56 protein-coding genes and 1 tRNA gene (1 of these 57 cut by a window edge) are annotated in these 54,935 nt (G+C 69.1%); 32 read left to right on the top strand and 25 right to left on the bottom strand.

What is annotated here, in order from left to right; genetic code table 11:
• Nucleotides 1-854, bottom strand: the 5' portion of a protein-coding gene (locus tag DDQ50_RS15445; RefSeq protein ID WP_165829857.1) for an AGE family epimerase/isomerase. 406 nt of this gene lie to the left of the window's left edge; only the first 854 of its 1,260 coding nucleotides appear in the window; the start codon lies at nucleotides 852-854; its stop codon lies off the left edge, out of view.
• A 199-nt stretch (nucleotides 855-1,053) separates the two neighbouring features.
• Between DDQ50_RS15445 and DDQ50_RS15450 the strand changes: the two genes are divergently transcribed.
• Nucleotides 1,054-2,085 (top strand): LacI family DNA-binding transcriptional regulator, encoded by a 1,032-nt coding sequence (locus tag DDQ50_RS15450; protein ID WP_116757799.1) that lies wholly within the window; start codon nucleotides 1,054-1,056, stop codon nucleotides 2,083-2,085.
• A 101-nt stretch (nucleotides 2,086-2,186) separates the two neighbouring features.
• Nucleotides 2,187-3,053 (top strand): AraC family transcriptional regulator, encoded by an 867-nt coding sequence (locus DDQ50_RS15455; RefSeq protein WP_116757702.1) that lies wholly within the window; start codon nucleotides 2,187-2,189, stop codon nucleotides 3,051-3,053.
• Nucleotides 3,054-3,099: 46 nt separating this feature from the next.
• Here DDQ50_RS15455 and DDQ50_RS15460 read toward each other — a convergent pair whose 3' ends face one another.
• From DDQ50_RS15460 to DDQ50_RS15490, 7 genes are all read right to left on the bottom strand, one after another.
• A complete protein-coding gene (locus DDQ50_RS15460) occupies nucleotides 3,100-3,912 on the bottom strand; it encodes a carbohydrate ABC transporter permease (RefSeq protein ID WP_205663671.1) in 813 nt (270 codons plus the stop codon).
• Nucleotide 3,913: 1 nt separating this feature from the next.
• The gene (locus tag DDQ50_RS15465; RefSeq protein ID WP_240614463.1) at nucleotides 3,914-4,852 is read right to left on the bottom strand and encodes a carbohydrate ABC transporter permease; all 939 of its coding nucleotides are present in this window, start codon (nucleotides 4,850-4,852) and stop codon (nucleotides 3,914-3,916) included.
• Nucleotides 4,852-6,147: an ABC transporter substrate-binding protein gene (locus tag DDQ50_RS17555; RefSeq protein ID WP_116757704.1), complete on the bottom strand. Its 1,296-nt coding sequence runs from the start codon at nucleotides 6,145-6,147 to the stop codon at nucleotides 4,852-4,854. Before DDQ50_RS17555 ends, DDQ50_RS15465 begins: the two co-directional genes overlap by 1 nt.
• A 470-nt stretch (nucleotides 6,148-6,617) precedes the next feature.
• Nucleotides 6,618-6,863 carry a hypothetical protein gene (locus DDQ50_RS15475; protein ID WP_116757705.1) on the bottom strand — a complete coding sequence of 82 codons (246 nt, stop codon included), beginning with the start codon at nucleotides 6,861-6,863 and terminating at the stop codon, nucleotides 6,618-6,620.
• 49 nt (nucleotides 6,864-6,912) lie between these two features.
• Entirely contained in the window at nucleotides 6,913-7,563 is a 651-nt protein-coding gene (locus DDQ50_RS15480; protein ID WP_116757706.1) for an alpha/beta hydrolase, read from the bottom strand.
• Complete coding sequence (locus DDQ50_RS15485; protein WP_116757707.1) at nucleotides 7,560-8,471, bottom strand: VOC family protein; 912 nt, start codon at nucleotides 8,469-8,471, stop codon at nucleotides 7,560-7,562. Before DDQ50_RS15485 ends, DDQ50_RS15480 begins: the two co-directional genes overlap by 4 nt.
• 54 nt (nucleotides 8,472-8,525) lie before the next feature.
• On the bottom strand, nucleotides 8,526-9,104 hold the full coding sequence (locus DDQ50_RS15490; RefSeq protein ID WP_116757708.1) for an NADPH-dependent F420 reductase: 579 nt from the start codon (nucleotides 9,102-9,104) through the stop codon (nucleotides 8,526-8,528).
• Nucleotides 9,105-9,204: 100 nt separating this feature from the next.
• Here DDQ50_RS15490 and DDQ50_RS15495 point away from each other — a divergent pair, with 100 nt between their 5' ends.
• From DDQ50_RS15495 to DDQ50_RS15505, 3 genes are all read left to right on the top strand, one after another.
• The gene (locus DDQ50_RS15495; protein ID WP_116757709.1) at nucleotides 9,205-9,825 is read left to right on the top strand and encodes a MarR family winged helix-turn-helix transcriptional regulator; all 621 of its coding nucleotides are present in this window, start codon (nucleotides 9,205-9,207) and stop codon (nucleotides 9,823-9,825) included.
• Between the two features lie 166 nt (nucleotides 9,826-9,991).
• Nucleotides 9,992-11,260 (top strand): diaminobutyrate--2-oxoglutarate transaminase, encoded by a 1,269-nt coding sequence (gene ectB, locus DDQ50_RS15500; protein ID WP_116757710.1) that lies wholly within the window; start codon nucleotides 9,992-9,994, stop codon nucleotides 11,258-11,260.
• Nucleotides 11,261-11,314: 54 nt separating this feature from the next.
• Nucleotides 11,315-11,947 carry a hypothetical protein gene (locus tag DDQ50_RS15505; protein WP_116757711.1) on the top strand — a complete coding sequence of 211 codons (633 nt, stop codon included), beginning with the start codon at nucleotides 11,315-11,317 and terminating at the stop codon, nucleotides 11,945-11,947.
• A gap of 21 nt (nucleotides 11,948-11,968) precedes the next feature.
• Here the strand turns inward: DDQ50_RS15505 and DDQ50_RS15510 are convergent, their stop codons facing one another.
• Nucleotides 11,969-12,685 (bottom strand): alpha/beta fold hydrolase, encoded by a 717-nt coding sequence (locus DDQ50_RS15510; protein WP_205663672.1) that lies wholly within the window; start codon nucleotides 12,683-12,685, stop codon nucleotides 11,969-11,971.
• A gap of 214 nt (nucleotides 12,686-12,899) precedes the next feature.
• On the opposite strand from DDQ50_RS15510, the gene DDQ50_RS15515 reads away from it, so the two are divergent.
• The 3 genes from DDQ50_RS15515 to DDQ50_RS15525 are packed head-to-tail and all read left to right on the top strand — an operon-like array spanning nucleotide 12,900 to nucleotide 14,581.
• Nucleotides 12,900-13,811: a dihydrodipicolinate synthase family protein gene (locus DDQ50_RS15515; protein ID WP_116757713.1), complete on the top strand. Its 912-nt coding sequence runs from the start codon at nucleotides 12,900-12,902 to the stop codon at nucleotides 13,809-13,811.
• A 48-nt stretch (nucleotides 13,812-13,859) separates the two neighbouring features.
• Complete coding sequence (locus DDQ50_RS15520; protein ID WP_116757714.1) at nucleotides 13,860-14,342, top strand: DUF2975 domain-containing protein; 483 nt, start codon at nucleotides 13,860-13,862, stop codon at nucleotides 14,340-14,342.
• Nucleotides 14,342-14,581, top strand: coding sequence for a helix-turn-helix domain-containing protein (locus DDQ50_RS15525; protein ID WP_116757715.1), 240 nt, complete (start codon nucleotides 14,342-14,344; stop codon nucleotides 14,579-14,581). Before DDQ50_RS15520 ends, DDQ50_RS15525 begins: the two co-directional genes overlap by 1 nt.
• Here DDQ50_RS15525 and DDQ50_RS15530 read toward each other — a convergent pair.
• From DDQ50_RS15530 to DDQ50_RS15550, 5 genes are all read right to left on the bottom strand, one after another.
• Nucleotides 14,560-15,723 (bottom strand): glycosyltransferase family protein, encoded by a 1,164-nt coding sequence (locus tag DDQ50_RS15530; RefSeq protein ID WP_240614466.1) that lies wholly within the window; start codon nucleotides 15,721-15,723, stop codon nucleotides 14,560-14,562. The two genes, DDQ50_RS15525 and DDQ50_RS15530, sit on opposite strands and share 22 nt — an antisense overlap.
• Before the next feature lie 186 nt (nucleotides 15,724-15,909).
• A complete protein-coding gene (locus tag DDQ50_RS15535) occupies nucleotides 15,910-16,845 on the bottom strand; it encodes a prenyltransferase/squalene oxidase repeat-containing protein (RefSeq protein WP_116757716.1) in 936 nt (311 codons plus the stop codon).
• Nucleotides 16,846-16,868: 23 nt separating this feature from the next.
• Nucleotides 16,869-17,171, bottom strand: a complete 303-nt coding sequence (locus DDQ50_RS15540) for a hypothetical protein (protein ID WP_116757717.1) — start codon at nucleotides 17,169-17,171, stop codon at nucleotides 16,869-16,871.
• A 70-nt stretch (nucleotides 17,172-17,241) separates the two neighbouring features.
• Complete coding sequence (locus DDQ50_RS15545; protein WP_116757718.1) at nucleotides 17,242-17,526, bottom strand: Fe-S cluster assembly protein HesB; 285 nt, start codon at nucleotides 17,524-17,526, stop codon at nucleotides 17,242-17,244.
• A gap of 341 nt (nucleotides 17,527-17,867) precedes the next feature.
• Entirely contained in the window at nucleotides 17,868-19,370 is a 1,503-nt protein-coding gene (locus DDQ50_RS15550; RefSeq protein WP_116757802.1) for an MFS transporter, read from the bottom strand.
• A 98-nt stretch (nucleotides 19,371-19,468) separates the two neighbouring features.
• Here DDQ50_RS15550 and DDQ50_RS15555 point away from each other — a divergent pair, with 98 nt between their 5' ends.
• From DDQ50_RS15555 to DDQ50_RS15565, 3 genes are all read left to right on the top strand, one after another.
• Nucleotides 19,469-20,113 carry a TetR/AcrR family transcriptional regulator gene (locus tag DDQ50_RS15555; protein WP_116757719.1) on the top strand — a complete coding sequence of 215 codons (645 nt, stop codon included), beginning with the start codon at nucleotides 19,469-19,471 and terminating at the stop codon, nucleotides 20,111-20,113.
• Nucleotides 20,114-20,514: 401 nt separating this feature from the next.
• Complete coding sequence (locus tag DDQ50_RS15560; protein WP_116757720.1) at nucleotides 20,515-21,918, top strand: amidohydrolase; 1,404 nt, start codon at nucleotides 20,515-20,517, stop codon at nucleotides 21,916-21,918.
• On the top strand, nucleotides 21,915-22,847 hold the full coding sequence (locus DDQ50_RS15565) for a nucleoside hydrolase (RefSeq protein WP_116757721.1): 933 nt from the start codon (nucleotides 21,915-21,917) through the stop codon (nucleotides 22,845-22,847). The genes DDQ50_RS15560 and DDQ50_RS15565 overlap by 4 nt, the downstream gene beginning before the upstream one ends.
• Here DDQ50_RS15565 and DDQ50_RS15570 read toward each other — a convergent pair.
• The 3 genes from DDQ50_RS15570 to DDQ50_RS15580 all read right to left on the bottom strand — a co-directional run bounded on the left by DDQ50_RS15570 (nucleotide 22,844) and on the right by DDQ50_RS15580 (nucleotide 26,078).
• A complete protein-coding gene (locus tag DDQ50_RS15570; RefSeq protein ID WP_116757722.1) occupies nucleotides 22,844-23,857 on the bottom strand; it encodes a LacI family DNA-binding transcriptional regulator in 1,014 nt (337 codons plus the stop codon). The two genes, DDQ50_RS15565 and DDQ50_RS15570, sit on opposite strands and share 4 nt — an antisense overlap.
• A gap of 86 nt (nucleotides 23,858-23,943) precedes the next feature.
• A complete protein-coding gene (locus DDQ50_RS15575) occupies nucleotides 23,944-24,981 on the bottom strand; it encodes an ADP-ribosylglycohydrolase family protein (RefSeq protein ID WP_116757723.1) in 1,038 nt (345 codons plus the stop codon).
• Entirely contained in the window at nucleotides 24,978-26,078 is a 1,101-nt protein-coding gene (locus DDQ50_RS15580; protein WP_116757724.1) for an ADP-ribosylglycohydrolase family protein, read from the bottom strand. The genes DDQ50_RS15575 and DDQ50_RS15580 overlap by 4 nt, the downstream gene beginning before the upstream one ends.
• An 81-nt stretch (nucleotides 26,079-26,159) precedes the next feature.
• Here DDQ50_RS15580 and DDQ50_RS15585 point away from each other — a divergent pair, with 81 nt between their 5' ends.
• The 12 genes from DDQ50_RS15585 (at nucleotide 26,160) to DDQ50_RS15640 (ending at nucleotide 41,587) form a co-directional block, all read left to right on the top strand.
• Nucleotides 26,160-27,326: an ABC transporter permease gene (locus DDQ50_RS15585; RefSeq protein WP_116757725.1), complete on the top strand. Its 1,167-nt coding sequence runs from the start codon at nucleotides 26,160-26,162 to the stop codon at nucleotides 27,324-27,326.
• Nucleotides 27,327-27,328: 2 nt separating this feature from the next.
• Nucleotides 27,329-28,303 (top strand): ABC transporter permease, encoded by a 975-nt coding sequence (locus DDQ50_RS15590; RefSeq protein ID WP_116757726.1) that lies wholly within the window; start codon nucleotides 27,329-27,331, stop codon nucleotides 28,301-28,303.
• 62 nt (nucleotides 28,304-28,365) lie between these two features.
• A complete protein-coding gene (locus DDQ50_RS15595) occupies nucleotides 28,366-29,454 on the top strand; it encodes a BMP family ABC transporter substrate-binding protein (RefSeq protein WP_116757727.1) in 1,089 nt (362 codons plus the stop codon).
• A gap of 47 nt (nucleotides 29,455-29,501) precedes the next feature.
• Entirely contained in the window at nucleotides 29,502-31,055 is a 1,554-nt protein-coding gene (locus tag DDQ50_RS15600; protein WP_116757728.1) for an ABC transporter ATP-binding protein, read from the top strand.
• On the top strand, nucleotides 31,052-32,380 hold the full coding sequence (locus DDQ50_RS15605) for an amidohydrolase family protein (RefSeq protein WP_116757729.1): 1,329 nt from the start codon (nucleotides 31,052-31,054) through the stop codon (nucleotides 32,378-32,380). Before DDQ50_RS15600 ends, DDQ50_RS15605 begins: the two co-directional genes overlap by 4 nt.
• Before the next feature lie 47 nt (nucleotides 32,381-32,427).
• Complete coding sequence (locus DDQ50_RS15610; RefSeq protein WP_116757730.1) at nucleotides 32,428-33,006, top strand: AAA family ATPase; 579 nt, start codon at nucleotides 32,428-32,430, stop codon at nucleotides 33,004-33,006.
• Nucleotides 33,003-33,977, top strand: a complete 975-nt coding sequence (locus DDQ50_RS15615) for a nucleoside hydrolase (RefSeq protein ID WP_116757803.1) — start codon at nucleotides 33,003-33,005, stop codon at nucleotides 33,975-33,977. Before DDQ50_RS15610 ends, DDQ50_RS15615 begins: the two co-directional genes overlap by 4 nt.
• Nucleotides 33,974-34,969: a nucleoside hydrolase gene (locus DDQ50_RS15620; RefSeq protein WP_116757731.1), complete on the top strand. Its 996-nt coding sequence runs from the start codon at nucleotides 33,974-33,976 to the stop codon at nucleotides 34,967-34,969. The genes DDQ50_RS15615 and DDQ50_RS15620 overlap by 4 nt, the downstream gene beginning before the upstream one ends.
• A 49-nt stretch (nucleotides 34,970-35,018) precedes the next feature.
• Complete coding sequence (locus DDQ50_RS15625; protein ID WP_116757732.1) at nucleotides 35,019-36,353, top strand: amidohydrolase family protein; 1,335 nt, start codon at nucleotides 35,019-35,021, stop codon at nucleotides 36,351-36,353.
• A gap of 235 nt (nucleotides 36,354-36,588) precedes the next feature.
• Nucleotides 36,589-37,314 carry a 5'-methylthioadenosine/adenosylhomocysteine nucleosidase gene (locus DDQ50_RS15630; protein WP_116757733.1) on the top strand — a complete coding sequence of 242 codons (726 nt, stop codon included), beginning with the start codon at nucleotides 36,589-36,591 and terminating at the stop codon, nucleotides 37,312-37,314.
• Nucleotides 37,315-37,641: 327 nt separating this feature from the next.
• Nucleotides 37,642-41,397 carry a DUF4011 domain-containing protein gene (locus DDQ50_RS15635; RefSeq protein ID WP_116757734.1) on the top strand — a complete coding sequence of 1,252 codons (3,756 nt, stop codon included), beginning with the start codon at nucleotides 37,642-37,644 and terminating at the stop codon, nucleotides 41,395-41,397.
• Between the two features lies 1 nt (nucleotide 41,398).
• Nucleotides 41,399-41,587 (top strand): hypothetical protein, encoded by a 189-nt coding sequence (locus tag DDQ50_RS15640; protein WP_116757735.1) that lies wholly within the window; start codon nucleotides 41,399-41,401, stop codon nucleotides 41,585-41,587.
• A gap of 36 nt (nucleotides 41,588-41,623) precedes the next feature.
• Here the strand turns inward: DDQ50_RS15640 and DDQ50_RS15645 are convergent, their stop codons facing one another.
• Nucleotides 41,624-42,823 (bottom strand): MFS transporter, encoded by a 1,200-nt coding sequence (locus tag DDQ50_RS15645; protein ID WP_116757736.1) that lies wholly within the window; start codon nucleotides 42,821-42,823, stop codon nucleotides 41,624-41,626.
• 45 nt (nucleotides 42,824-42,868) lie between these two features.
• On the opposite strand from DDQ50_RS15645, the gene DDQ50_RS15650 reads away from it, so the two are divergent.
• Nucleotides 42,869-43,192 (top strand): ArsR/SmtB family transcription factor, encoded by a 324-nt coding sequence (locus DDQ50_RS15650; protein WP_116757737.1) that lies wholly within the window; start codon nucleotides 42,869-42,871, stop codon nucleotides 43,190-43,192.
• A gap of 208 nt (nucleotides 43,193-43,400) precedes the next feature.
• Here the strand turns inward: DDQ50_RS15650 and mscL are convergent, their stop codons facing one another.
• Genes mscL through DDQ50_RS15665 form a run of 3 tightly spaced genes read right to left on the bottom strand, consistent with a single transcriptional unit; the run spans nucleotide 43,401 to nucleotide 44,880 of the window.
• Complete coding sequence (gene mscL / locus DDQ50_RS15655; protein ID WP_338065167.1) at nucleotides 43,401-43,907, bottom strand: large conductance mechanosensitive channel protein MscL; 507 nt, start codon at nucleotides 43,905-43,907, stop codon at nucleotides 43,401-43,403.
• Entirely contained in the window at nucleotides 43,904-44,254 is a 351-nt protein-coding gene (locus tag DDQ50_RS15660) for an FmdB family zinc ribbon protein (RefSeq protein ID WP_116757738.1), read from the bottom strand. Before DDQ50_RS15660 ends, mscL begins: the two co-directional genes overlap by 4 nt.
• A gap of 32 nt (nucleotides 44,255-44,286) precedes the next feature.
• Nucleotides 44,287-44,880 (bottom strand): 5-formyltetrahydrofolate cyclo-ligase, encoded by a 594-nt coding sequence (locus DDQ50_RS15665; protein ID WP_116757739.1) that lies wholly within the window; start codon nucleotides 44,878-44,880, stop codon nucleotides 44,287-44,289.
• 40 nt (nucleotides 44,881-44,920) lie between these two features.
• On the opposite strand from DDQ50_RS15665, the gene galU reads away from it, so the two are divergent.
• The 7 genes from galU to DDQ50_RS15700 all read left to right on the top strand — a co-directional run bounded on the left by galU (nucleotide 44,921) and on the right by DDQ50_RS15700 (nucleotide 50,292).
• A complete protein-coding gene (gene galU / locus DDQ50_RS15670; protein WP_116757740.1) occupies nucleotides 44,921-45,811 on the top strand; it encodes a UTP--glucose-1-phosphate uridylyltransferase GalU in 891 nt (296 codons plus the stop codon).
• A gap of 43 nt (nucleotides 45,812-45,854) precedes the next feature.
• Nucleotides 45,855-46,505 carry a GNAT family N-acetyltransferase gene (locus tag DDQ50_RS15675; RefSeq protein ID WP_116757741.1) on the top strand — a complete coding sequence of 217 codons (651 nt, stop codon included), beginning with the start codon at nucleotides 45,855-45,857 and terminating at the stop codon, nucleotides 46,503-46,505.
• 198 nt (nucleotides 46,506-46,703) lie between these two features.
• Nucleotides 46,704-47,624: a hypothetical protein gene (locus DDQ50_RS15680; RefSeq protein WP_116757742.1), complete on the top strand. Its 921-nt coding sequence runs from the start codon at nucleotides 46,704-46,706 to the stop codon at nucleotides 47,622-47,624.
• Between the two features lie 64 nt (nucleotides 47,625-47,688).
• Nucleotides 47,689-47,764 (top strand) — tRNA-Ala (locus tag DDQ50_RS15685).
• Between the two features lie 396 nt (nucleotides 47,765-48,160).
• Entirely contained in the window at nucleotides 48,161-48,619 is a 459-nt protein-coding gene (msrB, locus tag DDQ50_RS15690) for a peptide-methionine (R)-S-oxide reductase MsrB (RefSeq protein WP_116757743.1), read from the top strand.
• Nucleotides 48,620-48,621: 2 nt separating this feature from the next.
• Complete coding sequence (gene msrA, locus DDQ50_RS15695; protein WP_116757744.1) at nucleotides 48,622-49,140, top strand: peptide-methionine (S)-S-oxide reductase MsrA; 519 nt, start codon at nucleotides 48,622-48,624, stop codon at nucleotides 49,138-49,140.
• 255 nt (nucleotides 49,141-49,395) lie between these two features.
• Complete coding sequence (locus tag DDQ50_RS15700) at nucleotides 49,396-50,292, top strand: helix-turn-helix domain-containing protein (protein WP_116757745.1); 897 nt, start codon at nucleotides 49,396-49,398, stop codon at nucleotides 50,290-50,292.
• Here DDQ50_RS15700 and DDQ50_RS15705 read toward each other — a convergent pair.
• Nucleotides 50,238-50,777, bottom strand: a complete 540-nt coding sequence (locus tag DDQ50_RS15705; protein ID WP_116757746.1) for an MmyB family transcriptional regulator — start codon at nucleotides 50,775-50,777, stop codon at nucleotides 50,238-50,240. The two genes, DDQ50_RS15700 and DDQ50_RS15705, sit on opposite strands and share 55 nt — an antisense overlap.
• Before the next feature lie 103 nt (nucleotides 50,778-50,880).
• Here DDQ50_RS15705 and DDQ50_RS15710 point away from each other — a divergent pair, with 103 nt between their 5' ends.
• Nucleotides 50,881-51,483, top strand: coding sequence for a TetR/AcrR family transcriptional regulator (locus DDQ50_RS15710; protein WP_116757747.1), 603 nt, complete (start codon nucleotides 50,881-50,883; stop codon nucleotides 51,481-51,483).
• A gap of 39 nt (nucleotides 51,484-51,522) precedes the next feature.
• Here the strand turns inward: DDQ50_RS15710 and DDQ50_RS15715 are convergent, their stop codons facing one another.
• From DDQ50_RS15715 to DDQ50_RS15725, 3 genes are all read right to left on the bottom strand, one after another.
• On the bottom strand, nucleotides 51,523-52,563 hold the full coding sequence (locus DDQ50_RS15715) for a helix-turn-helix domain-containing protein (protein WP_205663673.1): 1,041 nt from the start codon (nucleotides 52,561-52,563) through the stop codon (nucleotides 51,523-51,525).
• Nucleotides 52,564-52,655: 92 nt separating this feature from the next.
• Nucleotides 52,656-53,642, bottom strand: coding sequence for a GlxA family transcriptional regulator (locus DDQ50_RS15720; protein WP_240614467.1), 987 nt, complete (start codon nucleotides 53,640-53,642; stop codon nucleotides 52,656-52,658).
• Nucleotides 53,643-53,781: 139 nt separating this feature from the next.
• Nucleotides 53,782-54,831 carry a cupin domain-containing protein gene (locus tag DDQ50_RS15725; RefSeq protein WP_116757749.1) on the bottom strand — a complete coding sequence of 350 codons (1,050 nt, stop codon included), beginning with the start codon at nucleotides 54,829-54,831 and terminating at the stop codon, nucleotides 53,782-53,784.
• Nucleotides 54,832-54,935 lie beyond the last annotated feature (104 nt).

Here is a 54,935-nt window from a genome sequence, read left to right on the forward strand (position 1 = left end):
GCGGTGTCGAAGAGCTGGACTGCGGCCTCGACAGCCCAGTCCACATCGGGTCGAAGCGCTCTCAGGCCGAGCAGCAGGCGTGACCATTCGAGGGCGTGACCGGGCAGGGTGCCGGCGGGGCGGAACGGGTCGTTCGGGTTGTCGATGTTGTAGTCGCCGTCGACCTGCCAGTCGGTCGTGTAGTGCTCGGGCACACGCCACCCGTAGGTCGGTGCCGCTCGGCGAACGAGACGATCGGCGATGCGCCGGGCCCGATCGAGGAAGACGGCGTCGCCGGTCGCCTCGTACGCGGCGAGGTATGCCTCGGTGAGGTGCATGTTGCCGTTCTGGCCGCGGTACGGCTCCGATCCCGTGAAGGCCCGATCCCATGACTCGACCGCGACCCCGTCGGGCTCGACCCAGAAGTGGGAGTCGATGGCGTCGCGGGCCGTGTCGAACAGCTCCTCGGCGCCGTCGAGATGGGCTTGTCTGGCGCTCGCTCCGGCGAGCAGGGCGAACGCGTGACCGTAGAGCTCCTTGCGATCCGACCCGGTGGGTCCGATCTCCGCCCGGAATCCACCGAACTCGAGGTCGGCGAAGTCGTCGAGCAGATGGCGGACCGCACGCTGTGCGAATTCGCGGGCACCCGCGCGCCCGAGGAGGCTCTCGACGCTGAAGCAGTGGACGAGGCGGGCCACCGCGTAGAGGGGGAGCGGTCGCTCGCGATCGGGCCGACCCGCGATGTCGAGCCAGGAGAACGGCACCGAGGGATCGCCCAGTCCCGACAGGAAGAAGCCGACGAGACGGTCCTGCTCGTCGGCGAGATCGGCGAGGTGAGTGCCCGCGCGGGGGTCGATCGGGGGACGGAACGGCATTGTCTGCTCCCGGGTGAAGGAGGTGGGCGGTACTGGTAACGATATCAGTGCACTTCCCTCTCCCAAGGGCGACCGATTCGCCATCGATCCAGGAGGACCGATCGGTTCCGATGCCGAAAGCCCGCCTTTTGGTAGCGTTAGCCCGCGCGAGCGCTCATCAGTGCCGCGATTCCGGGGTCAGAGAGGTCGGGTGCAGTCGATGACTGTCAGCGGATCCGGCCCCTCGGCGACGCCCACCGTGCGCGACGTCGCCGAGCATGCCGGCGTCAGTCCGATGACCGTCTCCCGCACTCTCTCCGGCGGCAAGAACGTGCGCGCCGAGGTGCAGGAGAAGGTCTGGGCCGCCGTCGAGGAGCTCGGCTACCACCGCAACGAGAACGCCCGCAGCATTCGGCCGGGCCACTCCTCGGGTCTCATCGGCGTCGCGATCACCAACCTCGGCAACCCCTACTACGGGCAGTTCGCACTCGGCGTCGAGGAAGTCGCCTCGCTGCACGGCCGCCGAATCATGCTCGGCAACACGGGGGAGCAGCTCGCCCGCGAGAGTCAGCTCGTCTCCGACTTCATCGGTCGGCAGGTCGAAGGACTCATCGTCGTCCCGACCGGAGAGGGTGCGGAGCACCTCACTCCGGGGCGCCTCGGCAGCGTCCCGCTCGTGCTCGCATCGCGCACGGTCGAAGGGCTCGATGCCGACACCGTTCTGCTCGACGACATCAACGGTGCCTACGAAGCGACGAAGGCACTGATCGACGGCGGTCATACGAGGATCGGGTTCCTCGGCAACGTGCTCTCCGTCTCCACCGCCCGTCGTCGGTACGAGGGTTTCGTCCGTGCGCTCCACGAGGCGGGCCTCGAACCCGACCCGGCGCTCATCCGCCGCGGGCAGCAGGATGTCGCCGCAGCCCGGCGGGCCATGGAGGAGCTCCTCGGTCTCGACGACCCGCCGACCGCCATCTTCAGCGCCAACAACCGCAATACGATCGGCGCCCTTCAGGCCATCGGCACCCGTCAGAAGGATGGGCCGGCTATCCCGGCGCCCACGCTCGTCGGCTTCGATGACGTCGAGCTTGCAGACATGCTGCAGGTGCCGCTCATCATCGTGTCGCACGACCCCCGTCAGCTCGGAGCGCAGGCCGCGCGGATGCTGTTCGACCGCCTCGACGACCCCGAGATGGACGAGTCCCCTCGCCTGGTCGAGCTTCCGGTGACGGTCGGGACGCTGCGCGGCTGACCTGCCGGACCTGCAGGCGTCCTCCCGCGTGATCGCATCGGACCGCGATAGTCGGGTGTCGATCCCGACGACCGGTGAGGCTGGGGTCAGAAGGGGAAACAGTGATCGCCGCGTTGAACAGACTGACCGAGCTCGTCGAGGATCACCTGACCGACGACATCGAGCCGGCGGTATGGGCTGCGCAGTTCGGCACGACGGAATACCACCTGAGGAGGATGTTCTCCTCGCTCGCCGGAATGCCGTTGTCGGAGTACATCAGGCGGAGGCGCATGACGCTCGCCGCTGCCGACGTGATCAGCGGCGACGACCTGCTTGGCATCGCCGTGCAATACGGATACGGGTCGACCGTGGCATTCGGCCGGGCGTTCCGGTCGGTCCACGGCGCCGGTCCCGGTGATGTGCGTCGCGATGGCGGCCCCCTTCGGACACAACCGCAACTCAGGTTCCGCCTGACAGTCGAAGGGAACACCAGCATGGACACTCGCATCGTCGAACGACCGGCCTTCCGGCTCGTGGGGCACGCGGCGCGCGTGCAACTCCAGCACCGGGGGATCAACACCCGGATCCGCGACCACATCGCCTCGCTGCCGGTCTCCGAGCACGCGAGGCTGAAGGCGCTGAACAACGTCGAGCCGTCAGGGATCTTGCAAGTCAGTGACGAGGTCGATCCCGACTATGCGGAAGGCACCGAGCTCACCTACCTGCACGGAGTCGCGGTGGCGGACGGCAGTCCTCTCCCCGACGATCTCGAGGTCATCGTCGTGACCGCGGGTGCGTGGGCGGTTTTCCGGATCGAGGGGGAGTACCCAGCGGCATTGCAGTCCGCGTGGGCTGCGACCGCGGCTGACTGGTTTCCCTCGAACCCCTGGCGGTTGCGGCCCGGGCCCTCGATCGTTGCGATCGTGAGCCGGTCCGAGGACTTCAGCGCGGCCACCTGCGAACTGTGGCTTCCCATCGAACGAGCGTGAGGTGTCGGCCGGCGACTGCGCCGGCCGACAACGCCCGCACGGTGGGTTATCCGACCGCGCGAAGGCTGGAGACGAAGAATCGCTGGCAGGCGAGGAACAGCACCACCGTGGGGAGCGATGCGACGATCGCAGCCGCGAGGACGACGGGCGGGCCGAGGCTCGAGAAGCCCGCGCTGATCTCGGCGAGAGCCGCCATCACCGGTCGCCGGTCAGGGCTCGTGGTCAGCGTGATGCCGAAGAGCAGGTCGTTCCACACCCAGGTGAACTGGAAGATGAACGCGGCGAAGAGCGACGACTTGATGAGCGGGAAATGGATGCGGAAGAACAGCCGCGCCCATCCCGCGCCGTCGAGCTGAGCCGCCTCGGTGATCTCGGGCGGCAACGTGGTGAGGAAGTTGCGCACGATGAAGAACGCGAACGGCACGCAGATGGCCGAGTAGATCAGGATCATGCCGAGCGAGGTGTCGTAGACCTTCGCCCCCACGTAGGCCTTGAACAGCGGGGCGAGGAAGATCTGCAGCGGCAGCAGGGTGCCGAGGTAGATCAACCAGAACCAGACGGTCGGGCGACGGGTCGGCATGACGACAACGGCGAAGCCCGCCAGTGCCGCGGAGAACACGGCCAAGCCCGCGGAGACCGTCGCGTAGAGCAGGCTGTTCGCCAGCCCGAGCCCGAGGCCCGACTCGTTCCACGCGATCGACAGGTTGTCGAAGAATCCGAATCCCGACGGCAGCCAGGTCGGCGCACCCGTGTAGTCGGCGGCGGGCACGAAGGCGTTGACGACCATGAGGTAGATCGGGATCAGCCACAGAGCGGCGAACACGATCACGAACGTGTTGCGGAAGACGCGGCCGACCACGTCAGACCCCCTTCAGCTGACGGCGGAGGTACGCGTAGGAGCTGGCGACCACGATGATGGCAAGAACGACGGCGACAGCCGCGCCGTAGCCGTAATCGCTGATGATGAACGTCTGCCGGTACATCGTGACGGCGAGCGTCTCGGACACTCCGCCGGGCCCGCCCTTCGTGAGCAGCCAGATGAGGTCGAAGACACGAAGGCTGTTGGCGATCGACATGCCGATGACGACGATGGTGACGGGACGCAGCTGGGGGAGCACGATGTGCCAGAACAGGCGCATGCCCGTCGCCCCGTCGAGCGACCCGGCTTCCACCGTCTCGGGCGGGATCGACTGGAGGCCGACGAGGAAGAGGATGACCGTGACGCCGGTCGCCTGCCAGGTGTTGGCGAGGATCATGACGAGCGTGTTCGTGGGCCACTCGAGCAGCCACCCGGATGCCGGGGGCGTGAAGCCGAGGAAGGCGATCGCCTGGTTGAGGGCGCCGTCGGAGCGCAGGATGAAGCCCCAGATGACCGCGGTGGCGGCTCCCGACATGGCGTAGGGGAGCACGAAGGCGAGTCGCAGCCAGCGGCCGCCGCGCATCGAGTTGGTGAAGACCGCGATCAGGAGTCCGAGACCGACGGGAAGGATGAGGGTGCCGACCGTCCACATGACGGTGTTGAGCAGCGACTGCAGGAACGTGGGGTCCTGGAGGAGTCGCGAGTAGTTCTCGAACCCGATGAAGGTCGAGGTGAACCCGTTGTCGCGGGTGAGGCTCTGGTAGACCGTCGAGACGAACGGCACGAGGAGCAGTGCGCCGACGAGGACGAGTGCGGGGATGAGGAAAGGGATCGCCGCGAAGGCGGGGCGGGGGCGGCCCGCCACGCGGGGCCGGCGCCCGCCGGGGCGGGAAGCGATCTCGCTCCCCGCCCCGGCAGGACGCACCGAAGTGGCTGTCACTATTCGGCGGCCTTCCACTTCGCCCACTCGGAGTCGGCCAGGTCCTGCAGCTTCTCGAGCGTCGGCATGATGTTGTCCTCCGACGGATCGACCATGTAGCTCGCCAGGAACTGGACGCCGCCCTCGATGAGCGGCGGCGGGCTGGCCTCCCAGAAGCGGACCAGCTCGACCGGCTTCTCCGCCGCCACCTGCTCGCTGATCGACGTGAGCGTCGGGTCGTCGGTGACGACCTCGGGGTTGGCCGAGGTGTCCTTGATCTGGTTCACCCATGCGGACTGGACCTCGGGGTTCAGCCAGTTGCCCATGGTCTTGAGCGCTTCGTCCTTCTTCGCGCTCTTCGCAGCGACGGCGATGACTCCGGACTCGGTGATGACGGACGGCTGCGTGCCCTCTTTGATGACGGGGAGCAGGTATGCGCCGTAGTCGTCCTCGGTCATGCCGTTGGTGACGAAGATGCCGTTGCGCCACGAGCCCATGGGCACCTGCGCGACCGTGCCCTCCTGGAAGAGTGCGGGCTCGTTGTCCCAAGCGATGTCGGGAGCGGTGAAGTACCCCTTCGCGTACAGGTCGCCCCAGATGCGGAGTGCCTCCTGAGCGGGCTCGTCCGTGTACTTCGCCTCGCCGGCCATGAGCTTGGAGTAGAAGTCGGGGTCGAGCTTCGACAGGATCTCCTCGAACCAGATGAACGAGGTCCAGCCGGCCTCCTGGGTTCCGAACAGCGGCGTCACGCCCGCGGCCTTGATGGCCTCGTTGTTCGACAGGAACTCGTCCCACGTCGTCGGAGGGGTGATGCCCACATCGTTGAAGACCTTCTTGTTGTAGAAGATCACCCAGTAGCTCTTGTACATCGGCATCCCGTAGACCTTGCCGTCGTACGAGAAGCTGTCCTTCGTGTCGGGGTTGACCCATCCCTCGTCGACGGCCGTGTCCCACTCGGCGGAGAGGTCGGCCAGCCCACCGGAGCGGGCGAGGTCCTGGAGGCGGTAGCCGTTCCACCACTTCACGAGGTCGGTGGTGGAGTCGGTCTGCAGCGACGACCGGATGACCTGCTGGTAGTTCTCGGTCGACGGAACGTTGCGGGGGTCGATGCTGTAGTCGCCGAGCTCGGCGAGTGCATCGCCCGCCACCTTGTACGCATCCACGAAGTCGGCGCGATCGCCGTTGAGGGTGAGGGTGGAGCCGCCGGCGGAAGAGGTGCTCGCCGACCCCTGGGAGCACGCGCCGAGCGAGGCCGCGAGCCCGAGCGCGAGTGCAGTAGCCCCCACCCGCTTCAGTACTGATTTTCTGCCAATCATGCTGTTACATCCTCCTTGATGCCGGTTGCTGCGGTGGGGTTCCTCCGTCCTGGCAGAGGCGGAAAGCCACCCGCGGCCGAAGTGTTGGTAACGATACCATCATTGCTGTTCGACGCCTAGGGTTTGCCGCAGGTGAGAAGGGCGCGCCGCGACGAGTGGCTGTTCAGCGGGCGGGGTGCCGCACATTGAGCTCGTCGAAATGAGGGCGGGGGCTCGGAGTTGCGCTTCGACGGGCTCAGCGGGCGGGCGGGCGCCGCTCATTGAGCTCGTCGAAATGAAGGCGGAGGGCTCGGTGTCTCGCTTCGCTGCGCTCAGCGGGCGGACGTGTCACTCATCGAGGTCGTCGAGATGAAGGCGGAGGGCTCGGTGTCTCGCTTCGACGGGCTCAGCGGGCGGGCGGGCGCCGCTCATTGAGCCCGTCGAAATGAAGGCAGAGGGATTGTGCCTCGCGTCGCTGCGCTCGGCGGCGGTCAGACGAGCTTGCGGTTCTCGCTGTCGTCGGCCATCTGGAGGTAGCCGCTGAGGCGGGCGATGAAGTCGTTGGTCGGGCGGTACGCCGGGTCGGCGGAGGTCTTCTCGAACTCGGTCTGGAGTTCTTCGATCGCGTTGTCGATCTCGAGGACGGCCAGCGCGTTGCGCTGCTCGTTGTCGAGCTGCACCATGAACGCGATGGCGCGGTCGATGTCTGCGGGGCCCCCGAAGGCGTAGTCCGGCATGGTGAATCCCTTTCGTCCGTTGGGGTCAACAGTAGGGCGTGCACCCCGCTCAGTCGGTGATGATCGAGTCCGCACCGGCGTTCACCACGAGGAAGTGCGCGACGTCGGCCAGCTCATCGACGCTGATGCCGTGCGCCAATCCCGGGTAGACGTGCCCGTCGAGGGTGGAGTGCGCGGCGAGGAACTCGGCGGTGCGGGCGACAGCCGCGGAGGTGATGACGCGGTCCTCGGAACCACGACCCCAGAACACCGGCGGGCGATCCGATGCCAGCGCCGCGTCGCCCGGCTGCGGCGTCCGCTGGACGAAGCCGCCCAGGATCACCGGGGCGAGCACGCGCTCGGGCCGGGTGCGCAGCAGCTGGCTCGCCATCAGCCCGCCCTGGGAGAACCCGATCGGGACGACTCGGCCGGCGGGATCGAGGTTGTCGTCGATCCATGCCCACACCGCATCGGTCGCGAAGGCGAGCGGATCGGGATCGGGGTCGCCGGGCGTGACGACGGGGAACCATGCCGCACCGCCGTTGCCGAGTTCGATCGGCGCCCGCAGCGACGCCCACGGCAGAGCGAGGCCCATCGCGCCGGCGAGGCCTGTGAGGTCGCGTTCGTTCGAGCCGTAGCCGTGCAGCAGCAGTGCGACGGCGGGAGGCGAATCGACGTCGGCGAAACCGGGGGAGTGGAGCGCTGCGAGCGGTGCGGTCATCGGGCGAGCAGCTCGTCGGTCGACAGATCGGGCAGTGCGACGGTGACGTGGGTGCCCCACGGGTCGACGACGGTCACCGAGCGGCCATCGCCGTCGAACGGGATGGCGCGGGCGCGCATCCGAGCTGACAGGCCCTCGAGATCGGCGGGGGACGGCACGGTGATCGACACGTCCCCGAGTCCGAGGCTCGCCGCACGGGGGCCTGCGCCGCGACTGTTCCAGACGTTCATCGCGATGTGATGGTGATATCCGCCGGCCGACGCGAACACCGCACCCGGGTAGGCGGTCTGGGTGGTCTCGAAGCCGAGCGCATCCACGTAGAAGGCGCGAGCCGTGTCGACGTCGCCGACCTGCAGGTGCACATGCCCCACGGCGCCCGCTCGCGTCGGACCGGCGTCCAATGCCTCCTGGGTGAGGTGCGTCTGCAGGTAGGCGTTGGGGTCGAGGTACTCCGTCGACATGACGATCTGGCCGTCGCGGTGCTGCCAGAGGCTCCGATCCCGGTCGGTGTAGAGCTCGACGCCGTTGCCCTCGGGGTCGGTGAAGTAGAAGGCCTCGCTCACGAGGTGATCGCTCGATCCCGCGAACCGGGTCTGCGGGGTCTGCGCGGCCCGGTACACCGTCGCCGCCAGGCTCTCGGGGCTGTCGAAGAGGAACGCGGTGTGGAAGAGACCCGGCTGCCGCGGGTCCACCGCCGGCAGGTCGGGTGTGTGGATGAGTCGCACCAGCGGGGTGTCGCCGCGGCCGAGCACTCGGTGCACCTCGCGGTCGCGGCCGCGCTCCTCGAGGGGCTCCATCGCGAAGGCGTTCGAGTAGTAGGCGGACATGCCCTCGAGGTCGCCGACCCGGAGGGTAACGGCGCCCATCGAGGTGTTCGGGTCGAGGATGCGGTCGGTCTCGTCACTCATGGTGCTGCTCCAGCTCGGCGCCGGGACCCGTCTTTCGGGCCCCGGGCGCGATGATCACTTGGTCAGGGCGAAGCCCGCGTTCCAGCCGATCTTCTCGCCGATGGCGAGAGTCAGCTGCAGGAATCCGAGGGCCTCGAGTTCGTGCGCGCGCTTCAGAGAGCCGGTGTCGACAGCGGAGACGCCGCCCGCCGTGATCGCGGCGGCGAGGGCGCTCTTGGCGTCGGAGTCATCGCCCGCGATGAGGACGGTCGTGGGAAGTCGGCCGACCTGCTTGCTGGCGAGGGTCGCGGCGAAGTTCGTGTTGAACGCCTTGAGCACGCGGCTCTGCGGCAGCTTGGACTGGATCTCGGCTGCTGCCGAGCTTCCCGCGGGGACGGTGAGGCCGTCGAAGGTCTCGAAGTCGATCGGGTTGCTGATGTCGACGACCGTCTTGCCCGCGAGCTGGTCGCCGTAGGTCGCGATCACGCCGTCGATGGCCGGATAGGGGAGGGCGAGGACGACGATGTCGCCGGTAATCGGCGCGCTTCCGCTCTCCGCGTGCGCGATGTGGGTGACGTCGCTGCCGCCGGCTGCCAGGACGCCGCCGATGGCCCCGCCCATGTTGCCGGTCCCGATGATGGTGAAGCTCGTCATGATCCGTCCATTCCTCGCGCCGACTCCCGTCGGGCGAATACTTGTAGGTGCAACCATAGCCTATTTACTTGTAGGTGCAACTGTCGGTTACGATGGATCGATGGATGGGTTGAGATACGAAGAGCGGGTCGCGGTCGCGCGCCTCCGCGCGCTGCTCGAACTGCTCCCCACCGCCCTCGACCGTCAGCTCGCCGGAGCCGGGGTGACGTCGTTCGAGTACACGCTGCTCGAGGCGCTGAACGAAGCGGATCGGCACCGGTTGAGGCTGACGGCGCTCGCGTCGCGCACGAACGCGACGCTCGCTCGGCTCTCCCGGGTCGTGACCGGCCTCGAGCGCAAGGGCTACGTCGTCCGGGCCGCCTGCGAGGAGGATGCGCGCGCCACCAACGCCGTCCTCACCGACGCCGGCGAGCGGGCGTTCGCCGCGAGTCGTCCTCTCCACGACGAAGCGGTTCGGCGGATGATCCTCGACGGACTCGGCGACGGCGAAGTCGCCCAGCTGGCCGATCTGTCCTACGCGATCCTCAGCAAGCTCGACCCCGACCGCCGGCTCGCGGTCACCGCGGGCGGGTCGCCGGCGACCGGATCGGAGGATGCCGTGGCATGCGCTGCGGATCCGTCTCCGGAGGACGGCACCGGGGCCGACCTCGACGCCGAGCCCGCCGAATGCGAGGCCGATCCGCGGCCCGAGCCGGCCACCGGGGCCGCAGCGCGCGACTGAACGCGTACGCCTCTCCGATCGCATCACGTCGACCGTTTTCGTCGAGTTCCCGCCAGCGCTCCGCGAGGAACGGTCACTCGGCGGCGAACCGCTCGCCCTGACCGTCGGATCAGGGGCGGCCACGTAACCTCAGGAGAGCGGATCCGACGAAACGTAAGGTGGTTCGATGAGCGACGCAGCGTCCCTGGACACGTTCAACCGGCGGGAGTCGGAAGTGCGCGGATACATCCGCTCCTTCCCCGTGGTCTTCGACAGTGCGCGCGGCTCGGTTCTGCATGCGGCGGACGGACGCGAGTTCCTCGACTTCTTCGCCGGGGCCGGTGCCGTCAACTACGGGCACAACAACCCCGCCTTCACGCGCGCCCTCATCGAGTACCTCGAGAGCGATGGCATCATCCACGGGCTCGACATGGCGACGTCCGCCAAGAAGGCCTTCATCGAGGCCTTCGAGAAGTTCGTGCTCGAGCCGCGCGGCTTCGACTACAAGATCCAGTTCACCGGGCCGACCGGTGCGAACGCGGTCGAGGCGGCGCTCAAGGTCGCCCGGCAGGCGACCGGTCGCTCCAACGTCGTCGCCTTCACCAACGCGTTCCACGGCCTCAGCCTCGGCGGCCTCTCCGCGACCGGCAGCAGCCACTACCGCGAGGCGGCCGGCGTCGCGCTCGGAGATGTCGCACGTCTCCCGTTCGACGGCTACCTCGGTGCGGGCGTCGATACTCTCGACCTGTTCGAGAAGATGCTCGGCGACCCCGGCAGCGGACTCGACAAGCCCGCCGCGGTCATCCTCGAGGCAGTCCAGGGCGAGGGCGGCATCAACGTCGCCAGCGGCCCGTGGCTGCAGCGACTGCGCCGGATCACGGCCGATAATGGGATCCTGCTCATCCTCGACGAGATCCAGTCGGGCATCGGACGCACCGGCTCGTTCTTCGCGTTCGAGGAGTCGGGCATCGTCCCCGATATCGTCACCGTCTCGAAGTCGATCTCGGGATCGGGTCTGCCGATGTCGCTCGTCCTGCTCCGGCCCGGCGTCGACGTGTGGAAGCCGGGCGATCACACCGGGACGTTCCGCGGCAACAATCTCGCGTTCGTGTCGGCCCGGGTCGCCCTCGAGGAGTACTGGGCGGACTCCGCTCTCACGGACGGGGTCAAGGCCAAGTCCGAGATCCTCCGCACCGAACTCGAGCGTCTCGCTGCGGCGCACCCCGAACTCGGCGCCGTCGTTCGCGGCCGCGGCCTGATGTACGGCTTCGCCGTCGACGGCGACCGCTCGCTCGCCGCCAGGATCTCCGCCGAGGCGTTCTCGCGCGGGCTGATCATCGAGACCTCGGGCGCGTTCGACGAGGTGCTCAAGTTCCTGCCCGCATTGACGATCTCGGAGGACGAGCTCGGGCGGGGCCTTCGCATCGTCGAGGAGAGCCTCGACGCGCTCGTCTGACGTTCGGCCGTCCGGGGTGTCCTCCGCGCAGCTGCGCGCAGTAGCTTCGTGATCATGATCTCCGATGCTGACTACTCGAGCGCTGCGCCCATCGCCAGAGTCATCCGACGGCGCACGACGCGTCGGCGCGAGGCGCTCGGGCGGGCCCTCGCGATTCCCGAGGTGGCAGCTGCCCTCGAGTTCGTGGCCGAACGACTGGGGCAGCTCGACCGGACGGTTCAAGGAGCACCCGATGCGGCCTTCGGACTCTTCGCCGAACGGATCCGGGCGGACTTCGAAGACGCCCTCGACGCGGCGTTCGCCTATCGAGCGGCTCCCGCGCGGGATGCCATCCGCGATCTCGAGCAGATCACCGCGCTGCTGCATCGCTTCCGTATCCACCCCGAGAGCTTCACCGATTGGACGCACGGCATCGAGGTCGAGGGTGCCGATCTCAGCGGACGCGCCCCATCGCTGCGTTCGGTGCCGGCGTACCCCTTCGAGCTCAGTCGGGGCACGTCGGTTCCCGACGACTCCGACGGGTACATCGTCTCGATGTCGGCCCAGATCGTGGAGCCCGCTGTCGCCGCGATCTCGGAGGCGACGCTCTGGGTCGCGAGCGTCACCCGCGGCGCGGTGCCCCAACCCTCGCCGTCGGACGATCCGCTGCAGCGCCTCCGCGAGCTCTCCGCCGAGGCGATCGTCTGACCTGACCTGCCAGGCGACCGTTCAGGCGAGCTCGTCGATGGCGTCCGTGATGAACTTCGCGACCTCATCGGGGTTCGACTGCATGACCAGGTGGGGTGCATCGATCTCGATCACCCGGCGGAGTCCGGCGCGCTGATAACCGAAGCGTTCGACATCGGGATTGATGGTGCGGTCGGCGCTCGAGACGATTCCCCAACCGGGCTTCGTCTTCCACGCGGCGGTCGGCGCGGTCTCGCCGAAGGCCACGGCGGCCAAGGGGCGCTGGGAGACCGCGAGCACCCTGGCAGTGTCCTCGGGAACGCCCGCCGCGAAGACCGAGGGGAACGCGTCGATCTTCACCGAGACATCCGTCCCCGGGTCGGCGCCCTCGATCGGGTACGGCGAGTAGACGAGATTGGCGGCGAGCTCCGAATCCGGGAAGCCTCCCTGCAGCTGACCGAGGCTCTCGCCCTCGTCGAGCGCGTATCCGGCGACGTAGACGAGGCCGACCACGTTGTCCGCCGCGCCCGCGACCGTGATGACCGCGCCGCCGTAGGAATGACCGGCCAGGATCACCGGTCCCTCAATCTGCTCGACGAAGGAACGGATGTAGGCCGAGTCTCCGATGAGGCTGCGGTTGAACACAGGCGGAACGTGGACCGTGTAGCCCGCCTCGAGGAGATTCAGAGTGACGGGCGCCCAACTGGCGGCGTCGGCGAACGCGCCGTGGACGAGGACGATGGTGGGCTTCTCTGACATCGGTATTCCTTCGCTCTCCGAGTTCGCGGCGGTGACGTGCGGTCGACCGTACGGAAGGTGCGCCGACGCCGGGAGGGACATCTGTCGACAACCTCTTCGACCGATGTCGAGCGGGTGAGGGAAGGGGCGTCGCTCGCACGGACTGGATCCCTCGACGACGCCGGCCGACAGCATCGCCTCGAAACAGGGACCCCGGTCGTGCAGACTTGCAGGCATGGCAGTGTTGCAGGGTGTGATTCCGGTCGCGCCGACCGTGTTCCGTGACGACGAGTCGCTCGACATCGAGGGTCAGCGCAGGGTCGCCGACTTCCTGGTCGACGCGGGATCCGCGGCGGTCTGCATCCTCGCCAACTACTCCGAGCAGTTCTCCCTCGACGACGCGGAACGCAAGCAGGTCGTCGCCGCGACGGTGGCGCAGGTCGACGGGCGGGTGCCCGTCATGGTGACGACGAGTCACTACAGCGCGCGCATCGCCGCACAGCGCAGCCGGGCCGCCCAGGACGCCGGGGCGGAGATCGTCATGCTGATGCCGCCGTTCTTCGGCGCCACGATGGCGGCGGGCGAGCAGGCCGTCGTCTACTACTTCGCGACGGTGGCCGACTCGATCGACATCGACATCATGGTGCAGGACGCGCCGCTCAGCACCACGCGCCTGTCGACCGCGCTCATCGCCCGACTCGCGCGTGAGATCCCGCAGGTGCGCTACGCCAAGATCGAGGTTCCGAGGGCTGCGCAGAAACTGCGCGACCTCGCCGCTCTGAGCGGAGACGATCTGCCCGGCCTCTTCGACGGCGAGGAGTCAGTGACGCTGATCCCCGACCTGTGGGCGGGCGCCATCGGAACCATGTGCAGTGCGATGGTGCCCGACATCCTCGGCGGTGTCGTGAGCGACTACCTGGCCGGCGATCGTGACGGAGCCGAGCTGCGGTGGGAGTCGGTTCTCCCGCTCATCCATTACGAGAACCGCCAGTGCGGACTCCGGGCCGCGAAGATCGCGCTCGCCGCGGGCAAGGTGATCGCGAGCGATCGGTCGCGCGCCCCCTTCGACGACGTGTCCCGGGACACTCGCACCGAACTGCTCCGACTGCTGCGCCGGGCGGACCCCCTCGTCCTCAACTGGAACTGAGTACCTGAGGGTATTGATTAACGATAGATGTCTATCGATAATCGATAGATGAGTCGTCTCGCAATCCTCGCGCTCCGCTTCGTGATCCTGGTCATCGCGATCGGGGCGATCGGTGCTCAAGCGTTCATCGTGCCCGTCATCGCCGCCGTGCTCGCCGGTTCGTCGGATCACCCCGAGGTCGGGCTGCCGTACACGGTGGTCGGCATCGCGATCATCGCCTGCGTCGAGATCGCGCTCGTCGCGGTCTGGGTGCTGCTCTCGATGGTTCACCGGGGACGGATCTTCGTCGCCCACGCGTTCGGATGGGTCGACACGATCGTCTGGGCGGCTGCGGCGGCGACCGTGCTCGTGGCGGGTCTCGGCGCGCATATCTACTTCGTGGTCGAGCCCGTCATCGACGCCCCCGGCGTGATCCTGGTGCTCTTCTGCCTCACCATCCTCGGCGGGGGATTCACGCTCCTGCTCGTGGTCATGCGCAGCCTCCTGCAGAGCGCAACCGCTCTGCAGAGCGAGCTGGAGGAGGTCGTCTGATGGCCATCGTCATCGACATCGACGTCATGCTCGCTCGCCGCAAGATGACAGTCGCCGATTTCGCCGACGCGATCGGTATCTCGCCTGCCAATGTGGCCGTGCTCAAGAACGGGCGCGCCAAGGCGGTCCGCTTCACGACCCTGGACGCCATCTGCCGCGTCCTGGACTGCCAGCCCGGCGATCTGCTGCGGTGGGTGCCCGGCGACGAAACCGACGATCAGGGCAGCAGGCTCCGGTAGAGCTCGCGGTGCCTGTCGGCGATCGTGGTGCGCTGCCGCATCCGCTCGGCGACGCTCACCGGAGTCGCAGGGCCCGCCTGGCGGGCCGCAGCCACCGCCGCGATCAGCGATTCGGCGTCGAGGCCGCGCTCACTGTGCCCGTAGATGAAGGCCGGCCCCTGCTGGCCGTAGTAGCCGCAGTCCGGCGCGATGACCGCCGTGCCGAGGTCGCGGCAGGCCTCGAGCCAGCCCGAGTGGGTGCCGAACCGGTACGGCAGCACCGATGCGTCGAGCGACGCGAGGTAGCGCCAGAGGTCTTCGTCGCTGAAGTAGTCGTGGATCCTCAGATCGATCAGGCCGCGCGCCGCCGCCGTCTCGACGAAGTCGGCGAGCTCGGCGTCGTAGCGCCGACCGTCCCGGTGCAGCACGTCATTGTGTCCGTCGACCTGCAGCACCAACCCGGGGGAATCGCGGACCGCGTCGACCAGTGCCCGGAGCACCGGGAGCGGGTTGACGCTCGCCCGCAGACTCTTGAGGTGGACGCCGATCCGGAACGGTCGGACGCTGTCCGCGCGAGCCGACGCGGAGTGGGCGCGTTCGGCTTGGATGCGGGCCATCGTCTCGAAGTCGACGACGTGCGGATGCGGGATCACCTCGGCGGTGCGGTTCCACCGGCGTTCGATCTCGTCGGCCGCGCCCCGGGTCAGGGTGATGAGCGCATCGGCGGCCGGAATCAGCACGTCGAGAGCGGCATCGTGCGCGGCGCGATCGGTGTGATGCGGGTTCCGCAGGTCGTGGACGGTGTAGACGAACGGGCGTTCGCGACGCTCGAGGGCGCCGGTCAGCGCGGCGAGCTGCTCGGGCGAGCGGGCGTCGAAGCCGAACTGCAGGTGGAAGACGTCGAACGAGGCGTTCAGGTCGACCCAGTCGGGTTCGAGCATGGCGGGCGGCCACCAGCGGGAGACCGCGGATCGGCCCGGTTCGTCGGGGTCGGGATCCGGAAGCCGCTCAACGGTTCGGTCCGCCGGATCGATCGGGGCGAGGTGGCGCACGTAGACGTGGGAGGCGGGAACGGATGCGACGCGGACGACCCTGTCGTCAGAGCCCTCAGTACCGGGCTCGGCGCCGTCGGCGGCGCGAGATCGCGTGACGGTCGTCGACATGGGGTCCTCTCATGGTCGGTGCAGCAGTGAGACCTCGTTGTCGTCGCCGGATGGACTGGAGGCGCCGACTGTAACACCGCCGAGAAGACAGATCCTGAGCGGGTCGGCCACGGGTGGAAGGTGGGCGCGGCAGCGTGCGGCGGGAAGACCGGATCCGTCGGTCGCGCCGCCTGGAGGTCCGCGCGACTAGTCGCGGAGGCCCTGCTCCCACCAGCGCAGCACGCGCAGGGCGCGCAGGGTGTTCCACCGGCTCGGCTCGCTGTCGGCGCCGTCATCGATGGCGAAGAAGAGCTCGCCGCCCCGCTCGCCGTTCTCGACCGACCAGCGGCCGTCGTCGTCGCGTTTCGAGAGCAGCACCTGGATCGCTTCGCCGCATCGCTCGTCGGGCGGTCGCGACTCGCGCAGGTAGTCGAGCGCGCGGAGGATGTCGTAGTCCCAGCGCGGTGGGAACGAGAACTCGAGCCAGTGCGGGTTCACGACCTCGCCTGTCCTGAGTGACCGGAAGAGCCCGCGTTCGAGCAGGTACTCCTCGCCGCGGAGCCGGGCCGCGGTGATCCGGGGATCAGTACCCGTGACGCGTTCGTACTCGAGGAGTCCCTCGAGAACAGCCAGAGTCGATGCGAACGAGGAGCGCGACGAATGCTCCGGTGCCTCGCAGTTCCAGCCGCCGTCCTCGAGCTGTTCCCGCAGGAGCCGGTCGACGAGCCTCTCGGCAGCCGGGCCGAGCTCACCGAAGTAGGCGGCCAGACGAAGGGCCATCCCGTTGATGCACGCCTCGACCTCGCCTTCGAAGAGCGGGCTCGAGTCGGTCTCCGTCCAGACGAAGCGCACGTTGTCGCGGACCCGGTCGACGGCGACCCGAACCGCGGGGTGCTGAGGGTCCACGCCGAAATGGCGCAGCAGCAGAAGGGTGAACGTCGTCGATGACCAAGCGGGTTCATCGGGGCCCTCGCCCCAGTCGCCCGTTGCGCGCTGCAGGCGCAGCAGATTCGCACCCCAGCCCTGTGTCGCGACCTTCGCACGCTCAGCGGCGACGGTCCGGCCGTCGGCATCTTGCAGGTCGCGCATGACCTGCCAGCGGATCGCCGGGTCGGTGTCGAGCAGCCAGTCGAGCAGGCCCATGACGGATCGCCTCGGTCGAAGAGTCAGGAGTCGTGTCCGACCGGCGGCTCACCGACGAACTCATGGGCTTCGCGGGCCATCTCGCTCCACAGGTCGAGAGACTCGAAGAGGAGCCAGTCGCCGTCCTCGCCCGAGGCGATGCCGCGGCCGATCAGGTCGGACCGTCGGGCGGGCGGCAGCAGCACGGCGAGGGACTCGCCGGTCAACCGGGCGAACGGCTTGCCGTGGACGAGCAGGACGTCGCCGTCCGCGGTGACGCCGTCGTTGTCGTCGACCATGTCGATCGCCAGGTCTTCGAACAGTTGGGCGGCGGTGATCTCAGCCATGTGGGGCTCCTTCGTGTCTGGGATCAGCGTAGGTCGCCCGGGCCGTCCGCGGCCACGGCGGAGCGCCGGGTCAGGCGGCCTGCTGCTCGATCGCGAAGCGGACGACGCCGCCCTCCTCGTCGATCAGGGCATCGAGGATCTTGTCGTCGAGCACCTGGGCTGCCGTGGCGTCGAGGAAGACCCGCGCGCCGGCGGTCTCGACGACGGCGTCGTCGGGTTCGGGGGTGGGGACGACGCCGAGCACGAACTCGGTCTCGTCGCCTCCCTGGATGCGCACTCCGGCGGTGTCGGAGTTGGGGATCTGCGAGACGATCGTCTTCACGACGGTCGAGGCGGTGTCGGTCAGGGTCAGCATGGCTTTCCTCTTTCTGTCACGTGGTGCTCGTTGCGTCTTCGAGATATCAACGCTCCTCCTGTCGCAGGGTCTCCGAAAGCAGCTGCGCCCGATGCACGTCGGATGCCAAGCAGCCACTGACCCCGCACCCAGGTCCGCGCCGCCACCCCCCACTGCGGGCGTTCCGGGCGAGCGCGCACGTTGCGGCCGGCCCCGCACGCCGGAACGTGCGCGCGTGAGCCTTCGTTTCGCTTCGCTCAACGGGCGGCCCGCTTCGCTCGACGGGTCGCTGTGCGCGGGGCAACGGTCGACTTGCTGCGCGTGACCGGCGGCCCGGCCTGTGCCGGGCCGCCGGTCGAACGTCAGTGGGCGATCACCGGCTCCGCGTCCGCAGCCGGGGCGGTGTGGGAGAGGGACAGCCCGTGGCCGCGACGGCGGTACAGGGTGGCCGAGATGATCGCGCCGAGGGCGAAGAATCCGGCGCCCCACCAGTACGCGGTCGCGTAGCTCGACACCGCGGCCTCGGCCAGCACCTGGGGTGAGGCGGGCCCGTTGTCGGTGATGTAGGCGGTTGCAGCGGTAGCGGCGAGCGTGTTGAGAAGGGCGGTTCCGATCGATCCGCCGACCTGCTGGCTGGTGTTCACCATCGCCGACGCGACACCGGCGAACGATCCCTGCACGCCGAGCGTGGCCGTCTGGATCGACGCCGGCATGATCGTGCCGAACGCGACGCCCAGCACGATCAGCGCCGGCAGCACGTTGGCCGCGTAGGTGCTGTCGAGGTCGAGGCGGGTGAGGAGGATCATCCCGGTGGTGGCCAGGATCATGCCGATCGGGACGAGGATCTTCGGACCGAATCGCGGCACGAAGATGTTGGTCCCCAGCTGGGCGGCGATGATCAGCCCGCCGATCATCGGAAGGAAGGCGAGACCGGTCTGGATGGGCGTGAAGCCGAGCGTGCGCTGCAGGTAGAAGGTCAGGAACAGGAAGATCCCGAACATCCCGGCACCCGCGATGAGCACGGACAGGTACGCGGCCGACCGGTTGCGGTCGAGGACGATCGACAGGGGGAGCAGCGGGTGCGTCGCGCGGCGCTGCCACAGCACGAACAGCACGATCAGCACGGCGGCGACGGCGAGCGTCGCCCAGGTGAGCGGCGAGTCCCAGCCGTCCGTCTCGGCGTTCGAGAAGCCGTAGACGATTCCGAAGAGACCACCCGAGACGAGGATCGTGCCGGGCACGTCGAGCTGCGGACGCGGACCCGAGCGGGGGATGGTGCGCACGAAGACGATCGCCCCGACGATCGCGAAGACGGCGATCACGACGTTGATGTAGAGGTTCCACCGCCAGTCGAGCGACTCGGTGAGGAATCCGCCGAGCAGCAATCCGACCGCGCCGCCGGCACCCGCGATCGCGCCGAAGACGCCGAACGCACGCGCCCGTTCCTTCGGGATCGTGAACGTCGTGGTCAGTACGGCGAGCGCGGTGGGGGCGAGCAGAGCCGCGAAGGCTCCCTGCAGCGCGCGAGCGGCGACGAGGATGCCGAAGTCGGGTGCCGCGCCACCGAGCGCGGAAGCGATGGCGAAACCGATGAGGCCGATGATGAACGTCCGCTTGCGGCCGATCAGATCGGACAGGCGCCCGCCGAGCAGCAGGAGGCTGCCGAACGCGAGCGAGTACGCGGTGATGACCCACTGTCGGTCTCCGTCGGAGAAGCCGAGGTCGGTCTGCGCGTCGGGCAGGGCGATGTTCACGACGGTCGCATCGAGCACGACCATGAGCTGCGCGAGCGCGACCGTGGTGAGTGTCCACCAGCGCAAGGAGGGCGCTGCCGTGGTGGGAGAGGAAGGGGAAGCCGATGACATGACGGTCACTCTATACGGAACTGTCAAGTTCCGGATATCAACAGTTCCTGAACTAGGATGTCTCACGACGATATTCGCGGTGAACGGAGAAGGCAGCGATGGAGCCGCTTGAACTGATCGATGACGAGCCCCTCGACGATGTCGACTCGACACCCAAGCTCGGGCGCAAGCGCGACCACACCCGCGACGCCGAGATCCTCGACGCCACCCTCGACGTGCTCGCCGAGGTCGGCTACGACGGCATGACGATCGACATGGTCGCCTCCCGCGCCAAGGCGGGCAAGGCGACGGTCTACCGGCGGTGGACGTCGAAGGCCGAACTCGTGCTCGACGCGGTGGCCTGCATGAAGTCGGCCGATATCGCAGGCCTCGAGATACCCGACACCGGCACCCTCAGGGGCGACCTCATCGGGCTCATCAAGACGCCGTCCATCGCGGACGGCGAGCGCAAGCTGCAGATCATCGCGGGCATCGCCTCCATGCTGTCGCGCACCCCCGAGCTCGCGGACGCCGCGAACAAGGCCATCATCGAACCGCGTGCCGCCGTCAACCGCACCGTGCTGCAGCGCGCCATCGATCGCGGCGAGATCCCCGCCGACGCCGACCTCGAGACCCTGTCGCTGATCACCCCCTCGATGGTGGCCTACCGCACGCTCATGCTGCGCAAACCCGTCACCCGCGAGTTCCTCATCGGCCTGATCGACACCGTCGTGCTGCCGGCTGCAGGAGTCCAGGCCGGTTAGGGCTCTTCCGGGCGCGAGTTCGCACGTTCCGGACAGGCCGGAACGTGCGTATGTGCCCGGAATATCCGACCCTGCCGAGCCCGCACGCTGAGCGGAGCGACTCGAGGGGTGCGGCCGCCCTGCCCTGTGCGCGCACGTTGCGGCGTGTGGGGCCGGCCTGAACGTGCGCGCTCGCCCGGAACGCCCATCCTTGGTCTGGTCTGGTCTGGTCTGGTCTGGGCGGGACGGGACGGGGCGGGAGGTTGGGTGCGGCCCGGCGTTCTGGATAGCATGCGACTCACCATCTGTCGGAGGCAATGGCGGCCCGGCGAACCCTCTCACGTGAAAGGCATGCCGTGTCGCGCTCTCTCCCCCCCGAGACCCTTCGCCTGCCGCACCGCCTCGGAAACCGAGGTGAGCGCATGAGCGCCCTCGGGGCCGTCGAGACCGTCATCACCGGGGCGACCGTGCTCGCGTCGACCACGCGCCCGGCACCCGCCTACCCGTCCCGGCCCGCCGAGGACACGGCCGCGCGCGGCACCGTCGAGTTCCTCGCCGATCACGCCATCGGGATCGTCGACGGGGGCATCGCCTGGGTCGTGCCCACGTCGACCGTGCCGCAGCAGATTCTCGACGCAGCGGAGATCATCGATGGCCGCGGCCACGTCGCCATCCCCGGCCTGATGAACTCCCACACCCACTCGCCCATGTCGATGTTCCGCGGGGCCGCCGAGGACGTCACAACGGCGGACTGGTTCAACAAGTACATGTGGCCGATGGAGATGAACATCACCGACCGCGACGTGTACCTCGGTGCGCAGCTCGCGATCGGCGAGATGCTCCTGGCGGGTGTCACGAGCTTCGCGGACCACTACTGGGCGACCGAGCAGATCGCGCGAGCCGTCGAGGAGAGCGGGGCGCGCGCCCAGCTCGCGTCGACGTTCTTCTCCTCGAACGGCGCGGCGGGCCTTCGCAGCTCGGCAGAATTCGCGGAGAAGTGGAACGGGGCGGCCGACGGTCGGATCACCACCGCGCTCGGCCCCCACGCCACCTACACCGTCACCGACGCCGACCTCGAGGCGACGGCCGATACGGCCCGACGACTGGGCGTGCCCATCCACATCCACGCCTCCGAGAACTCGCAGCAGACCGAGGCGAGCCTCGCGAAGCGCGGCGTCACACCCATCCAGGTCCTGCACGACACCGGAATCCTCGACGCCGGCACGATCATCGCCCACGGCACCGGCATCATCGAGAGCGATCTCGAATGGCTCGTCCCGTTCGCCGACCGCGTCGCGGTCGCGTGCTGCTCGAAGACCTACATGAAGAACGCGCACAGCTCGACACCCGTCCGGATGCTGCACGACGCGGGAATCACGGTCGGTCTCGGCACGGACGGGCCCGCCTCGCACAACACCCTCGACATGCTCGAGAGCATGCGGATGCTCTCGCTCAAGCAGAAGGACGTCGAGGAGGACTCGACCTGGCTGACCTCGGCCCACGCGCTCGACCTCGCAACACGGCAGAGCGCCGACCTGTTCGGCCTCGGCGAGAAGGTCGGTTCGATCCAACCCGGCAAGCGGGCCGACATCGTGCTCATCGACCTCGCGGGCCCGCACTACCAGCCGCTGCACGACCTCGCGGCGGCGCTCGTGCTCAGCGCGCGGGCCGGCGATGTGCGCACCGTCCTCGTCGACGGCCGCGTCGTCGTCCGCGACGGCAGGCTGACGATGCTCGACCTCTCGGAGGCGATCGCCGAGCTCAACGAACGCATTCCGGCGCTCACCGACACCTCCAACGGCACGATGCAGGAGTACGCCCCGTGACGGGCGTGCCCCATCGGCTGATCCTCGACAGCGACATCGGCTCCGATATCGACGACGAGTTCACACTCGCCATGATCTGGGGCTCGCCGGAACTCGACCTCCTGGGACTGAGCGCCTCCTACGGCGACACCGTGCTGCGCACCCGCATCGCACGCCGGATGGCGGAGCTCGTCGGGCGGGGGCTGCGCGTCGAACCGGGCGACTCGGCGACGCGATCGGGGCGCGAGATCTGGTGGGCCGGCCACGAGGGCGACGCGTACGGCGACCTGACGGGATTCGCCGTCGAGCAGAGCACCGAGGGCGGACCCAGCCGGGGCGCCGCTCTCATCGGCGAACTGGCTACGGGGGAGCCCCGCTCGCACCTGCTCGCGATCGGCCCGCTCGCGACGGTCGCCTCGGCGCTGGATGAAGATGCCGGACTCGCGGACCGTATCGAGCACCTGTGGATCATGGGCGGCGACTTCGCCACCGCCGCCGCGGAGCACAACATCCTCTCCGACGTGGATGCCGCGCAGCGGGTGCTGTCGGCCGGAATCCCCACGACACTGGTCCCGGTCGACATCACGACCCGCGTCCACCTCCACGAACCGGATGTGGCCCGGATCGAGCAGACCGGCGAGCTCGGCCGACTCCTCGCGGTTCAGGCGCGCGCGTGGATGCGCCGCTGGGACGAGGACTACGAGATCCCTCACGACCCGCTGACCCTGCTCGCGCTGCTCCGACCCGACCTGTTCGAGTTCACGGGACCGGGCACGGTCGTGGTCTCCGACGGCACCGACGGGCAAGAGGTGGGGTGCACCCGCTTCATCCCGGGCGCCGGGTCGGTCCGGCTGGTGACCGGTGTCGACGTGGAGGGGGCGGCGCGCGAGATCGCCGACCGGATCGTCGCAGGACTCGCCCCGATCGGGTCGGGTGGCGCCCCGGCCTAGACCCGCGGGGGAGCGGTGCTCGCCCTCTCGACGAGCTCGACCTCGAGGGCGATCCGATCGCCGCCGAGTTCCGCGCCGTGGACGAGGTGCCCGATGAGCAGCTCGGCGGCCCGCGCTCCGAGCTGCCGACCGCGCTGACGGATCGTGCTGAGCGCCGGGGTCATGCGGCCCGCGAAGTCCGCATCGTCGAACCCGAGGACCGAGATGTCGTCGGGAACCCTGAGGCCCAGCTCCTCCCACATCCCGACCGCGCCGAACGCCACGAGATCGTTGCCGGCGAAGACCGCGGTGACACCGGGGTGGTACTTCGCGAGCACCCGGGCGAGCGTGCGGCCGGCACCCTCGGTGTACTCGCCGCGCAGCAGCAGGGCATCGGGGTAGATCTCGTGGAATCCCTGGACGCGCTCCTCGGTGGAGACGAGCCCGGGAGGGCCTGTGAACACGGCGACGCGTTCGTGCCCGAGCGAGTGCAGATGCTCGGCGGCGAGCCGGCCTCCGAGCACGTTGTCGGCGAAGATGGTCGGCCGGGTGGTGACGTGGGGGACCGGTTCATCGACGATCACGACCGGATAGCGGGCGCAGAGCTCCTCGAGGGTCGGGTCGAAGCTCGCGTTGCCCGGGATGTAGACGAGACCGTCGATCGCGCCGGAGCGGAGCAGGTTGAAGTATCGACGTTCGCGGTGGGGATCGAACTGGGCGGCGCAGATCATCACGCCGTAGTCCTCGGTGTCGGCGGTGATCTCGATCCCGACGGCGACGTCGGCGTAGAAGTGATTCGAGATGTCGGGGACGATCAGCCCGAGCTGGAACGAACGGGCGGCGGAGGTCTGGCCGGCGCCGCCCCACGGCGCGTACCCGAGGTCGGGCACGAGGGCGCGGATACGGCGAGCCGTCTCGGGAGCGACGGGACGGCGGCCGGACAGTGCGTGCGAGACGGTGGTGGGGCTGACTCCGGCAGCACGGGCGACGTCGCGTATGGACACCCGGCCTTCGCCCGGTCTGTCGGTCATGGCGCCTCCCGCATCGGTGATGTCAGGTCGGCGCTGGCCCGCGTGCGGACGAAGATAGCAGCCGTTTATTTCAGGGAATGGCTCGGTTATTTCGGGAAGATGAGCGCGCGCGCCAGGTCGGAGAGGACGAGTCCGCGCAGCTGCGGCTGCAGCACGCCCCCGACCGTGCCGAGGTCGCCGAGCGTCCCGCCGCGCCAGTCCGCGTCCCACCCGGGTGGAATGCGTTCGCCGGACGCCCCCGCGAGAGCGCCCACGAGTGCGGGGAGGCTGTCGGAGAGTCGGGAGACGGACAGCGCGAGCGGAAGCGCTTCGGCCAGTCGTCCGCCGGTCGACCGGATGATCGCGAATGCTGCCGGCACGGTGCGCGCGGCGAGCGCGGGATGCGAGTAGTCGCGTGTGCCGAGCGCGGCGAGAAGTGCCGGAAGACGAGCGAAGGCAGGGCCGCCTGCGCCGGCGACGGGTTCGACCGCGTCGAACGAGGCGTCGAGCCAGCTGCCGGTCGGCGCGAGCGAGCGCGCGAACGAGAGGGCGTCGTCGAGATCGCCCCCGTCGACGAGCGCGGCGATCGCGGCAGCCATGACGGCCGGTGCCCACACGCCGTCGTCCGCGTGCGCGATGCCGGCGTAGGCGGCGGCGAGCGCGGCGGCTCCCGTCGGATCGCCCGCGAAGCGCACTCCCGCCGCGACGGCGGCGGGCACCGCGGAGTCGTCGCCGCGTGCGGGGTTGTCGGTGCCGGTCACCGGCGGGCGCAGGCCGCGGGCGGCGTTCGTGGCCGCGATCCGTTCGGCCGGCCCCGCCCATTCGTCGGCGTCGAACAGCTCGCGCCATCGGTCGAACAGTGCGTCGATGCCGAGGTCGGCACCGGCCATGACCCGCGCTGCGAGGGCCAGCGATTCGATGTCGTCGGTGCCGGTCATGGTCCCCGTGTCGAGGGTGAGCCCGAACGGCACCAGCGGGCGACTGACGCGTTCCTCGTCGAGGGCGATGGTGCCCGACCAGAGAGCGCCGCGCAGCCAGGGTTCGCGGGCGGTCCGGTGGTACTCGGCGGGCAGGCCGAGGGCATCGCCGACCGCCAGGCACTCGAAGGCGGCGACGGCGCGATCGAGACGCGGGTTCGAGCTCATCGTCCGACCTCCGTCAGGTCATCGGCGAGGCGGAGCAGGTCGGCTCCTCGTGTCGCCGTGACGCAGACACCGTGCACGAGTCTCACCCGGTCCACCCACTCGGGTGGGAACGCATCGATTCCGGCCATGGCGCCCGTGATTGCGCCCGCCATTGCGGCGATCGTGTCGGAGTCGCGACCCATGTTGACGCCGGTGAGGATGGCCTCGATCGGGTCTCCCTGAGCGAGCGCGACCGCCGCGAGAGTGAAGGCCGTCGCCTCCGGTCCGCTGTCGGCCCATGGGTAGCCGAGGATCGAGATCTCGTCGTACAGCCTCTGCTCGATCGTCTCGCGCTCCCCGCCGGCGGCGACGATGGCGAGGGCGCGATCGACGGTCCGCGCCGTCCAGGAGACATCGGGAACGGCCGCGCGGGCGGCGTCGAGCACCGCATCGGTGTCGGCGCCGGTCATCGCGACGCTGACCGCTGCAGCGATCGCCCGCGCCCCGTCGATGCCGTCGCGGGAGTGCGAGACCGCGCCATCCGCCTCGGCGAGCTCGGCGGCGCGCGCCGGATCGCCCGCCGCCGCGATGCCGAGCGGTGCCGCCCGCATCGCGGCGCCGTCACTCCATGCTTCGGCGCAGCGCCGTCCCGACAGGGGAGGCCGCACCCCGGATCGGAGTGCGGCGAGCGCCCCCATCTCGCTGAAGCCGGCGCCGTGGTAGCCGTCCGTCTGCTGGGCGAGGGCGGTTAGCCAGTCGGCGGCGACGTCATCTCCGGTGAGGTCGGCGCCGCGTCGGATGACCGCTCGGGCGGTCAGCACGGCGTACTCGGTGTCGTCGGTCCCGGTCGCGGTCTCGTCGGTGAAGGTCGTGATGCGCCCGTGCTCACGGGCGACCTGCTGCCGGGTCATCCCCTCGGTCGGTGCGCCCATCGCATCGCCGACCGCGAGACCGATCAGGCAGCCGCGAGCGCGCTCGCTCGGGGTCGGAGGCAAAGGCGGGGACTGCGGCGAATCATGCACACGAATCAGTATGTCCGGCCGTCGAAGGCGCGTGCAGGGATCCGATCGGGCTGGATTTCCGGGCTGTAACGCCTTCGCGAACAAACGCGTTTGCATGCCTCTCGGCCATCGCTCAGAAAGGTTTCCTCGACCTAGTCTCACCTCACCGTCCCCGCTTCCGACCCCCCTAGGACCTCCGTGAACGACATCGATTTCGCGCGGCTGACACAGCGCGTCGCGGTCCCCGTGGTCGCCGTGATCCTCGCGCTGCTCGTCGGCGGGATCCTCATCGCCATCGCCGGCGTCTCCCCGATCGACGCGCTCCTGGCCATCGGCCAGTCCGCCTTCAGCTGCTCGCCGAACTTCTGCAACTTCGGTGTGGTGCTGACGACCGCGGCGCCGCTGATCCTCACCACCCTCGGTGCCGTCATGGTCCTGCGCGCCGGGCTCTTCAGCATCGGCCAGGAGGGGCAGTACGGCATGGGCGCGATCGCCGCCGTGGTCGTCGGCTTCGCCTTCCCGATGCCTCCCGGCATCCACGCCGTCGTCGCCCTGCTCGCCGCCGCCGTGGTCGGCGCCGCGGTCGGTTCGATTCCCGCCATCTTCCGCGTCTTCTTCGGTGCCAACGAACTGATCGTCAGCATCATCGTCAACTCGGTGGCCGGCCTGCTCCTGAGCTTCCTCGTCAACTACCCGCTCCGCGACTCCGGCGGAACCGCCTCGTACACGCCGATCGTCGAGGAGAGCGCGCAGCTCACCTCGTTCGATCCGAACACGAAGCTCGGTGTCAACCTCCTCATCGCGATCCTCTTGATCGTCGTCGTCTGGATCTACATGTCGAAGACACCGTGGGGCTACGAGCAGCGCATGGCCGGCGACGCGCCGATCTTCGCCCGCTACACCGGGCTCCGCACCCGCGTCGCCGTCATCCGCGCCGCCTGCCTCGGCGGCGCACTGGCCGGAGTGGGCGGGGGAGTGCAGGCGCTCGGGATGAACTACCGCGTGATCGACGGCTTCATGGACGGCACCGGCTTCAACGGACTGACGGCGGCGATCCTCGGTGGAACCACCGTGATCGGCGGGAGCTTCGCGGCTCTGCTCTTCGCCTCGATCACCGTCGGGGCCGTCAACGGTCTCCAGATCCTGCTGGGCGTGCCCCGCGAGATCGGCTCCGCGCTCCTGGCGCTGATGATCCTGTTCGTCTCTATCCAGGCCCCGCTGCTGGTCCGGCTCGAGCTGTGGCTCGGCAAGCGCCGCGGAACCGCCGCGGTCACGGCACCGCCGCTCGTGCCGCCCGGCGACCTCAACGACGATCCGGCCGACGGCGAGCCGAAGACCCCCGCGACGTCTGCCGAGGTGCGCTGACCGTGGACCTCCTCATCGCGCTCTTCACACCCGAGATGCTCCGCACGGGCATCGGGCTCACGACCCCCATCCTCTTCGGGGCGATCGCCTCCGCACTCAGCAACCGGGCGGGCGTCCTCAACCTCGCCATCGAGGCGAAGATGCTCATCGGTGCGTTCGTGGGACTGTTCGCCCTGTCGGCGACCCAGTCGATCCCGCTCGCGATCCTGTTCGCGGCGGTGGCCGGCGCCTCCACCGGACTCCTGATGGCCGCCGCCCACGCGATCAAGGTCGACCTGATCATCTTCGCGATCGGGCTCAACCTGCTCGCCGTCGAGCTCTCCGTGTACCTGATGCGCGTGCTCTTCGGCAACGTCGGCGTGTGGCGCCCCGAGGTGCCGGCGATGGAGAAGTACGACATCCCGGTCATCGGCGACATCCCCATCATCGGCCCCCTCGTCAGCGGTCACAACGCCCTCGTCTACCTCGCCTTCCTCGCGGCCATCGGATACGCGGTGCTGTTCCGCTACCGTGCCGGTCGCCACCTGCTCGCCGTGGGGGAGTCTCCCAAGGCGGCCGCAGCGGCCGGCATCTCCACGGGCCGCGTGCAGACCTGGGCGCTCGCCGCATCGGGTGCGCTCGCCGGCATCGGCGGCAGCTACCTCACGGTCGGCGACCTCGGGCTCTTCGCCCGCAACATGACCGACGGCGATGGCTGGATCGCGGTGACCGCGGCGCTCCTCGCCATGAGCCGCCCCCGGTTCATCGTCCCCGCCGCCCTCCTGTTCGGCTTCTCGGACGCCTTCGCGATCCGGTTGCAGAGCGTCACCGACCTGCCCCAGGTCGTCGTGCAGCTGATCCCCTTCGCCGCCACCCTCCTCGTGCTCGCCTTCGTCGGGGTCCGGGTGATGCGAGCGGAGAAGACCCTCGGGATGTTCCGCCCACCGCGGCGCGGCATCTTCGAGCGCTTCAGGCAGGCACCCCGCGTGGGCGCCTGAAGCACCCCCACAGCACCACCGCACCACACGTACCGTCACTTCCCCTAAGGAGCAGCACTTCCATGAACCTGCGTTCACGCACCATCACCACCCTCGCGGTCACCGCCGCAGCCGTGGTGGCACTCTCGGCCTGTTCCTCCGGATCGACCGGCGGTGACAGCGCCGCCTCGGACGACGCCTTCAGCGTCACCCTGGTCGGCGGAACCGCCGGCGACCTCTCCTACACCGACACCACACTCGCCGGCCTCGCCGCGGTCGAGGCCGAAGGAGTCAAGACCAACCACATCGAGGTCCCCGACGTGTCGCAGGGTGAGACCCTCCTGCGCTCCGCGGTGCAGACCAGCCCCGACCTCATCCTCAGCATCACCCTGCCGGTCGACACCCTGATCTCGATCGCCGAGCAGTACCCGAACCAGCTGATCATCTCGCCGGACGCCTCCGACGAGGGCGATGAGCTGCCCGACAACCTGGCGGCCTACCAGATCAACGTCCACGAGGGCAGCTTCCTCGCGGGTCTCGTCGCGGGAAGCATCACCGAGTCCAAAGTCGTCGGAGCGGTACTCGGAGGAGACGCCCCCGGGCTCAACCAGTTCGGCTACGCCTACAAGCAGGGCGTGCTCGCCGCCTGCGCCGACTGCACGGTCAACCTCGCCTACCTGAACTTCGAGTTCACCAACCCCGACCTCGGCAAGTCGACCGCCAACGACCTGCACAGTGACGGCGCCGACGTCATCTTCCAGGTCGCGGGCGGCACCGGAATCGGTGTCATCGAAGCCGCGGAGGAAGGCGGCTTCTACGCCATCGGCGTCGACTCCAACCAGGACGACGTGGCTCCCGGCACCGTCGTCACCTCGGTGATGAAGCGCGTCGACCAGACCGTCGAGCTCGCCGTCGAAGCCGCTGAGGCCGGCGACGTCAAGCCCGGCTTCACCAAGGTCGGCCTCGCCGAGGGCGCGACGGGTCTCTCATGGGACGAGGGCATCGGCTCGACGACCTTCGAGGACAGCGCCGACGCCGCGATGAAGGAGAAGGTCACCGCCGCCAAGGCACTGGTCGAGGAGTACCGCGCCCAGATCCTCGACGGCAGCTACGAGGTGTGCGACGCGCTGAACGCGCCCGACAGCGACGCCTGCGCGGCCGTCGCGAACTGATCGCCGCCACCGCAGAACACGTCTGATCGACACCCCGGAGGACACGAATGAACGACAAGACATCCGCCCCGCTGCTGCGGCTCACCGGACTTCGGAAGTTCTTCGCGTCCTCCGGGGTGCTGGCCGTCGCCGACGTCTCCCTCGACGTCCACGCCGGTGAGGTCGTCGCCCTCGTCGGCGAGAACGGCACCGGCAAGACCACCCTCATGAACCTGCTCTTCGGCGCCCTCCCCATGGATGCTGGCTCGATCGAGGTCGACGGGGAGCCCGTCGCGATCAAGGGGCCCGAGGACGCCATCCGCGCCGGGATCGGAATGGTCCAGCAGCACTTCGCGCTCGTCCCGTCCTTCACGGCAGCGCAGAACGTGATGCTCGGCCGCGAACCGCTCAAGCGCGGTGCTCTCGACGACGCCGAGGCCGAGCGCGAGGTCGGGGCTCTCGGCGAGCGTCTCGGCTTCCCGATCGACCCGAAGAAGCTCGTCGCCGCGCTCCCCATCGGTCTGCAGCAGCGGGTTGAGATCCTCAAGGCCCTGGCGGGGGACACCCGCCTCCTCATCCTGGACGAGCCGACCGCGGTTCTCACGCCCAAGGAGGCGGACGAGCTCATCGTCTCGGTCCGCAAGCTGGCGGCTCTCGGCACCGCCGTCGTCTTCATCAGCCACAAGCTCCCCGAGGTGCTCGCGGTCTCCGATCGGGTCGTCGTCATGCGGCGCGGCCACATCGTCGACGAGATGCCCACCTCCGAGGCCACCCCCGCCGCGATCGCCCGGGCTATGGTCGGCCGCGACGTCCTGCTCTCCGCCACCGTCGACCACATCGCTCCCGGCGCCCCCGTGCTCGAGGTCGCGGGTCTCGACGCGTCCCAGGTCAGCGCCGGGGACTCGGGCCTCAGCGACGTCGGCCTCACCGTGCGAGCCGGAGAGATCGTCGGCGTCGCGGGCGTGAGCGGCAACGGTCAGGGCAACCTCGTCGACGCCATCGCGGGGCTCCGCAAAATCGACGCCGGCAGCATTAAGATCGACGGCGTCGAGGTCTCGGGCATGTCGCCCCGCGGCGTGCGCCGAGCCGGCCTCGCGCACATCGCCGAGGATCGCATGCACGTCGGGCTCAACCGTGCGGCGACCCTCGAGGAGAACGCGGTCGCCACGACCGTCTTCACCCGGCGCTTCAACCGGGCCGGCTGGCTCCGCCGCGGAGCGATCCACACCTTCGCTCGCAAGCTCATCGAGCAGTACGAGATCCGCGGCGCCGCCCCCACCCGCATCATCGAGAGCCTCTCGGGCGGCAATCTGCAGAAGATCGTCATCGGCCGGGAGCTCGAGGGCTCGCCCAAGCTCATCATCGCGAACCAGCCGACCCGCGGTCTCGACGTCGGCAGCATCGAGTTCGTCCACCGCGAGCTGCTCGCCGCCCGCGGTCGCGGCGCCGGGCTCCTGCTCGTCTCGGCGGAGCTCGAGGAGCTCCAGCGCCTCTCGGACCGAATCGTCGTGCTCTACGAGGGGCGGCTCTCCGGACCGTTCGACCGCGGGCAGCTCAGCACCTACGAGATCGGCGCCCTGATGGCCGGGCAGTCGCTGTCCGCCGCAGAGGCCGATGCATGACCCGAGTCGTACTCGTCGCCGACACCGTCTACCTCGGTGACGAGGCCGGCACCGCGCTGACCCGCGCGGCGGTCGAGATCACCGACGGCACGATCACGGCGGTCGGCCCGCTGACCGGCCCGACCCCGGTCGGCCCGGACATCGTCGATCTGGGCGACCAGGTGCTGATGCCCGGCCTCGTCAACGCTCACACGCATACGCCGATGACGCTGTTCCGCGGTGTCGCCGATGGCTACTCCCTCCTCACCCTCGAGGGCTGGCGCACCGTCGTGCTGCCGCTGGAACAGCAGCTGAGCACCGACTTGATGACCGCGGCAGTCGAGGTGAGCCTGGCCGAGATGATCGCCAGTGGCACCACCTACTTCGCCGACCAGTACTTCGCCGTCGAGGCGTACGACTCCGTCGTGCGCAGCTCGGGGCTGCGCGCCGAGCTCGCCTACGGGATCATCGGGCTCAGCGGCCGGGAAACGCGGGAGGCGAGCCTCGCGGCCGCGGAAGCATTCATCGAGAACGCGCCCCTCGACCCCCTCGTGCACTCATGGGTGGGCCCGCACGCCTTCTTCGTCGACAACCAGCTCGAGAACATCGAAGCCGAGATGGCGCTCGCCATGAACCACGGGATCGGCCTGCACACCCACTTCGGAACCTCGGGCGCGGAGGATCAGGTCTGCCGAGAGCGCTTCGGCATGGGGGCGCTCGCGATGCTCGACCGACTCGGCGTGCTGGACAGGCCGCTGATCCTGGCTCACGCCAACACCGTCGACCAGGAAGGCCTCGGGCTTCTCTCCGGGCGTCCCGTCACCCTGGTGGCCGCACCCTCCGTGGCGATGATGAGCGGGGCGCCGCCGACCCCGGTCCGCGCGGCGCTCGATGCCGGCGTCAACATCGCTCTCGGCACGGACAGTCTGTCGAGCAACAGCGCAGACCTGTTCGAGGAGATGCGCACGCTCGGCAAGGTGGCCACGCACGAGGCTCGACGGCCTTCCGTGCTGTCGCCGCGAGAACTGCTCGGGCTCGCGACGTGGCGCGGTCATCGAGCGCTCGACACGCGCAGCGATACGTCGAACGGCCGGATCGTCGCGGGCGCCGTCGGTGATCTCATCGCGCTGCCCGCCGCCTCCCTGCACCGCGGACCGACCGGAGCGCAGACGCTCGAGGCCGCACTCGTCTACGGCGCATCGGGATTCAACAGCTCGACGGTGATGGTCTCCGGACGCTTCCTGAAACGCGACGGCGAGCTTCTGTCGGTCGACCTCGGCGGAGCCCGCGAGAAGAGGGAGCTGGACTTCGAGCGCCTGACCCGCTCGCAGTCCGTCCCCGTCTGACCCCGTCCGCCTTCATCCCGACCCCGATCACCAACCGAGGAGCCCCCATGCCCGTTCCCCACAGCCAGGACCCCTGGACCCGTCTCACCAGCGTCCGCGGCTACGCGGCCGATGAACTCATCTCCGCACTGCAGAAGACGATCCGTCGCGGCGAGCTCAAGCTGGCCCTGCTCGTCGCCCGCGAGATGGTCGAGAGCAGCGCCGAGCTCGAGGAGATCATGTGGTCGCGACTGTGCGTCATGTCCTGCGAGGACGTCGGAGACGGCAGCTGGCGCGAACCCGTCGTCGTCAACAGCCTGTACGAGATGCACCTGCGTCTCGGCCGCGAGGCCGGCGACCGCTGGCTGTTCGCGGTGCACGCGATCCGTCTGCTCGCCACCTCGCCGAAGGACCGCACCAGCGATGAGTGGGCCAACCTGATCCTGCACGAGATCGCGACCGACCATCCGTTCGAGATCCCCGACTACGCCCTCGACGTGCACACCCGTCGCGGACAGGAGGCCGGTCGCACCGTCGACGACTTCTGGGCCGAGGGGTCGAAGATCTTCCCCGAGCGCGAGGGCCGCGACACCTCCGTCCGCGACGAGATCATCCGCATCCGCGAAGCCGGCGAGTGGCGGGCATGAATCCGCGGATCCCTCTCGTCATCGACACGGACACCGCCGCCGACGACTGCTTCGCGCTCCTCGTCGGCCTGCTCGATCCGCGCGCGGACCTGCTCGCCGTCACCATGGTCGCGGGCAACGTCGGATTCGACCAGCAGGTGCACAACGCGCTCCTCACCCTCGAGCTGGCCGGGCGCCTCGGAGAGGTACCCGTCCACCTCGGGGCTCGCGAGCCGCTCGAACGCGAGTGGCGCAGCGCGAGCGAGGTGCACGGCGACGGCGTCGGCGGGCTGCGTCGGGCGGAGACCGGCCACACCACCTCGGACGAGCACGCGGCCGATGCGCTCGTCCGTCTCGTGCGCGAGCACCGGGGCGAGCTCACGATCGTCGCGATCGGGCCGCTGACGAACATCGCGCTCGCGGTCCAGCGCGACCCCGAGTTCGCCGCCAACGTGGGTCGGCTGACCGTGATGGGTGGCTCGATCAACGGGCGCGGCAACATCACCCCCGCCGCCGAGTTCAACATCTACGTCGACCCCGAGGCCGCGCAGATCGTCTTCGACGCCGGTTTCGCGGATCTGGTCGTCGTGCCGTGGGATCCGACCACTCTGCGCGATCTCGTCTTCGACGCGGACGCGGTGGCCCGGATCGCCGCGCAGGACACCGTGCTGTCCCGGTTCTTCGTGCGCGCGAACCAGGCGACGTTCGACTTCGATCTGGGCGCGGGCCTCGCGGGATCGACCCACCCCGATTCGCTCTCGGTGCTCGTCTCGCTGGATCCGACCTTCGCGGTCTCGACGGGCCGCTACCGGGTCGATGTCGAGACCGTGGGGGAGCTCACCCGCGGCGCGACCGTATTCGACTGGAAGCCCGACGCGGTGCCGAACGCGCTCGCGATCGAGGCGGTCGATGCGTCCCGCTTCTTCTCGTACCTGTCCGAACTCCTCGCGAGCGAGCCGACCGGGGCTGTCGTCCCCGAGGCGCTGGCATGACCCCGTCCGGCGGCGCGGAGGGCCGCGCGGCGATCTGGGCCGATGTCGACACCGGAGTCGATGACGCACTCGCCCTCCTCTACCTCGCCCGCAGTCCGCGCGTCGACCTCGTCGGGGTCTCCGCGGTCGCCGGGAACGTCGATGTCGACCTCGCCCTCTCGAACACCGCCGCGGTCCTCGACGCGATCGCCGCACCCGCCGTCCCGCTGCACCGGGGGGCTGCGAAGCCGCTGCTCGGCCCCCATCGCGATGCGACGCAGTTCCACGGCCCCGGCGGGCTGGGCGCGGCCGTCCTTCCCGCGGCGCGACGGCCGATCGATCCGCGATCCGCGGTCGAGGGCCTCCGCGACGCGGTCCGCGCTCGGCCGGGCGAGATCACGCTGCTCGCGCTCGGACCCCTGACGAACGTCGCCCTGTTCCTCGCCGCCCACCCCGATGACGCCCGCGGACTGCGCCGGATCATCGCGATGACGGGCGCGCTCGACGGCGGCAACGCCACGGCGTCGGCCGAGTTCAACTGCTGGCACGATCCCGAGGCCGTGCAGATCGTGATCGAGTCGCCGATCCCCACCACGATCTTCCCGCTGGAGATGTTCGGGACGGCGACCCTGCCGCTCGCGGTCGCCGAGAACTGGAGCGACTCCGCCGAGCCCGAGCTGGCCCTCGGATCGGTCTGGCTGAAGCACTGCAGCCTCCCCGGCACGGGCACCGTGATGCTCGGAGACGCGGCCGTGGCGTGCATCACCGCGCACCCCGGCCTCGCCAAGGCCACGACCCTTCCCGTCGAGATCGACCTCGCGCCGGGCATCTCCCGCGGACGGATGGTGGCCGATCGTCGCGGCCGGATCGGCGAGCACGAGGCGCACGGCGGAGCCGCGCTCGGAACGACAGCAGAGATCGTGACCTCCGTCGACGCCGGAGCGCTCGCCGCCGAATACATCGCCGTACTCGAAGGGGCCTCGGCGCGTCCGGACCCCGCCCGCACCCCCTGACCCACGGCGGAACCGCCGCACCCGACCCGCCATCATCCTGAGGAGAACAGTGACCCAGCTCATCGTCGCCGACCACGTCTGGACCGGGGATCCGGCCAACCCCGTGCTCTCTCCCGGAGCCATCGAGATCGAGGAGGGTCGCGTGCTCTCCGTCTCGGCGGTCACGGGCGCACGTCCGAGCGGTCCCGAGGTGACGGACCTCGGTGCGAGCGTGGTGATGCCCGGCCTCGTGAACGCGCACGCGCACACCCCGATGTCGCTCATGCGCGGCGTCGCCGAAGGCGTCTCGCTGCTCACGATGGAGGGCTTCCTCGAGACCCTCCGCGCCAATGAGGAGTACCTGACGCCCGAACTGGTTCCCGCGTCGGTGGCGGTGTCCTGCGCGGACATGATCGCCCACGGCACGACCGCCTTCGCCGATCAGTACTTCTTCGCGGACGAGATCGTGCCGACGGTCCAGCAGTCGGGGCTCCGCGCGCGCATCGCCTGGGGGATCGTCGAGCTCGGCGACGACGACGCCCGCGCCCGCGAGCTGGCCGCCACGACCGCGTTCGTCGAGTCGACGCAGTCCGACGAGCTGGTGCGCGGCTGGGTGGGCCCGCACGCCTTCTTCGTCGACAACCAGCCCGACGCCATCCGGATCGAGGTCGACCTCGCGGCCCGGCTCGGCATCGGCCTGCACGCGCATTTCTCGACCTCGAGCGAGGAGGACGACTTCTGTCTCGCCGAGTACGGCCGTCCCGCCCTGCCGGTGATGCGCGAGTTCGGGCTGCTCGACCTCCCGCTGATCCTCGCCCACTGCAACACGGTGCCCGTGGACCAGCTGCCGATCCTCGCCGGGACTCGCGCGACGATGGCGGTCATCCCGTCGGTCGCGATGCAGAGCGGTGCCCCCGCCGCTCCCGTGCGCGAGGCCCTCGACGCCGGCGTCAATGTCGCGCTCGGATCCGACAACGTCTGCAACAACACCGGGGTGGACCTCTTCGAGGAGATGCGCGCACTCGGCAAGCTGGCCGCGTTCACCTCGAAGGTCCCGAATCAGGTGACCTCGCGGGAGATCCTCGAGATCGCCACCGTGCGGGGCCACCGCGCGCTCGACGGAGGAGTCGACGACGGCCGCATCGTGCCGGGTGCGGTCGCCGACCTCATCGCGATCCCCGTCGCGGCGATCCACCGCGGGCCGCGGGGCGCGCAGTCGCTCGAGTCGGCGCTCGTCTACTGCACCTCCGGAGCGTCGGTCAGTCACACGATGGTCGCCGGGCGCTGGCTCATGGCCGACGGAGTGGTGCAGACCATCGACGCCCCGGCGGCGCTGGCCCGTCAGCAGACGGACTGGGACACGCTCAGCGGCAGACGCCTCGTAGCGGAAGCCGTCTCCATCTGAGCGCCGCCCCCTCCCTCCCCACGCGGATACACCGGGCACGAACGCACGTTCCGGCGCACGCATCTGTCCGGAACGGACGTATTCGGCCGTACCCGGCACGCCCGATGCGTCTGTAGCGGGAGATTCCCGCCCGGGGATCAGCGCACCGCCCCGCGTGGGTAGAGTTGGCGCCGCCTGAAGGAGGACATCCGATGAGCCGCATGCAGTCCCGTCGACCGCTGGCGGAGGTCCCCGCGTGACCGTCGTCGTCATCGCCGCGATGCGCGAGGAGGCGAGTGCAGTCGCAGCTCTCGCCGACAGCATCGAGTCCGAGGTCGAAACGCCGACCGGCGTCGTCTGGACGGGATTCATCGACGGCGAGGCGCTGCTCGTCGTGCAGAGCGGGGTGGGCCTCGTGAACGCCGCGAGCGCGGCTACCGCCGTCCTCGAGAGCCTCGATCTCACCGAGCCCGTCACCGTCATCAGCGCCGGAAGCGCCGGGGGAGTGGGCGACACGGTGTCGGTCGGCGATGTCGTCGTCGCCGCAGCGACGCTGCACGGCGACGCCGACGCACGCGCCTTCGGCTACGCGCTCGGCCAGGTGCCCGGCATGCCGGCACGGTACGACGCCCCGGACGGTCTCGTCCGCGCGGCGAGCAACGCCATCGCGGGCGCCGGGTATCCGACGCACAGCGGCGTCGTCGTCTCGACCGACTCGTTCGTCGCGCCGGTGAGGGCGCGCAGCATCCGCGACAACTTCGCGGGAACGCTGGCGGTCGACATGGAGTCCGCCGCGATCGCCCAGGTCGCCTACCGCTACCAGGTGCCGTTCATCTCGGTGCGGGCGATCTCCGACCTCGCCGATCAGGAGACCGGCGACGTGTTCGACGCCAACATCGACGATGCGGCAGCGCGCTCGGCGCACGTCGTGGTCTCGATCATCCGGGGCCTCTACCTGGAGGACGAGTCGAGCGGCGCCTGAGCCCTCGCGGGTCGAGCCGAGGTCCTACTCCGCGAGCAGAGCCTTGATCTCGGCGAGGTCGAGCGGCTGGGTCGCGGTCGGGTCGATGATGTCGGCTGCGTTCTCGGGCATGCGGTCCACGGGTGCTCCTCTACAAGGCTCGTCGGAGAAGGGGTTACCGACGACCAGGCGGAACGCTACCCGCAGCAGATCGGAAAAACCCTGTGACCTCGCCGGGTGCGTCCCGACCTCGTGCGTGGCGGCGGCTGGACGCCAATTGGGTGCCCGTCCGCGAGACACCCCGGACGGTTTCGGCGTTTCTTCACGGCGCAGACCTAGGGTGGCACTATGTGGCGTGCAGACAAGAGAAGTGACGAATCGGAGCTGAGCTCCGTGCCGGTCGCATCGCTCGCAGCCGCAGTGACGGCTGCTCACAACATCAGCGTCGGAGACCCTCGATTGACCCCTGTCAACGTCGCAGAACCGGTCTGGGACAAGTGGCGCGCCGAGCTCGCGAAGGTCGGCGGAGTGTCCCCGCTCCTGCACCTCGTCGATTCGCCCCGCACCCGCATCGAACTCAGTGCCACCCACCCGGGAGGCCTCGCCCAGTTCATCACCGGCAAGGCGACGCTGCTGTCGAGCCTCGTCCGCGATGACATCGCCTTCCGCGCCGCGAGCATCGCCGCGTCGAACATGACCGCGAAGGGCATCGAGCTCAGCTCGAGTCGTGGCATCGACTCCATCCACCTCGCCATCGGCATCGCCGAATGGAAGTTCGAGAAGAAGGAGTACCGCGCACCGCTGCTCCTGCGTCCGATGACGCTGCGCCGCTACGGCAAGGACTTCGAGCTGCGCCTCAAGGGCGCCCCGTTCCTCAACCCCGCACTGGCCCGCGCCCTGCACGAGCAGTTCCAGATCACGCTCGACCCGCGCGCGTTCGTCGCGCTCGCCGGGTCGAACGACCAGTTCAAGCCGCAGCCGGTGATCGACCGCCTCCGCGGTCTCACCTCGCACATCAGCTGGTTCAGCGTGCAGCCGCGTCTCGTCGCCTCCTCGTTCGCCGAGGTCGCGCCGCGGATGCTCGCCGACGCCCGCAAGCTCGATCACCCGATCATCGATGCGCTCGCCGGCAACCCGACCGCGCGCTGGACGATCTCGGAGTCGTACACGGCGGCCGAACCGGTCGCTCAGGACCACCGTCCTCCCGCGAGCGACAATCTGCTGCTCGACGCCGACTCCGAGCAGGAGGTCGCGATCGCGCAGATCGCGGCCGGCAACTCGGTCGTCGTGAAGACACTCCCCGGCACCGGCGGAACCCAGACGATCGTCAACGCCCTCGGCTGCCTCGTCGCCCAGCACAAGCGGGTGCTGGTCGTCAGCGCGCGGCACGCGACCCTCAAGGCCGTGAGCGCGCGCTTCGCCGAGGTCGGCCTGCCGGGCGTCGCCATCTCGCCGCGCACGGTTCGCCGCGACATCATCCAGGCCATCAGTCGCAACGAGAAGGCCCAGGCCATGAGCTCGGCCGACGTCGACGATGCGCTGCTGCGTCTGCGTCACGTCCTGCTCGACTACCGGGGGGCGCTCACCCGTCAGGATCCGGTCCTCGGCATCTCCGCTCTCGACGCCCTCGCCGAACTCGCGCGCCTCGCCCTGCTTCCCGACGCCCCGCAGACCACCTCCCGACTGACGGACCGCGCCATCGAGGCCCTCGCGACCGACCGCGCGGGTGCCGCCGAGTCGCTCGTGCGCGCCGCGGCTCTCGGCGAGTTCCGCTACGGCCCGGGCGATTCGCCCTGGTACGGCGCCAACTTCACGACCTCCCGTGCCGCGAGCGATGTCCACGGCATCGCGCGACGACTGCACGAGAACGAGCTGCCGCGCCTGCTCGACCGGGCCAACGAGCTGGTCGGCAAGACCCGTCTCCGCCCCTTCGACACCATCGCCGAGCTCGGCATCTACCTGCGCCTGCTCCTCGACATCCGCGAGACGCTCGACCGGTTCCAGCCTGTCGTGTTCGACCGCTCGCTCGGCGAGCTCATCGCGGCGACCGGCCCGCGGCGCGAGGCCGAGGCCATGAGCGGCGGCAACCGTCGTCGTCTGAAGAAGCTCGCCCGGGAGTACGTCCGACCCGGAGTGCACGTCGCCGACCTGCACGAGGCTCTCGTGCGCATCCAGCAGCAGCGCGTGCTCTACCAGCGCTTCGTGACCGCCGGTGTGACCCCCGAGATCCCCGTCGGAATCGCCGATGTGCAGCTCGCCTACCAGCGCCTGTCCACCGACCTCGCCGCGATTGACGAGCCTCTCGGCCAGACCGCGAGCGCGACCGCTCTCAGCCAGCTCCTGATCCCCGAGCTGCAGCAGCGCCTCGAGGCCCTCGCCGCCGACTCCGAGGTGCTCGACAACCTGCAGGAGCGCACCGCGCTCATGAGCACGCTCCGCTCGCTCGACCTCGATCCCCTCCTCGACGATCTCTCCCGCCGTCACGTGCCCGAGCATCGGGTCGCCATCGAACTCGAACTTGCGTGGTGGACCTCGGCGCTCGAGCGGATGTTGCGTACCGACCGCGCACTGCTCGGTGGCAACACCCAGGTGCTCGACCGGCTCGAGGCCGACTTCCGGCTTGTCGACGAGGCGCACGCCGCCGGGAGCGCACCTCAGCTCGCCTGGGCTCTCGCCGAGGCCTGGCGGATCGGCGTGGTCGACTGGCCGCAGGAGGCCGACGCTCTCAAGCGGGTGCTGAAGGCGGAGCAGGCGGACGCGAACTCCCTGCACCGCGCGGCGCCGCACCTGTCCCGGCTCGTCGCCCCCGTCTGGCTGACCTCGCCGTACGAGGTCGAAGCGATCTCCGACGAGATCCCCTTCGACGCCGTGTTCGTGCTGGACGCCGGATCCGTCAGCGTCGCCGAGTCGCTGGGCGCGATCCGTCGTGGACGTCAGACCGTCCTCTTCGGCGACCCCGTCACGCAGACGCCGACCGATTTCTCGATCGGCGTCAAAGACCTGAGCGCCCACCCCGACGCACCACTGCACGAGCAGAACGAGCTCGACGCCCGCCACAACGACTCGGCACTCGCCCGGCTCGGCGAGCTGCTGCCGACACTCGAACTGACCCGCAGCTACCGCGCCGGCGGACAGGACCTCGTCGAGCTCGTCAACCGGCGCTTCTACGGCGGCAAGATCCAGTCGATGCCGTGGGCCGGAACCTTCCTCGGCCGCGGCAGCCTGGTGCTCGACTACATCCGCGACGGGGGAGCCCTTCCCGACGCCGAGACCGGCACCGTCGAGAGCGTGGACGCCGAGGTCATCCGCGTCGTGGACCTCGTGCTCGACCACGCGATCAACCGGCCCAAGGAGTCGCTCCTCGTCGTCACGGCGAGCCAGCGTCACGCGGTCCGCGTGCAGCAGGCGGTACTCCGCGCGGTTGCCCGCCGCACCGAGGTCACCGACTTCTTCCTCCGCGAGCAGTCCGAGCCCTTCATGGTCGTGACGCTCGAGCAGGCCGTCGCGCTCAGTCGCGACCGGGTCATCTTCTCCGTCGGCTACGGTCGCACCCCTCACGGCCGACTGCTGTCGAACTTCGGTTCGCTCGGCCAGCCGGGCGGCGATCGTCTGCTCGCCGCGGCTGTCACCCGTGCCCGCCGTTCGCTCGTGATCGTGTCCTGCTTCCGCCCCGAGGACATCACCTCCGAGCGGGTCGGCCACGGTGTGCTCGCGCTCGGTGAGATCCTCGCCGAGGCCGAGGCGCGCATCTCGCAGGACCCGATCCCCGACGACAGCGACGCCATGCTCGTCGACCTGTCCCGCAGGCTCGAAGCGCTCGGACTCGAGACGGCGCTCGGCTACCGCGGCAGGGTCGCTCTCGTGGCGTCGTATCAGGGCAAGGCGATCGCCATCGAGACCGACGGCATCGTCGGCGGCATGAGCCTCCGCGAGTCTTTGCGACTGCGACCCGAGATGCTGAAGCGTCTCGGCTGGCACTACCTGCGCGTGCACAGCTTCGAGCTCTTCGCCGACCCTGAGTCGGTCGCGCGCAAGATCGCCATCGCTCTCGGCGCGGTGCACCTCGCGCCCAAGACCGAAGCGATCCCCGTCATCGCGGGCTGAGATGGCCGAACGCAAGTCCCGGCGCGTCCGCACAGAGCCGGTGCCCGGAAGCGATCCGACTCCTCAGCTGCCGCAGCAGGTGGTCAAGGCGTCCGAGGATGCCGACGAGGGGTGGGGTGGACAGCCCTCCCGCGGATCGAAATCGGGCAACGAGGAGCAGCTCCTGCGGGACAAACCGCCCCACTACTGACGCCGACCTGCCCAATTCGGGCAGTGCGCGCGCGCTCTAACTCCCCGAAGCGGGCAGTTCGCGGGAGCCGTTCCGGATCCGGTAGCTGATCAGGAACAGGATCAGCCCGAGAAGGGTCGACGCGGCACCCGCGATCGGGAGTGCTGCCGGCCCACCCAGTGCGAGCGCGGCGTTGCCGAGGGGCGGCGCGATGGCGATGCCGATGTACATGGCCGTCGAGTACCACGACAGGGTCACCCCCGCCGATTCCGGGTCGACGCCCACGAGTCGGTGCTGGACCGGGACGGCGATCGCGAAGGCGGCGAAGCCCCAGACCGCGAAGACAACAATCGTCGCAGCGAACGACCACTCGACGAAGGTCAGCACGATGAGCGACGCGATCTGACCGCTGAGACCGATGATGGCAGCGCGTCGACTGCCGAGGCGGTCGGTGGCGGGGCCCGCGGCGAGGTTGCCGAACACGCCGGCGATTCCGTAGCTCAGCAGGAGCACCGCGAGGAGAGCACCGGAGCCGCCGGTCGAGGGTTCGGTCACGGCGGAGCTGAAGATGTAGACGACGTTGAAGCCGGCGACCATGAGCAGCGTCGTGCCGAGCGGAGCGAGGATGCGCCGATCCGCCAGCGGCGCGAGGCGTCGGCGGAACGAGACGGGATGGCCGATCGGGAGCCCGCGCACCACGAGCGGAACCGCGACGGCGAGGACCACGGCGATACCGACGAGCGCCCACAGTGGGACGCGCCAGCCGGCCGAGCCGCCGAGGAGTGTGCCGAAGGGGGAGCCGACCGCGGTGGCGAGCGTGAAGCCGGCGCCGACGATCGCGAGGGCGCGGCCGCGCTTCTCGGGCGGGGCGAGGGAGGCCGCGGATGCGGTGGCGGTCGGCACCAGGGCGGCTGCGCCGAGACCCGACAGGGTGCGGCCCGCGATGAAGAGCCCGATCGAGTCGCTGGACGCGGCGAGTGCCCCGCCGATCGCGAACACGATGAGGCCCGCCGACATGAGGAGCGAGCGCGGAACCCGCGCCAGGACGATCGATACCACCGGCGAGGCGACTGCCACCACGAGCGAGTACGAGGTGATCGAGTAGCTGACATCGGTCGGCGTGGCGCCGAGCGTGTCCGCGATATCGGGAAGCAGGCCGGCGATCACGAATGCGTTGGTTCCGGCGACGAAGAGCCCGAACCCCAGCAGGGCCAGCTTCAGGGTTGAACCCTGATAGGATTGTTTGATCGACGTCATACCGTGAAAGTACGACATCGTTTGATAGTTGTCAAACTAACCAGGATGACCATGTCTCTCGACTACCCCGCTCCCGACATCACGGATGTGCAGCTCGTCGACGTGCTGGGCGCACTCGCCGACCCTATCCGACTGCAGATCGTGCGCGTGCTGGCCGACGGCGAACCGCATTCGAAGAGCGCACCCGACTGGGGTTTCGACGTCCACAAGTCGACGCTGTCGCACCACTTCAAGGCGCTGCGCGAGGCCGGAGTCACCCTCACCATCGTGAACGGGCGGACCCACGCCATCCAGTTGCGTCGGGCCGAGCTCGACGAGAGGTTCCCCGGGCTGGTCGACGCGCTGGTCGCTTCGGCCCCGTCCGCCTGAGCCCTTCGTTTCGCTCCGCTCAACGGGCGGGCGGGTGGTGGGCCCTTCGTTTCGACGAGCTCAACGGGCGGGCGGGTGCTGAGCCCTTCGTTTCGACGGGCTCAACGGGCGGGCGGGTGGTGGGCCCTTCGTTTCGACGAGCTCAACGGGCGGGGCGGAGCCGCTCATTGAGCCCGTCGAAATACGCGGGGTCTTACGACCGCTGAGGTCAGGCGTTCTTCGCCGGGTCGTCTTCGACGACAGCGTGCTTGCCTGTCGCGCCGAGCGCCAGATCGGCGTCGGCGCGCGCGGCCAGCAGGTCACGGATCTCCGTGAGCAGTTCGGCCTCGGTCGGCGGGACGTTGGCGGGCAGCTCATCCTCCTGCTTCTTCTTGCGGGAGAAGGCGAGCTTGGTCACGTGGTTGACCGGAAGCACGATCGCGAAGTACACGACCGCGGCGACGATGACGAAGTTGAGGACCGCGGCGAGCGCGGCGCCGAAGAGCAGGTCCGCCTCCCCGCCCGAGATCGTCGGAATGGTCACGACGAGGGCTTCGTTGAGGCTGGCCGCGTTGAAGACGGCTCCGATCAACGGGTTGATGATGCTGGTGACGATCGCGGTGACGATCGCCGTGAACGCGGTTCCGATGACCACCGCGACAGCGAGGTCGATCACGTTGCCGCGCAGGATGAACTCGCGGAAACCCCTCAGGACTCCGCCTTTGCCGTCGCTCATGCCGCCGACCCTCCTCCTGTTGTTGCCGGCTTGCTCGCCGGCGCTGAACTGGTCGAACCCGAATTCGACGAGTCGGACGAGCTCTTCGAGCCGCCGTCGCTCGACGAGCTGGAGCTGGACGAGCTGGACGAGCTGGAGCTCGACGAGCTGGAGCCGCCTGACTTGCCGCCCGCGCGCGAGTCGGTGCGGTAGAACCCCGAACCGTTGAAGGTCACGCCGACCGGCGAGAAGACCTTGCGCAGCGGCTGGCCGCACACCTCGCAAGTGGTCAGGGAGTCGTCGGTGAACGACTGCACGATGTCGAACGCGTTGTCGCAGCTCGTGCACTTGTAAGAGTAGGTAGGCATGTCTCTCTCTCCCCGATCCGGATGCTGCCGGGTCAGGTGCGATCAGCGGTGAAGCGAAGGGTGCGCGTCGGCGTGACGGCGCCGTCGACCGGTTGGTCGTGGCGCTCACGCGGGACCTCGTCGAGGACTTCGGTGTCGAAGACTACCGCGTAGACGGGAGGGCAGTTCTCCATGGAACCGAGGGTCTTGTCGAAGTATCCGCGACCCCAGCCGAGCCGCACACCCCGCTTGTCGACGCACGCCGCGGGCACGATGATCAGGTCGACGTCGTTGATCGCGGTGGGGGCGAGGAGCTCGCCGACCGGCTCGGGCATGCCGAACAGTCCCACCTCTTCGTCGTCACCCGCCGCGATCGCCCAGTCGAGCAGACCGTCGACCCGGGCGATGGGGAGGAGGGCGCGGATGCCCTGCTCGTCGGCCCAGCGGAGGAACCCGCGGGTGTCGGGTTCGTCGGTCGCACTGAGGTAGCACGAGACGGATTTCGCGCCGACGGACTGGGCGAGAGCGATGAGTCGCTCGGTGATCCCCGCCGCTGTCGCAGAGCGTTCGGTCGAGGTGAAGTTGCGGCGACGTTCGCGCAGCTCCGCGCGCAACGCCCTCTTCTGGGGGCTCAGGTCCGCCGGCATACAGACGATTTTAGGTGTTCCGTCCGGCTACCCTTGCCGAATGGCTCACCACATCACCAAGGCAGTGATCCCTGCCGCCGGTCTCGGCACCCGATTCCTGCCCGCAACCAAGGCGATGCCGAAGGAGATGCTCCCGGTCGTCGACAAGCCGGCCATCCAGTACGTGGTCGAAGAGGCGGCCGCCGCCGGTCTTCACGACGTGCTCATGATCACGGGGCGCAACAAGAACGCGCTCGAGAACCACTTCGACCGTGTCGCCGAGCTCGAGGCCACTCTCGAGGCGAAGGGCGACCTCGCCAAGCTGGAGCGGGTCAACGAGTCGACCGACATCGCCGACATGCACTACGTGCGCCAGGGCGACCCGAAGGGTCTCGGCCACGCGGTGCTCCGCGCCAAGATGCACGTCGGCCACGAGCCGTTCGCGGTCCTCCTCGGTGACGACCTCATCGATGCCCGCGACCCCCTTCTCACCCGCATGATCGAGGAGCAGGGCAAGCGCAACGCGACGATCGTCGCGCTCCTCGAGGTCGACCCGTCCCAGATCCACCTGTACGGCGCCGCGGCGGTCGAGACGACCGACGAGGACGACGTGGTGAAGATCACGGGCCTGGTCGAGAAGCCCTCGCCCGAGTCGGCCCCGTCCAACTACGCCATCATCGGCCGCTACGTGCTGCGCCCCGAGGTCTTCGAGGTTCTCGAGAACACGCCTCCTGGCAAGGGCAACGAGATCCAGCTGACCGACGCGCTGCAGACCCTCGCCGCCGACGACTCGAAGGGCGGCGTCTACGGCGTCATCTTCCGTGGACGCCGGTACGACACCGGTGACAAGATCGACTACATCAAGGCGATCGTCCAGCTGGCGTCGGAGCGAACCGATCTCGCACCCGAGCTCAACCCCTGGCTGAAGAACTTCGTCTCGACTCTCGACTGACGTAGAACCTCTCCAGACCTTTTCAGCGAAAGCGGCGGCGCACGTGGCCATCATTCCGACCCTGCGTCAGGGGCGCACGACGATCCGACCCATCAGGTTGAAGGATGCGCGCGAGCTCGAGCGAGAGCTGCTCGACAACCGCGGCTGGTTGCGTCAGTGGGAGGCGACGAATCCGCGCGGGCCGATGAGCTTCGACACGCGCTCGAGCATCCGGGCGCTGCAGAGCAACGCGCGCAGCGGTCAGGGTCTCCCGTTCGTCATCGAGGTCGACGGCGCGCTCGCCGGCCAGCTGAACGTGTCCGGCATCGCCTGGGGATCGACCTCGTCGGCGTCGATCGGCTACTGGATCGGCGAACGGTTCGCGGGCGCCGGTGCGACCCCGACCGGAGTTGCCCTCGCCACCGATTACTGCTTCCAGCAGCTCGGCCTGCACCGCATCGAGATCTGCATCCGTCCCGAGAACGCGAAGTCGTTGCGGGTCGTCGAGAAGCTCGGGTTCCGCTACGAGGGCTTGCGGCGTCGCTTCATCCACATCAACGGCGACTGGCGTGATCACTTCTGCTTCGCGCTCGTGTCGGAGGAGATCCCCGAGGGCGTCATGGAGCGGTGGACGCGCGGCCTCGTGCCCGCCGACGCGGCGGAGATCCCCGAGCGGGACCGCCTCGCCGCCAATGAGACCTTCCCTCCGCGCTGACCTCGGCGCTCGTTCTCACAGTTCACTGACGGGGCCGCGCGACGCGCCGGATTCCGGGTGAAATTGTCGCTTCCGCAGTGCCGATTCGGAGTTTTCGGAACGCCGGATCGAGCCGTGTCGGGGGTTGGTGCGAACATCGCCCGGACACACCCCGTCGGCTTCGCGCGGTGTGATGCCGGCGACCCCTAACTTGGTGGGATGGGTGTTGAGGGCGTCGGCGGCGGAGCGGTAATCGCGCTTGCAGCTGCGCTCTGGCTGCTCTATCTGATGCCGACGTGGATTCGCCGTCGGCAGTACATCGCCACGGAACGCAACGCGGTCCGACTGCAGCAGACTCTGCGCATTTTGGCCGAGACGGCAGAAGTGCCAGAAGAGATTCGCGTGGAGACGACAGCGAAGAGCGTGGCGGAGCAGCACAGGGCCCTGCGCATCGCCGCCCAGAAGGCCGAGGCCGTCGCCCGCGCCCGAGAGGCGGCTGCCGCCCGCACGCTGTCCCGCAAGCACGAGTCGCCGCGAGAGCCCCGCCAGAAGGCGGCGGCCGTTCAGGCACTGGCCGCTGCTCGTCTCCGCAGGACCCGCCTTCTCGCTTCGCTCGTGCTGGTCGGGTCGGTCGTGGTCGCCGGGTTCGGGATCGGCGAGGCGATCGTGAACATGAACTGGCTGCCGCTCATCGCGGGTTCCCTCGGCGTATTCGCCGCTCTCGGGTTCCTGCAGCGAGTGGCGACGGTCAAGGCCGCCCGCCGGGCGACTCAGGCTGTCGACCGCACCGTCGCCGTCGCGGCCCCGGTGCAGAGCTTCACGGACTGGCAGCGCAGCGAGCCAGCCCGTCCCACGTGGACGCCTGTCCCGCTCCCGAAGCCTCTCTACCTGTCGCGTCGCGACGCGGACCAGATCTCCGCTGCGGCATCCGCTCAGCGCGACCTGGCGGCCGCGGCTCAGCGCGCGGATGAGGCGCTGCGGTCTGCTCAGCGTGCTCCCGAGGTGGCCCCGATGCCGTCACGCGAGGCGGCTCCGGCCGCTGCGAAGGCGTCGGGTTATGCGGCGATGGGCATCGTGGGGGAGACCCGCCCGGGTATCACCGACTTGAACGACGTGCTGCGCAAGCGGCGCGCCGTCTGAGGTTCGGCGGCTCGTCGGCTGGTTCGGTTGACGGCTGGCGAAATGCTAGTGTTGACGGGCACTTGGGCCTGTGGCGCAGTTGGTAGCGCGCTTCGTTCGCAATGAAGAGGTCAGGGGTTCGAATCCCCTCAGGTCCACCAAGGAAAAGGTCGTCACCCTCAGGGTGGCGACCTTTTTGGTTGTCAGTCCTCGGTTCTTCGTTTCGACAGGCTCAACGGGCGGCAGTCCCGTTGGGTCGCTGAGCGGAGAGATGCGTTAGTGCGAGATGTCGGCCTTCGTTTCGACGGGCGCAACGGGCGGCGGTTTTGTTGGGTCGCTGAGCGGCGCCATGCGTTAGCGCGGGATGTCGGCCTTCGTTTCGCTGCGCTCAACGGGCGGCGGGCGTCGGTGGGATTGAGCGGTCGAGGCGGCGGGGAGGCATTGGGAGCTCACAGGGGATACGCAGGTGATTGGGCCGGGGGCGGGAACTTTCGGCCAGGGTCGGCTGTTCTTATAGACGAGGGCCGCAGCCAGCGGCTCGTAGCTGAGGAGCACCAATGACCACCACCGAGTACCGCAAGGACCCGGCCGCGATCTCGCAGCTGACGAAGCGTCAGTACGCCGTCACCCAGGAGGACGCCACAGAGCCGGCGTTCATGAACGAGTTCTGGGACAACCACGACGACGGCATCTACGTCGACATCGTGTCGGGCGAGCCCCTGTTCGCCTCGACCGACAAGTACGACAGCCGCTCCGGTTGGCCGAGCTTCACCCGACCCATCAACCCGGCCAATGTCATCCGGCGCGACGACAAGAGCTACGGGATGATCCGCACCGAGGTCCGTTCCGCGAACGGCGATAGCCACCTCGGTCACCTCTTCGACGACGGACCCATCGAGGACGGCGGCCTCCGCTACTGCATCAACTCCGCGGCGCTGCGGTTCATCCCCCTGGATGAGCTGGAGAGCCAGGGCTACGGTGACTACCGCAGCCTGTTCACCACGAAGGAGGCCTAGACATGGCCACGACTGAGACCGCCATCCTCGCCGGAGGATGTTTCTGGGGAGCCCAGCAGCTCCTCCGCCGTCGACCCGGAGTTCTCTCCACACGGGTCGGATACTCCGGTGGCGACACCCCGAACGCGACCTACCGCAACCACGGCGACCATGCCGAGGCCGTCGAGATCGTCTTCGACCCCTCGCAGATCTCCTACCGCGACCTGCTCGAATTCTTCTTCCAGATCCACGACCCGTCGACGAAGAACCGTCAGGGCAACGACGTCGGACGCAGCTATCGCTCCGCGATCTACTACACGAACGACGAGCAGAAGCAGGTCGCCCTCGACACCATCGCCGATGTCGACGCGTCCGGGCTCTGGCCCGGCAAGGTCGTCACCGAGGTCGAGCCGGCCGGCGCGTTCTGGCAGGCGGAGGAGGAGCACCAGGACTACCTGGAGAAGCTCCCCAACGGCTATACCTGCCACTACGTGCGCCCGGGCTGGAAGCTCCCGAAGCGCGAGGAGCAGCTGACCAGCTGATCCGAGCAGCACCAGCAGATGGCCCGTCACCTCACCGGTGGCGGGCCATCGGCGTTCCCGGTGATCGCCGTCGGCGCCACGCGCCCGGCAGGGCGCCGAGCCGGGCATCGAGCCGTCACCGGATGTTCATTTCCGCTCGTTTGTCTGTCCCTAAGCGGACTACGCACGGCCGATTCCGGCCTCACCGTGTGAGCGCTCTCCGCGCCAGCATGAAGCACGGTCGGAATACCGATCGAAGGACACGGGGGAGGGAAGATGGCTACCGGAAGGACACCGCTCGCGGAGTTCCTCAGGGCGCGGCGCGAACTGCTTCAACCCGAGGATGTCGGCATCGAACGAGACGAGCCCCGACGGGTGCCGGGCCTCCGGCGCGAAGAGGTCGCGGCCCTCGCCGGCATCAGTGCCGAGTACTACCTCCGCCTCGAGCAGGGACGCGACCACCAGCCGTCGGAGCAGGTCCTCTCCGCGCTCGGTCGGGCGCTGCTGCTTGACGAGACGAGCCAGGTGTACCTCCACCGACTGGCGCACCCCGTGCGCGCGGCCCGGCCGGTGAGGACCCGGCGAGGTGTCGGCGACGGCGTGCTGCGCCTCCTCGAGCAGTGGTCGCACACCCCCGCCTACGTCTCCGATCGCAATCAGGACGTGCTCGCCGTCAACCCGCCGGCCGCCGAACTCGCACCGGGTTACCTCGTTCCCGGGAACAACCTCCTCCTTGCGACGTTCCGCGAGCGAGCCGCCGCGGGGCGCAAGGATCTGTGGACGTCCAGCACCCTCGACATGCTCGCCGCGCTCCGCTTCCACGCCGATCCGGCCGACCCGCGGTTCCAGGAGATCGTGGGGTCGCTCTCGGTGGGGGACCGCGAGTTCCGCCGGATGTGGGCTCTCCACGACGCGCGACCCCAGACCACCGGCACGATCGCCAGCCTCGTCGACGGGTTCGGCTGGATCGAGTTCCGCTGGCAGACCCTCGAGATCCCGGGCGTCTCGGGTCAGTTCCTCACCACGTTCTTCGGCGATCCCGGCTCCGAGGCCGCGACCGTCGTGCAAGCCCTGGCCGTCCGCACCCGCGGCCGGCGCACGCGCACCCTCGACGAGGCTCAGGCCTCACTCGCGCCGGCCGCCACTTCGGCGAGACGCGTCAGCGCCACCTGAGCTGAGTGGTCCGCAGGGCGGAACACCATCAGCACGTCACCGGATCCGCCGGGCACGATCAGCTGCTGGAAGTTGAGCTGCATCCGACCCACCGGAGTGACGAAAGGGACGGATCCGCTGTTGTCGGCCGGGCGCTCCTCGGCCCACGCCGTCGCGAAGTCGCGGCTCTTCGCGGAGAGCTCGCCGACGATGTCGCGGAACGGATCGTCCTCGTGGTGCAGGTCGAGGGATTCCCTCAGCATCGCCGCGACATGACCGGCAGCCCTGGGGTAGTTCGGGTCGTCGCGGTCCACTGCGGCATCGATGAAAGCGAAACGAGCGAGGTTCACGCCCTCGTTGAATGCGGGTGAGAGGGCGCGGGCGAGGCCGTTGGCCGCGACGATGTCGAGGTGCTTGTCGCGGAGGAATGCGGGGATCCCCTCCCACGAATCGAGCATCTCCCGTAAGTCGGCGCGCTGATCCCGTCGGTGCTCGTCGTCGTGCATGACTTCACGCTAGTTCCGGGGCCGCGGCCGCCTGATGGCCCTCGGAGGGACACCCGAGACACCCGCGTATAACCGAACTCGCATACCCGGTAATCTTCACTGCATGGCCAGACCCCGGAGGTTCGACGAGCAGTCCCTGCTCGACGCCGCCCAGGAGATCTTCTGGGCGCAGGGCTACGACCGTACGTCCATCGAAGACGTGTCCGCGGCCTCCGGTGTCGGCAACGGCAGCATCTACTCCGCCTACGGAAGCAAACTCGGCCTCTTCCTCGCCGTCTTCGAACGCTACTGCGAGGGTCGCGTGAGCCTCGTCGAGACCGTGGTGAGCTCGCACCGCGGAGACTTCGAGTCGGCCGTCGCGAACTATCTCGCCGAGATCGTCGCCGACTGCACCGCCCACGCCGACCGACGCGGCTGCCTGATGCTCAACAGTCTCGCCGAACTCGGCTCACGCTTCCCCGATGTCGTCGTCATCGGGCGCCGATCCATCGGCCGGATGGAATCGATCCTAGAGCGCCGGGTGGCCCAGGGCGTCGCCGCGGGGGACATCGACCTCGCCGACGCGCAGATCCCCGCTCTCGGCAACCACATCGTGCTCGTCTCGCAGGGGCTCATCTCGCTCAGCCGAGTCGGTGTTCCCGTCGAGCAGCTCCGCGCCATCGCGGACACGTCGACGCGCATGTCGGCCCTCCTCCGCGCGGCCTGAGCCGCACGGCCGGGCTCAGACCTCCGCGGGTCGGAGCCGTCAGATCGCGCCGGTGGCTTCCCACAGGCGTGCGAGCTTGAGCGCGAGGTGCAGCGTGCTCCGCTTCATGCCGTCGTCCAGGGCGTCCCGCACGACGGGCGGCATGTTGTCGAGCCGGTAGTACAGGGTCGTGCGGTGGATGTGCAGCTTCTCGCAGGCCGCCCTCGCGTGACCGCCGGCGTCGAGATAGGTCTCGATCGTTTCGCGCTGGAGCGGGTCGCTCGCCCGGTAGAGCAGTTCGGCGGCAGGAGAGATATCCGAGAGTCGGCGCGAGTCCGCGGTCACCGCATGCAGCATGACCCAGCCGCCGAGCTCGTCGATGCTGCTCCCCGGCAGCAGATCGGGGAGGGCGGCACTGAGGTCGGCCGCGACCCGTGCCTGCTCGGCCGCGTCGCCCAGATCCGTCGCAAGGGGGTCGAGATGCGCGCTTCCAATCCCCGCCACGGTCACGTCGAATCGGACCGACTCCTCGCGGATCCACGCATCGAGGTCGACCCCGCTCCGGCCATCGCGGGTGACGAGGTACAGCACCGAGTCGTGATCGCGGATGACGGTGCTGTGCGCCGGTGTCGCGGCGGCGATGTGACGCGCGAACGTCGCCCGTCGGAGCCGACCCACACCGTTGTCGATGATGATCGCGCGCACGACGGTGCGCCCGCCGCGTTCGATCCAGCGACGCGAGACCGCGTCGGCGAACGCCGCGCGGCGGGTGCGGGGGTCGTCGTCGAGCAGCAGCCGCATCGACTCCTCGCGGGTGCCCGCAGCGGTGGACGAGGAGTCCTCGGCGAGCAGGACGCGGGCGATGCCTGCGGCGGCGTCGAGCATGGCGTAATCGCTCGCGCCGAGCGGCGGCCGTCCATCCGCGACGAGCCGGAAGGTGGCCAGCTGGCGGGTGCTGTCCCGGACCGGGATGTCAACGTGGTCGCGGACCGGGGCGGAGGCGCCGTCGCTCGAGGCGAGCGGCCGGTCGTCGGCATCGAACACGGTCGCGGGTCTGCCGAGCTCATCGGACAGCTGATCGGCCAGCTCCTGAAGGTCCATCGCGAATCTCCGATCTCATCTGTTCGTCGCACCTGCGGCGATTTTCACGGTAGTTATCCGGTCTCGCGCTCGCGTGGTCCTGACGTGGATACCTACGAGGCCTGCCGGGTGGTCTGGAATCGCCGCTGATAGTCGGACGGGGTGATCCCGAGTCGCGCGACGAACGCCCGCCGGAAGGCGACGGGCGTGCTGTATCCGGCGTACTCGGCGGCCTGGGCGACCGAGGCTCCGGATTCGAGATGGCCGGTCGCCAGGTCGAGCCGCATCGAGTTGACGTACTCGAGCGGTGTCATGCCGAGCTCCTCGCGGATGATCCGGTTGAGGTGCCGTGTGCTGACGTTCGCGTGCGCTGCGAGGTCCGTGACCGTGCACGGGCGGGTCGGGTCGGTGTTGACGTACTCGGCGACGGCGATCGCCGCGGGGGTGCGCGGGGGAGCGGCGCGCAGGGACGCGGAGAACTGGGACTGCCCGCCGGAGCGCTGCATGTAGACCAGGAGCAGCTGCGCGACGCTGCGGGCGATGGCGGCGCCGTGATCCTCCTCGACCAGGGCGAGCGCGAGGTCGATTCCCGCAGCCACGCCCGCTGAGGTGGAGATCCGCCCGTCGCGGACGAAGATCGAGTCGGGGTTCACATCGATCGCCGGGAATCGGGCGGCGAGCGTGCCGGCGAACTTCCAGTGGGTCGTCGCCTTCCTGCCGTCGAGCAGGCCGAGCGACGCGAGAGCGAACGCTCCGCTGCAGATCGAGGTGATGCGTCGCGTTCGCTCCGTGAGCAGGCGCGCGGCCTCGAGCACGTCCGGGGTGAACACCGCGGCGGCCCGTTCGCTGCCCGGGATGATGATCGTGTCGAACACGCCACCGTCGGCCGCCGACGAGTTCACGCCCACACGGACGCCGAGAGATGTCGTGACATCGGCGCCGTCGTAGGACATCATGACGAGCTCGTAGCTGTCGATCCTCTGGTTGGCCTCGAGGAACACCTCGGCAGGACCGACGAAGTCGAGCATCTTCACGCCGTCGAACAGCAGTATCCCGATCCGCCGCTTCCGGCCTCCGCTCACCTTCGCTGGCGTGATCACCCGGACCTCCGATGAACGGCTGCACCCCCGATAGTGGAATGCTGCCTCCATTACAGCAGGGTGGGGCCTCGGCGGTACAGCCGCTGGTAGCGACAGGGTCAGGCTGGGATCGCCGCGCCGGGCGGACGCGACGCTGCGATCAGTCGACGGGGTCGGTCGGGTTCCTCTTCGCGACCAGCAGCGGATCGTTGGGGGTGAACGGGAACTCGGGCAGCGTCTCGAGGTCGACGCCGAATGTGGCGGCGAGAACGGGGCGGGAGAACGCGGACAGGGAGGCGCGGTAGCCGATGTCGCCGGGGGTGGGCTGGTCGAAGAAGATCAGGAAGTGGATCTCCTCATCGCCGATCACCTCGATCTGGTGCGGGTAGGCCTTGGGTACGAAGTAGGTGTCGCCCGGCCCGACGACGTAGGTGTCGACCGTTCCGTCGGGGTCGAGGATCGACATGCGGGCGTGCCCTCGATGCACGTAGCCCATCTCGGCGGTGGTGGGGTGCCAGTGCGGTTCGCGCATCCCGTCGTCGGCGATGGTCAGGGAGTACATCGAGAGGTGTTCGAGGCTCGGCCAGAACTGGCTGCGCGCCAGCTTCACGTACGCGTACGGGTGGTGCAGCGGTGGGTTCTGCGCCTCGATGTCGAACTTGTGCGGGTTGTTGAATCCGGCAGTGTCGGGGATGACGGCCGGTCCGGTGCGTTTCACGATGGCGGGCGAGGAGGTGTCGCGCTTGATCGGCGCGAACGCGGAGGCGTCGAGGTCGTAGGTGTTGCCGAGCACCGCGTCGGTCATCTCGCCGAACGCGGCGTGCAGGGAGAAGTCCTCGGGGCGTTCGTGCGAGAAGGCGACGATGATCTCCGCGGCGTCGTCTCCGATGTTCTCGATGTGGTGCAGCGACCCGGAGCGGATGGTGAACATCTGGCCGGCCGAGATCGTGAACGACGAGAAGGTGCTGCCGTTGTCGAGGATCGAGATGAGCACCGTGCCCGAGATGGCGTAGCCGATCTCGTCGGCGTTGGCGTGCCAGTGCGGCTCGCGGATGCTCCCCGGCTCGAGCACGAGCCGCTTGATGGAGAGCCCGGCGAGAATCGGGAAGCTGTCCCGCGTGAGCCGGGAGATGGAGCCCAGTTCGCTGTCGTGCTGCTTGGGTGCGCCTGTGAGCGACCTGACGTGTCGGGAGCCGGTTGATTCGGACATGATGCTCGCTTTCTGCTCGTGTCCCGAATGTATTGGCCGACGGTGGCGGGGGCTCTGCGACATGCGTCGGAACTCTCTCCCTCGACTTCGGGTGCGGGGGAGCA

The organism is Amnibacterium flavum (genome assembly GCF_003097495.1).
GTDB lineage: Bacteria > Actinomycetota > Actinomycetes > Actinomycetales > Microbacteriaceae > Naasia > Naasia flava.

Bases quoted from the DNA above. Each gene is read 5' to 3' on its own strand.
- DDQ50_RS15580 (WP_116757724.1), bottom strand. From the start codon at position 26,078: ATGCAAACGCGTTTGTTCGCGAAGGCGTTACAGCCCGGAAATCCAGCC.
- DDQ50_RS17555 (WP_116757704.1), bottom strand. From the start codon at position 6,147: ATGATTGGCAGAAAATCAGTACTGAAGCGGGTGGGGGCTACTGCACTC.
- DDQ50_RS15575 (WP_116757723.1), bottom strand. From the start codon at position 24,981: ATGAGCTCGAACCCGCGTCTCGATCGCGCCGTCGCCGCCTTCGAGTGC.
- DDQ50_RS15610 (WP_116757730.1), top strand. From the start codon at position 32,428: ATGCCCGTTCCCCACAGCCAGGACCCCTGGACCCGTCTCACCAGCGTC.
- DDQ50_RS15665 (WP_116757739.1), bottom strand. From the start codon at position 44,880: ATGCCGGCGGACCTGAGCCCCCAGAAGAGGGCGTTGCGCGCGGAGCTG.
- DDQ50_RS15710 (WP_116757747.1), top strand. From the start codon at position 50,881: ATGGCCAGACCCCGGAGGTTCGACGAGCAGTCCCTGCTCGACGCCGCC.
- DDQ50_RS15530 (WP_240614466.1), bottom strand. From the start codon at position 15,723: ATGTCGACGACCGTCACGCGATCTCGCGCCGCCGACGGCGCCGAGCCC.
- DDQ50_RS15560 (WP_116757720.1), top strand. From the start codon at position 20,515: ATGAGCGCCCTCGGGGCCGTCGAGACCGTCATCACCGGGGCGACCGTG.
- DDQ50_RS15505 (WP_116757711.1), top strand. From the start codon at position 11,315: ATGATCTCCGATGCTGACTACTCGAGCGCTGCGCCCATCGCCAGAGTC.
- DDQ50_RS15635 (WP_116757734.1), top strand. From the start codon at position 37,642: ATGTGGCGTGCAGACAAGAGAAGTGACGAATCGGAGCTGAGCTCCGTG.
- msrA (WP_116757744.1), top strand. From the start codon at position 48,622: ATGGCCACGACTGAGACCGCCATCCTCGCCGGAGGATGTTTCTGGGGA.
- DDQ50_RS15595 (WP_116757727.1), top strand. From the start codon at position 28,366: ATGAACCTGCGTTCACGCACCATCACCACCCTCGCGGTCACCGCCGCA.
- DDQ50_RS15515 (WP_116757713.1), top strand. From the start codon at position 12,900: ATGGCAGTGTTGCAGGGTGTGATTCCGGTCGCGCCGACCGTGTTCCGT.
- DDQ50_RS15680 (WP_116757742.1), top strand. From the start codon at position 46,704: ATGGGTGTTGAGGGCGTCGGCGGCGGAGCGGTAATCGCGCTTGCAGCT.
- DDQ50_RS15510 (WP_205663672.1), bottom strand. From the start codon at position 12,685: ATGTCAGAGAAGCCCACCATCGTCCTCGTCCACGGCGCGTTCGCCGAC.
- DDQ50_RS15640 (WP_116757735.1), top strand. From the start codon at position 41,399: ATGGCCGAACGCAAGTCCCGGCGCGTCCGCACAGAGCCGGTGCCCGGA.
- DDQ50_RS15725 (WP_116757749.1), bottom strand. From the start codon at position 54,831: ATGTCCGAATCAACCGGCTCCCGACACGTCAGGTCGCTCACAGGCGCA.
- DDQ50_RS15600 (WP_116757728.1), top strand. From the start codon at position 29,502: ATGAACGACAAGACATCCGCCCCGCTGCTGCGGCTCACCGGACTTCGG.
- DDQ50_RS15550 (WP_116757802.1), bottom strand. From the start codon at position 19,370: ATGTCATCGGCTTCCCCTTCCTCTCCCACCACGGCAGCGCCCTCCTTG.
- DDQ50_RS15525 (WP_116757715.1), top strand. From the start codon at position 14,342: ATGGCCATCGTCATCGACATCGACGTCATGCTCGCTCGCCGCAAGATG.
- DDQ50_RS15475 (WP_116757705.1), bottom strand. From the start codon at position 6,863: ATGCCGGACTACGCCTTCGGGGGCCCCGCAGACATCGACCGCGCCATC.
- ectB (WP_116757710.1), top strand. From the start codon at position 9,992: ATGAGCGACGCAGCGTCCCTGGACACGTTCAACCGGCGGGAGTCGGAA.
- DDQ50_RS15450 (WP_116757799.1), top strand. From the start codon at position 1,054: ATGACTGTCAGCGGATCCGGCCCCTCGGCGACGCCCACCGTGCGCGAC.
- DDQ50_RS15540 (WP_116757717.1), bottom strand. From the start codon at position 17,171: ATGGCTGAGATCACCGCCGCCCAACTGTTCGAAGACCTGGCGATCGAC.
- DDQ50_RS15645 (WP_116757736.1), bottom strand. From the start codon at position 42,823: ATGACGTCGATCAAACAATCCTATCAGGGTTCAACCCTGAAGCTGGCC.
- DDQ50_RS15705 (WP_116757746.1), bottom strand. From the start codon at position 50,777: ATGCACGACGACGAGCACCGACGGGATCAGCGCGCCGACTTACGGGAG.
- DDQ50_RS15545 (WP_116757718.1), bottom strand. From the start codon at position 17,526: ATGCTGACCCTGACCGACACCGCCTCGACCGTCGTGAAGACGATCGTC.
- DDQ50_RS15660 (WP_116757738.1), bottom strand. From the start codon at position 44,254: ATGCCTACCTACTCTTACAAGTGCACGAGCTGCGACAACGCGTTCGAC.
- DDQ50_RS15495 (WP_116757709.1), top strand. From the start codon at position 9,205: ATGGATGGGTTGAGATACGAAGAGCGGGTCGCGGTCGCGCGCCTCCGC.
- DDQ50_RS15650 (WP_116757737.1), top strand. From the start codon at position 42,869: ATGACCATGTCTCTCGACTACCCCGCTCCCGACATCACGGATGTGCAG.
- DDQ50_RS15605 (WP_116757729.1), top strand. From the start codon at position 31,052: ATGACCCGAGTCGTACTCGTCGCCGACACCGTCTACCTCGGTGACGAG.
- DDQ50_RS15615 (WP_116757803.1), top strand. From the start codon at position 33,003: ATGAATCCGCGGATCCCTCTCGTCATCGACACGGACACCGCCGCCGAC.
- DDQ50_RS15715 (WP_205663673.1), bottom strand. From the start codon at position 52,563: ATGGACCTTCAGGAGCTGGCCGATCAGCTGTCCGATGAGCTCGGCAGA.
- DDQ50_RS15485 (WP_116757707.1), bottom strand. From the start codon at position 8,471: ATGAGTGACGAGACCGACCGCATCCTCGACCCGAACACCTCGATGGGC.
- DDQ50_RS15535 (WP_116757716.1), bottom strand. From the start codon at position 16,845: ATGGGCCTGCTCGACTGGCTGCTCGACACCGACCCGGCGATCCGCTGG.
- galU (WP_116757740.1), top strand. From the start codon at position 44,921: ATGGCTCACCACATCACCAAGGCAGTGATCCCTGCCGCCGGTCTCGGC.
- DDQ50_RS15480 (WP_116757706.1), bottom strand. From the start codon at position 7,563: ATGACCGCACCGCTCGCAGCGCTCCACTCCCCCGGTTTCGCCGACGTC.
- mscL (WP_338065167.1), bottom strand. From the start codon at position 43,907: ATGAGCGACGGCAAAGGCGGAGTCCTGAGGGGTTTCCGCGAGTTCATC.
- DDQ50_RS15570 (WP_116757722.1), bottom strand. From the start codon at position 23,857: ATGACCGACAGACCGGGCGAAGGCCGGGTGTCCATACGCGACGTCGCC.
- DDQ50_RS15520 (WP_116757714.1), top strand. From the start codon at position 13,860: ATGAGTCGTCTCGCAATCCTCGCGCTCCGCTTCGTGATCCTGGTCATC.
- DDQ50_RS15620 (WP_116757731.1), top strand. From the start codon at position 33,974: ATGACCCCGTCCGGCGGCGCGGAGGGCCGCGCGGCGATCTGGGCCGAT.
- DDQ50_RS15490 (WP_116757708.1), bottom strand. From the start codon at position 9,104: ATGACGAGCTTCACCATCATCGGGACCGGCAACATGGGCGGGGCCATC.
- DDQ50_RS15700 (WP_116757745.1), top strand. From the start codon at position 49,396: ATGGCTACCGGAAGGACACCGCTCGCGGAGTTCCTCAGGGCGCGGCGC.
- msrB (WP_116757743.1), top strand. From the start codon at position 48,161: ATGACCACCACCGAGTACCGCAAGGACCCGGCCGCGATCTCGCAGCTG.
- DDQ50_RS15555 (WP_116757719.1), top strand. From the start codon at position 19,469: ATGGAGCCGCTTGAACTGATCGATGACGAGCCCCTCGACGATGTCGAC.